60 protein-coding genes, 1 tRNA gene, 1 riboswitch and 1 other annotated feature (2 of these 63 only partly in view) are annotated in these 57,671 nt (G+C 38.8%); of the genes, 9 read left to right on the top strand and 52 right to left on the bottom strand.

What is annotated here, in order from left to right; genetic code table 11:
• A protein-coding gene (gene eno, locus ACXYSN_RS02050; RefSeq protein ID WP_006151137.1) for a surface-displayed alpha-enolase crosses the window boundary here: on the bottom strand, positions 1 to 803 show its 5' portion. The gene continues 502 nt to the left of window position 1, outside the view; the window shows 803 of its 1,305 coding nt (coding positions 1–803); the start codon lies at positions 801 to 803; its stop codon lies beyond the left edge, outside the window.
• A 163-nt stretch (positions 804 to 966) separates the two neighbouring features.
• On the opposite strand from eno, the gene ACXYSN_RS02045 reads away from it, so the two are divergent.
• On the top strand, positions 967 to 1,413 hold the full coding sequence (locus ACXYSN_RS02045; RefSeq protein ID WP_458635982.1) for a DUF1694 domain-containing protein: 447 nt from the start codon (positions 967 to 969) through the stop codon (positions 1,411 to 1,413).
• On the opposite strand, the gene ACXYSN_RS02040 is transcribed toward ACXYSN_RS02045, so the two are convergent.
• The 21 genes from ACXYSN_RS02040 to gyrA form a co-directional block, all read right to left on the bottom strand.
• Positions 1,410 to 2,525, bottom strand: coding sequence for a glycerate kinase (locus ACXYSN_RS02040; RefSeq protein ID WP_458635981.1), 1,116 nt, complete (start codon positions 2,523 to 2,525; stop codon positions 1,410 to 1,412). The two genes, ACXYSN_RS02045 and ACXYSN_RS02040, sit on opposite strands and share 4 nt — an antisense overlap.
• An 18-nt stretch (positions 2,526 to 2,543) precedes the next feature.
• Entirely contained in the window at positions 2,544 to 3,185 is a 642-nt protein-coding gene (gene serB, locus ACXYSN_RS02035) for a phosphoserine phosphatase SerB (protein ID WP_458635980.1), read from the bottom strand.
• Positions 3,186 to 3,247: 62 nt separating this feature from the next.
• Positions 3,248 to 4,681 (bottom strand): glycogen synthase GlgA, encoded by a 1,434-nt coding sequence (gene glgA / locus ACXYSN_RS02030; RefSeq protein ID WP_458635979.1) that lies wholly within the window; start codon positions 4,679 to 4,681, stop codon positions 3,248 to 3,250.
• Positions 4,678 to 5,817 carry a glucose-1-phosphate adenylyltransferase subunit GlgD gene (gene glgD, locus ACXYSN_RS02025; RefSeq protein WP_004253504.1) on the bottom strand — a complete coding sequence of 380 codons (1,140 nt, stop codon included), beginning with the start codon at positions 5,815 to 5,817 and terminating at the stop codon, positions 4,678 to 4,680. The genes glgA and glgD overlap by 4 nt, the downstream gene beginning before the upstream one ends.
• On the bottom strand, positions 5,807 to 6,949 hold the full coding sequence (locus ACXYSN_RS02020) for a glucose-1-phosphate adenylyltransferase (protein WP_414268152.1): 1,143 nt from the start codon (positions 6,947 to 6,949) through the stop codon (positions 5,807 to 5,809). The genes glgD and ACXYSN_RS02020 overlap by 11 nt, the downstream gene beginning before the upstream one ends.
• Positions 6,939 to 8,867, bottom strand: coding sequence for a 1,4-alpha-glucan branching protein GlgB (glgB, locus tag ACXYSN_RS02015; RefSeq protein ID WP_458635978.1), 1,929 nt, complete (start codon positions 8,865 to 8,867; stop codon positions 6,939 to 6,941). The genes ACXYSN_RS02020 and glgB overlap by 11 nt, the downstream gene beginning before the upstream one ends.
• Positions 8,868 to 9,277: 410 nt before the next feature.
• Complete coding sequence (gene pulA / locus ACXYSN_RS02010; RefSeq protein WP_458635977.1) at positions 9,278 to 11,560, bottom strand: type I pullulanase; 2,283 nt, start codon at positions 11,558 to 11,560, stop codon at positions 9,278 to 9,280.
• 121 nt (positions 11,561 to 11,681) lie between these two features.
• A complete protein-coding gene (gene ligA, locus ACXYSN_RS02005) occupies positions 11,682 to 13,640 on the bottom strand; it encodes an NAD-dependent DNA ligase LigA (protein WP_458635976.1) in 1,959 nt (652 codons plus the stop codon).
• A 93-nt stretch (positions 13,641 to 13,733) separates the two neighbouring features.
• The gene (locus tag ACXYSN_RS02000) at positions 13,734 to 14,993 is read right to left on the bottom strand and encodes a nucleobase:cation symporter-2 family protein (RefSeq protein ID WP_000813113.1); all 1,260 of its coding nucleotides are present in this window, start codon (positions 14,991 to 14,993) and stop codon (positions 13,734 to 13,736) included.
• The gene (locus ACXYSN_RS01995; protein WP_458635975.1) at positions 14,993 to 15,574 is read right to left on the bottom strand and encodes a xanthine phosphoribosyltransferase; all 582 of its coding nucleotides are present in this window, start codon (positions 15,572 to 15,574) and stop codon (positions 14,993 to 14,995) included. The genes ACXYSN_RS02000 and ACXYSN_RS01995 overlap by 1 nt, the downstream gene beginning before the upstream one ends.
• 76 nt (positions 15,575 to 15,650) lie before the next feature.
• Positions 15,651 to 15,747: riboswitch (purine riboswitch) on the bottom strand.
• The gene (gene guaC, locus ACXYSN_RS01990; RefSeq protein WP_458635974.1) at positions 15,741 to 16,724 is read right to left on the bottom strand and encodes a GMP reductase; all 984 of its coding nucleotides are present in this window, start codon (positions 16,722 to 16,724) and stop codon (positions 15,741 to 15,743) included. Its footprint overlaps the riboswitch before it by 7 nt.
• A 161-nt stretch (positions 16,725 to 16,885) precedes the next feature.
• Positions 16,886 to 17,158 (bottom strand): DUF1294 domain-containing protein, encoded by a 273-nt coding sequence (locus ACXYSN_RS01985; protein ID WP_441348183.1) that lies wholly within the window; start codon positions 17,156 to 17,158, stop codon positions 16,886 to 16,888.
• 33 nt (positions 17,159 to 17,191) lie between these two features.
• Complete coding sequence (locus ACXYSN_RS01980) at positions 17,192 to 17,851, bottom strand: MmcQ/YjbR family DNA-binding protein (RefSeq protein WP_458635973.1); 660 nt, start codon at positions 17,849 to 17,851, stop codon at positions 17,192 to 17,194.
• Positions 17,852 to 17,894: 43 nt separating this feature from the next.
• On the bottom strand, positions 17,895 to 18,527 hold the full coding sequence (locus ACXYSN_RS01975; RefSeq protein ID WP_458635972.1) for a copper homeostasis protein CutC: 633 nt from the start codon (positions 18,525 to 18,527) through the stop codon (positions 17,895 to 17,897).
• Between the two features lie 93 nt (positions 18,528 to 18,620).
• Positions 18,621 to 18,980 (bottom strand): YbaN family protein, encoded by a 360-nt coding sequence (locus ACXYSN_RS01970; RefSeq protein ID WP_441348180.1) that lies wholly within the window; start codon positions 18,978 to 18,980, stop codon positions 18,621 to 18,623.
• A 109-nt stretch (positions 18,981 to 19,089) separates the two neighbouring features.
• Positions 19,090 to 21,177, bottom strand: a complete 2,088-nt coding sequence (topA, locus tag ACXYSN_RS01965; RefSeq protein ID WP_458635971.1) for a type I DNA topoisomerase — start codon at positions 21,175 to 21,177, stop codon at positions 19,090 to 19,092.
• Positions 21,178 to 21,296: 119 nt separating this feature from the next.
• Entirely contained in the window at positions 21,297 to 22,154 is an 858-nt protein-coding gene (gene dprA / locus ACXYSN_RS01960; RefSeq protein ID WP_458636406.1) for a DNA-processing protein DprA, read from the bottom strand.
• Between the two features lie 106 nt (positions 22,155 to 22,260).
• A complete protein-coding gene (dapA, locus tag ACXYSN_RS01955) occupies positions 22,261 to 23,196 on the bottom strand; it encodes a 4-hydroxy-tetrahydrodipicolinate synthase (protein WP_458635970.1) in 936 nt (311 codons plus the stop codon).
• A 51-nt stretch (positions 23,197 to 23,247) separates the two neighbouring features.
• Complete coding sequence (locus tag ACXYSN_RS01950) at positions 23,248 to 24,324, bottom strand: aspartate-semialdehyde dehydrogenase (protein ID WP_458635969.1); 1,077 nt, start codon at positions 24,322 to 24,324, stop codon at positions 23,248 to 23,250.
• A 286-nt stretch (positions 24,325 to 24,610) separates the two neighbouring features.
• Entirely contained in the window at positions 24,611 to 25,360 is a 750-nt protein-coding gene (locus tag ACXYSN_RS01945) for a class A sortase (RefSeq protein WP_458635968.1), read from the bottom strand.
• Complete coding sequence (gene gyrA, locus ACXYSN_RS01940; protein ID WP_458636405.1) at positions 25,360 to 27,828, bottom strand: DNA gyrase subunit A; 2,469 nt, start codon at positions 27,826 to 27,828, stop codon at positions 25,360 to 25,362. Before gyrA ends, ACXYSN_RS01945 begins: the two co-directional genes overlap by 1 nt.
• A 204-nt stretch (positions 27,829 to 28,032) precedes the next feature.
• Between gyrA and ACXYSN_RS01935 the strand changes: the two genes are divergently transcribed.
• Entirely contained in the window at positions 28,033 to 29,019 is a 987-nt protein-coding gene (locus ACXYSN_RS01935; protein ID WP_458635967.1) for an L-lactate dehydrogenase, read from the top strand.
• 59 nt (positions 29,020 to 29,078) lie between these two features.
• Here the strand turns inward: ACXYSN_RS01935 and sdbB are convergent, their stop codons facing one another.
• From sdbB to ACXYSN_RS01885, 10 genes are all read right to left on the bottom strand, one after another.
• Positions 29,079 to 29,642 (bottom strand): thiol-disulfide oxidoreductase-associated lipoprotein SdbB, encoded by a 564-nt coding sequence (sdbB, locus tag ACXYSN_RS01930; RefSeq protein WP_458635966.1) that lies wholly within the window; start codon positions 29,640 to 29,642, stop codon positions 29,079 to 29,081.
• Positions 29,643 to 29,654: 12 nt separating this feature from the next.
• Positions 29,655 to 30,362: a thiol-disulfide oxidoreductase-associated membrane protein CcdA2 gene (gene ccdA2, locus ACXYSN_RS01925; protein ID WP_303942653.1), complete on the bottom strand. Its 708-nt coding sequence runs from the start codon at positions 30,360 to 30,362 to the stop codon at positions 29,655 to 29,657.
• A gap of 127 nt (positions 30,363 to 30,489) precedes the next feature.
• Positions 30,490 to 31,350 carry a methionyl aminopeptidase gene (locus ACXYSN_RS01920; RefSeq protein WP_458635965.1) on the bottom strand — a complete coding sequence of 287 codons (861 nt, stop codon included), beginning with the start codon at positions 31,348 to 31,350 and terminating at the stop codon, positions 30,490 to 30,492.
• A 15-nt stretch (positions 31,351 to 31,365) separates the two neighbouring features.
• Positions 31,366 to 32,643, bottom strand: coding sequence for a CBS-HotDog domain-containing transcription factor SpxR (gene spxR, locus ACXYSN_RS01915; RefSeq protein ID WP_458635964.1), 1,278 nt, complete (start codon positions 32,641 to 32,643; stop codon positions 31,366 to 31,368).
• A complete protein-coding gene (locus ACXYSN_RS01910) occupies positions 32,636 to 33,187 on the bottom strand; it encodes a GNAT family N-acetyltransferase (RefSeq protein WP_458635963.1) in 552 nt (183 codons plus the stop codon). The genes spxR and ACXYSN_RS01910 overlap by 8 nt, the downstream gene beginning before the upstream one ends.
• Positions 33,188 to 33,203: 16 nt before the next feature.
• The gene (locus tag ACXYSN_RS01905) at positions 33,204 to 34,463 is read right to left on the bottom strand and encodes a UDP-N-acetylglucosamine 1-carboxyvinyltransferase (RefSeq protein ID WP_458635962.1); all 1,260 of its coding nucleotides are present in this window, start codon (positions 34,461 to 34,463) and stop codon (positions 33,204 to 33,206) included.
• A 276-nt stretch (positions 34,464 to 34,739) separates the two neighbouring features.
• Positions 34,740 to 35,033, bottom strand: a complete 294-nt coding sequence (gene rpmA, locus ACXYSN_RS01900) for a 50S ribosomal protein L27 (RefSeq protein WP_458635961.1) — start codon at positions 35,031 to 35,033, stop codon at positions 34,740 to 34,742.
• A 16-nt stretch (positions 35,034 to 35,049) separates the two neighbouring features.
• Positions 35,050 to 35,394, bottom strand: a complete 345-nt coding sequence (locus ACXYSN_RS01895) for a ribosomal-processing cysteine protease Prp (protein ID WP_458635960.1) — start codon at positions 35,392 to 35,394, stop codon at positions 35,050 to 35,052.
• A 15-nt stretch (positions 35,395 to 35,409) separates the two neighbouring features.
• A complete protein-coding gene (gene rplU, locus ACXYSN_RS01890; RefSeq protein ID WP_000109141.1) occupies positions 35,410 to 35,724 on the bottom strand; it encodes a 50S ribosomal protein L21 in 315 nt (104 codons plus the stop codon).
• Positions 35,725 to 35,758: 34 nt separating this feature from the next.
• Positions 35,759 to 35,845 (bottom strand) — a sequence feature (ribosomal protein L21 leader region).
• A 54-nt stretch (positions 35,846 to 35,899) separates the two neighbouring features.
• A complete protein-coding gene (locus ACXYSN_RS01885) occupies positions 35,900 to 36,595 on the bottom strand; it encodes a YoaK family protein (protein WP_414253730.1) in 696 nt (231 codons plus the stop codon).
• A gap of 147 nt (positions 36,596 to 36,742) precedes the next feature.
• On the opposite strand from ACXYSN_RS01885, the gene ACXYSN_RS01880 reads away from it, so the two are divergent.
• A complete protein-coding gene (locus ACXYSN_RS01880; protein ID WP_458635959.1) occupies positions 36,743 to 37,720 on the top strand; it encodes a Gfo/Idh/MocA family protein in 978 nt (325 codons plus the stop codon).
• Positions 37,717 to 38,799, top strand: a complete 1,083-nt coding sequence (locus tag ACXYSN_RS01875; RefSeq protein WP_458635958.1) for a DEAD/DEAH box helicase — start codon at positions 37,717 to 37,719, stop codon at positions 38,797 to 38,799. Before ACXYSN_RS01880 ends, ACXYSN_RS01875 begins: the two co-directional genes overlap by 4 nt.
• A 297-nt stretch (positions 38,800 to 39,096) precedes the next feature.
• Here the strand turns inward: ACXYSN_RS01875 and ACXYSN_RS01870 are convergent, their stop codons facing one another.
• On the bottom strand, positions 39,097 to 39,474 hold the full coding sequence (locus tag ACXYSN_RS01870) for a YwiB family protein (RefSeq protein WP_458635957.1): 378 nt from the start codon (positions 39,472 to 39,474) through the stop codon (positions 39,097 to 39,099).
• Between the two features lie 72 nt (positions 39,475 to 39,546).
• On the opposite strand from ACXYSN_RS01870, the gene ACXYSN_RS01865 reads away from it, so the two are divergent.
• Positions 39,547 to 40,851, top strand: coding sequence for an HD domain-containing protein (locus ACXYSN_RS01865; protein WP_458635956.1), 1,305 nt, complete (start codon positions 39,547 to 39,549; stop codon positions 40,849 to 40,851).
• Positions 40,852 to 40,863: 12 nt separating this feature from the next.
• Positions 40,864 to 41,670, top strand: coding sequence for a sugar-phosphatase (gene yidA, locus ACXYSN_RS01860; RefSeq protein ID WP_458635955.1), 807 nt, complete (start codon positions 40,864 to 40,866; stop codon positions 41,668 to 41,670).
• 75 nt (positions 41,671 to 41,745) lie between these two features.
• Here yidA and ACXYSN_RS01855 read toward each other — a convergent pair whose 3' ends face one another.
• From ACXYSN_RS01855 to ACXYSN_RS01820, 8 genes are all read right to left on the bottom strand, one after another.
• Complete coding sequence (locus ACXYSN_RS01855; protein ID WP_458635954.1) at positions 41,746 to 42,072, bottom strand: 50S ribosomal protein L7/L12; 327 nt, start codon at positions 42,070 to 42,072, stop codon at positions 41,746 to 41,748.
• Between the two features lie 101 nt (positions 42,073 to 42,173).
• Positions 42,174 to 43,046, bottom strand: coding sequence for a hypothetical protein (locus ACXYSN_RS01850; protein WP_458635953.1), 873 nt, complete (start codon positions 43,044 to 43,046; stop codon positions 42,174 to 42,176).
• 114 nt (positions 43,047 to 43,160) lie between these two features.
• Positions 43,161 to 43,232, bottom strand: a tRNA-Arg gene (locus tag ACXYSN_RS01845).
• 44 nt (positions 43,233 to 43,276) lie between these two features.
• Positions 43,277 to 43,624 (bottom strand): 50S ribosomal protein L19, encoded by a 348-nt coding sequence (gene rplS / locus ACXYSN_RS01840; protein ID WP_001068669.1) that lies wholly within the window; start codon positions 43,622 to 43,624, stop codon positions 43,277 to 43,279.
• A 118-nt stretch (positions 43,625 to 43,742) separates the two neighbouring features.
• Positions 43,743 to 44,072 (bottom strand): fluoride efflux transporter CrcB, encoded by a 330-nt coding sequence (gene crcB, locus ACXYSN_RS01835; RefSeq protein WP_225750239.1) that lies wholly within the window; start codon positions 44,070 to 44,072, stop codon positions 43,743 to 43,745.
• Positions 44,066 to 44,440, bottom strand: coding sequence for a fluoride efflux transporter CrcB (crcB, locus tag ACXYSN_RS01830; protein ID WP_458635952.1), 375 nt, complete (start codon positions 44,438 to 44,440; stop codon positions 44,066 to 44,068). The genes crcB (ACXYSN_RS01835) and crcB (ACXYSN_RS01830) overlap by 7 nt, the downstream gene beginning before the upstream one ends.
• Positions 44,437 to 44,703 carry a chorismate mutase gene (locus ACXYSN_RS01825; RefSeq protein ID WP_006149688.1) on the bottom strand — a complete coding sequence of 89 codons (267 nt, stop codon included), beginning with the start codon at positions 44,701 to 44,703 and terminating at the stop codon, positions 44,437 to 44,439. Before ACXYSN_RS01825 ends, crcB (ACXYSN_RS01830) begins: the two co-directional genes overlap by 4 nt.
• A gap of 115 nt (positions 44,704 to 44,818) precedes the next feature.
• Positions 44,819 to 45,262, bottom strand: coding sequence for a flavodoxin (locus ACXYSN_RS01820; protein WP_016465724.1), 444 nt, complete (start codon positions 45,260 to 45,262; stop codon positions 44,819 to 44,821).
• Between the two features lie 103 nt (positions 45,263 to 45,365).
• On the opposite strand from ACXYSN_RS01820, the gene ACXYSN_RS01815 reads away from it, so the two are divergent.
• Both ACXYSN_RS01815 and ACXYSN_RS01810 read left to right on the top strand, forming a co-directional pair.
• The gene (locus tag ACXYSN_RS01815; protein WP_458635951.1) at positions 45,366 to 46,304 is read left to right on the top strand and encodes a DHH family phosphoesterase; all 939 of its coding nucleotides are present in this window, start codon (positions 45,366 to 45,368) and stop codon (positions 46,302 to 46,304) included.
• Positions 46,305 to 46,397: 93 nt separating this feature from the next.
• Positions 46,398 to 46,640, top strand: coding sequence for a type B 50S ribosomal protein L31 (locus ACXYSN_RS01810; protein ID WP_004253349.1), 243 nt, complete (start codon positions 46,398 to 46,400; stop codon positions 46,638 to 46,640).
• A gap of 198 nt (positions 46,641 to 46,838) precedes the next feature.
• Here ACXYSN_RS01810 and ACXYSN_RS01805 read toward each other — a convergent pair whose 3' ends face one another.
• From ACXYSN_RS01805 to ACXYSN_RS01790, 4 genes are all read right to left on the bottom strand, one after another.
• Complete coding sequence (locus ACXYSN_RS01805) at positions 46,839 to 47,114, bottom strand: HU family DNA-binding protein (RefSeq protein WP_004253345.1); 276 nt, start codon at positions 47,112 to 47,114, stop codon at positions 46,839 to 46,841.
• 107 nt (positions 47,115 to 47,221) lie between these two features.
• Positions 47,222 to 48,058 (bottom strand): DegV family protein, encoded by an 837-nt coding sequence (locus tag ACXYSN_RS01800; RefSeq protein ID WP_441348113.1) that lies wholly within the window; start codon positions 48,056 to 48,058, stop codon positions 47,222 to 47,224.
• Positions 48,059 to 48,234: 176 nt separating this feature from the next.
• On the bottom strand, positions 48,235 to 49,467 hold the full coding sequence (locus ACXYSN_RS01795) for a tetratricopeptide repeat protein (RefSeq protein ID WP_458635950.1): 1,233 nt from the start codon (positions 49,465 to 49,467) through the stop codon (positions 48,235 to 48,237).
• A complete protein-coding gene (locus ACXYSN_RS01790; RefSeq protein WP_458635949.1) occupies positions 49,457 to 50,620 on the bottom strand; it encodes an AI-2E family transporter in 1,164 nt (387 codons plus the stop codon). The genes ACXYSN_RS01795 and ACXYSN_RS01790 overlap by 11 nt, the downstream gene beginning before the upstream one ends.
• 190 nt (positions 50,621 to 50,810) lie before the next feature.
• On the opposite strand from ACXYSN_RS01790, the gene ACXYSN_RS01785 reads away from it, so the two are divergent.
• A complete protein-coding gene (locus ACXYSN_RS01785) occupies positions 50,811 to 51,824 on the top strand; it encodes a lactonase family protein (RefSeq protein WP_458635948.1) in 1,014 nt (337 codons plus the stop codon).
• 43 nt (positions 51,825 to 51,867) lie between these two features.
• Here ACXYSN_RS01785 and ACXYSN_RS01780 read toward each other — a convergent pair whose 3' ends face one another.
• The 7 genes from ACXYSN_RS01780 to atpB form a co-directional block, all read right to left on the bottom strand.
• Entirely contained in the window at positions 51,868 to 52,287 is a 420-nt protein-coding gene (locus ACXYSN_RS01780) for a F0F1 ATP synthase subunit epsilon (protein WP_373074600.1), read from the bottom strand.
• Between the two features lie 10 nt (positions 52,288 to 52,297).
• Positions 52,298 to 53,704, bottom strand: coding sequence for a F0F1 ATP synthase subunit beta (gene atpD, locus ACXYSN_RS01775; RefSeq protein ID WP_458635947.1), 1,407 nt, complete (start codon positions 53,702 to 53,704; stop codon positions 52,298 to 52,300).
• Between the two features lie 80 nt (positions 53,705 to 53,784).
• Positions 53,785 to 54,663, bottom strand: a complete 879-nt coding sequence (locus ACXYSN_RS01770; protein ID WP_004253324.1) for a F0F1 ATP synthase subunit gamma — start codon at positions 54,661 to 54,663, stop codon at positions 53,785 to 53,787.
• Between the two features lie 15 nt (positions 54,664 to 54,678).
• Positions 54,679 to 56,184: a F0F1 ATP synthase subunit alpha gene (atpA, locus tag ACXYSN_RS01765; RefSeq protein ID WP_458635946.1), complete on the bottom strand. Its 1,506-nt coding sequence runs from the start codon at positions 56,182 to 56,184 to the stop codon at positions 54,679 to 54,681.
• 14 nt (positions 56,185 to 56,198) lie between these two features.
• Complete coding sequence (locus tag ACXYSN_RS01760) at positions 56,199 to 56,735, bottom strand: F0F1 ATP synthase subunit delta (RefSeq protein ID WP_458635945.1); 537 nt, start codon at positions 56,733 to 56,735, stop codon at positions 56,199 to 56,201.
• Positions 56,735 to 57,229, bottom strand: coding sequence for a F0F1 ATP synthase subunit B (atpF, locus tag ACXYSN_RS01755; protein ID WP_214261795.1), 495 nt, complete (start codon positions 57,227 to 57,229; stop codon positions 56,735 to 56,737). The genes ACXYSN_RS01760 and atpF overlap by 1 nt, the downstream gene beginning before the upstream one ends.
• Before the next feature lie 18 nt (positions 57,230 to 57,247).
• Positions 57,248 to 57,671, bottom strand: the 3' portion of a protein-coding gene (gene atpB / locus ACXYSN_RS01750; RefSeq protein WP_178894902.1) for a F0F1 ATP synthase subunit A. Its footprint extends 293 nt past the window's final position; the window shows 424 of its 717 coding nt (coding positions 294–717); the start codon falls outside the window, past its right edge; the stop codon is at positions 57,248 to 57,250.

Here is a 57,671-nt window from a genome sequence, read left to right as displayed (position 1 = left end):
ACAGCAGCTCCTTCACCTTCGAATTTAGTGTAGTCGTATACTTGGCGTTCTTTATCGTAGAATTCTGATGAAGCACAGTCAAATCCGATAAATACGTCTTTACCTGGAACATAACCAGCAGCTTCGATAGCAGCAAGGATAGTTTCAACACCATCTTCAGTTCCTTCGAAACGAGGAGCGAATCCACCTTCGTCACCTACAGCTGTTTCAAGACCACGAGATTTAAGGATTTTCTTAAGAGCGTGGAAGATTTCAGCACCCCAGCGAAGAGCTTCTTTGAATGTAGGTGCACCAGCAGGTACGATCATGAATTCTTGGAAAGCGATTGGAGCATCTGAGTGAGAACCACCGTTGATGATGTTCATCATTGGAGTTGGAAGAACTTTAGTGTTGAATCCACCAAGGTAGCTGTAAAGTGGGATTTCAAGGTAGTCAGCAGCAGCACGAGCTACAGCGATAGACACACCAAGGATTGCGTTAGCACCCAATTTACCTTTGTTAGGAGTACCGTCAAGTGCGATCATAGCACGGTCGATAGCTTGTTGGTCACGTACATCGTAGCCGATAATTGCTTCTGCGATGATGTTGTTTACGTTGTCAACAGCTTTTTGTGTACCAAGACCACCGTAACGAGATTTGTCACCGTCGCGAAGTTCAACTGCTTCGTGTTCACCAGTAGAAGCTCCTGATGGAACCATACCACGTCCGAAAGCACCTGATTCAGTATAAACTTCTACTTCAAGTGTTGGGTTACCGCGTGAGTCTAGGACTTCGCGAGCGTAAACATCAGTAATAATTGACATTTTTTACTCTCCTTTGAGTTAAATTATTTTACACCTCTATGATACATCAAAAAGATACCTTTTTCAAGAAAAAACGTTATCTTTGTGCAAATTTTCCTTAAGTCGAAAAAGTAATCGCTTTCTTTTTTCTTTTATCTTGAGACTTTTGTGATATACTATATTTATGACTGATGTATCTAAACAAATCCTAGAAAAGGCCAATGGTGGTCTTAAACTAAATCCTGATGAACAAAGACGTTTTCTCGGAACATTTGAAGAACGTGTCCTTGGCTATGCAGACCTTGAAACTGCTGATGATGATAAATTTCAAAAAGGATTTTTAACAATTTTAGAAACCTTTAAAAAAGAAACTGAACCTCTATTTGTCAAAATTTCTCCTCAGGTTGAATTTGACAAACAAGTCTTTTATCTAAAACAAGCCAAAGAAGCTGAATGTCAAGCAACCATCGTTTCCGAAGACCACAACTCTTCTCCTTTTGGTCTCATTATCCATAGCGATGCTCCAGCTCAAACAAGTGAAAAAGACCTCAGAAAGGCCTTCTCAGACTTGTGGCAGGAAAAAGAGATGAAAAAAACTACGACTTCTCTCTGGAAAAAATGGTTTGGTTAACTCTGTTTCAATGATAAGATTTGACCGATATTTGCTGCAGTATTTTCTAAATAAGTTGCTGCATTTTTTAAACTATCTTCTAATGGTTCACTTTTTTCTAGAATAGAAAATGCAGCGACGATATTCTCAAATGGCAGGGGAGGTAAATCTTCTGCCAAACTACCACAAATTGCAATGACCGGAACACCCTTGGGTGTTCTTTTTGCTACACCGATTGGCGCCTTACCTGCCAAACTTTGAGTATCCAACCTACCTTCACCAACGATAACGAGATCCACATCTACAACCTGTTCATCAAATTTTACTAAATCTAAACAAGTTTGGATACCAGATACAATCCCTGCTCCAGCAAAGGCACACAAACCAGCTGCAATCCCACCACCAGCTCCAGCACCCTCTAATTTTAATATTTCAGGTGCGACTTTACCATAAAAGTTTTTAATTAAAGTATCAACTTCTTGGAATTTAGCAGGGTTTAATCCTTTTTGTTTTCCGAATGTATAGGTGGCGCCATGAGGTCCACATAGGGGATTGGTTACATCCGCTAAAATTTTGATATGGATATCATCAGGAATGAGACTAACACGACTATCCAAAATCTCATTGATTTCAAACAAGGATTGGCCACGAGCTTTAAGCTCAATTCCGTGTTCATCATAAAACTGATAGCCAAGACCTAAAGCAATACCAATACCCCCATCGTTACTAGCTGTTCCACCGACACCGATGTAGATATCTTTTATACCTTGCTCTATTAAATGTAGAATCAGCTGTCCAATTCCCTTTGTTTGAATCTCTAGTGGATTTCGTTTTTCATAAGGTATCTTAGCAAGACCTACCAAATCAGCAACTTCAAATAGAGCTAGTTGACCTTTTTGAAAATAGGGCATTTGAACCTCATCACCAAAAGGTCCTGTTATCTGACTTGTATGTTCTTCAAGACCTAAAGAATTTTTTATAGCAGCAACGGTTCCTTCTCCTCCATCGCCTACAGGCAAAAGTACACATTCTGAATCAGGCAGAGCTTTTTTAAAGCCCCGTTTTATAGCTTCAGCCACTTGGTTAGCAGGGAGACTCTCCTTAAAAGAGTCAGGTGCAATAATAATTTTCATCTTGATTTCTCTTTCTACCTAAAGGTATCCTATCTTATCTAACACCTTCATCATATCTCTATCATCTACCTGAAGATTTATTTCTTTTTTCACAATATCCTTAGCACAAAAAGCTATTCCAATCCCAGCTCTTTTAAGCATTTTTAGGTCATTAGCCCCATCCCCAATAGCAATTGTTCTCTCGATTGGCACCTCTAATTGATCTGCCCATCTTACTAGAGTTTCTTCTTTGACTTCTCTAGTGATCACTGGCCCAAAAAGATTTCCAGTTAAGTTCCCAACTTTGATTTCTAGTTGATTAGCAGCAAATAATGAAAGTCCTAAATCCTTTGCTAATCTTTCAACAATTGTAGTAAATCCACCTGAAACCAAACCAACTTCAATCTGACTTTCTTTGAGAGTTTTAATAAACTGCACAGCATTTTTACTAAGGTGAAGTTCATGATAAATCTTATCAAAGGCATCTATAGAAAGTCCTTTTAAGAGGGAGACACGTTTTTTCAGACTCGATTCAAAGTCTAATTCCCCTCTCATCGCTTGAGCAGTTATCAGAGCTACTTCCTTATCACAATCTGCCTCTTTCCCCAATAAATCAATGACTTCTTCTTCTATCAGTGTCCCATCAACATCAAGGACGCAGAGACCTCTAGCTTTATTCATCTATCTTCCTTACTTTCATTATCTCAAAAAATCGTATGAAAACTTCATACGATTTTAACTATTTAGTTTGCTAAACTGTGATACAAATCAAGGTAAGACTGACAAGCTGTATCCCAAGAGAAGTCACATTCCATAGCTTGAACTTGAAGATTTTTCCAAACATCTGGATGATTATAGTAAACATCCAAGGCAGTTTGTAGAGCCCAGTTAAGCCAATATGGAGTCAAGTTATCAAAACTAAATCCTGTACCTGTTCCTTCAATTGGGTTGAACGGTTGAACAGTATCTCTCAAGCCCCCTACTTCGTTAACAAGAGGTAAAGTACCATAACGCATAGCCATCATTTGAGATAGTCCACATGGTTCAAAGCGACTTGGCATAAGGAAAATATCACTTGCTGCATAAATCTCTTGTGCGAGTTTCACATCAAAAGTAATATTAGCAGATAGTTTGTCTGGGAATACTTGACCAAACCATGAGAAAGCTTCTTCGAAACCAGGGTCACCTGTACCCAATAGAACGATTTGAACATCTTCTTGAAGCATGCGATGCAGACCTTCAACAACGACATCAAAACCTTTCTGTCTTGTCAAACGTGACACTATACCAATCATTGGAACATCAGGTCTTACCGGAAGACCAAGCTTCTCTTGCAATTTAGCTTTGTTCTGAGCTTTTCCTGACAGATCAGATTTGTTAAAATGGTAATCCAATAAAGGATCCGTCTCTGGATTGTAAAGATCAGTATCTATCCCGTTTACGATACCAGAAAGCTTACCAGATTCCATACGGAGTATCTGATCCAAACCACAACCGAATTCAGTAGTCATAATCTCATGAGCATAGCTTGGTGATACAGTTGAAACACGATCGGCATAAAGAATACCAGCCTTCATCCAGTTAAGGCAATCATTCCAACGAACAGTACCATCCGCATAGCGCTCAAAACCAACTCTAAATAAGTCCCAAAGCATACCCTCAGAGAACTGACCTTGGAATTCCAAGTTATGGATGGTTAAGATGGTTTTAATATTCTGGTAAGCTTGAATCCATCTGTATTTTTCCTTCAACAAGAAAGGAATCATTGCTGTATGGTAATCATGGGCATGGAGAACGTCAGGGATGAATCCAATACGCTCCATAGCTTCTAGGGCTGCAAGTTGGAAGAAGGCAAAGCGCTCACCATCATCGAAATCACCGTAAACGTGACCACGGAAGAAATAATATTGATTGTCAATAAAGTAGAAAGTAACACCGTTTAAAACTGTTTTCTTAATTCCACAAAATTGTCTGCGCCAACCAACATACACTTCAAATTGAAGAACATCTTCAATCTGGTCACCAAACTTAGCTTCTACCATGTCATAGTAGGGTAAGATAACAGCAACTTCTTGTCCTGCTTTTACTAATGATTTTGGAAGAGCGCCGATAACGTCTCCCAAGCCACCTGTTTTTGAAAAGGGCGCACCTTCGGCTGCTACAAATAAAATTTTCATGAAAGAATGTCCTCTGTTACTTTTTCACCTTTTTTGATGACAACAGGATTTTCTGCTGTACCACGAATAACAACTCCATCAGCTACTTCAGCACCCTTATCAATAATTGCATACTCAACTTGAGCACCTTCACCAATGACAACACGAGGGAAAACAATAGATTCTTTAACTAAGCTATCTTTATGAATTTGAACATTACGCGAAACAACTGAACGAACAACCTTACCTTCGACAATACTACCAGAAGCAAACTGCGAAGTATTTACTTCACAACCAGGTGCATAATAAGTTGGTTCTTCGTTTTTCACCTTTGTGTGAATCTTTTGATTTGGAGAGAATAAAGAGTAGAATTTATGCAGATCAAGCATATCAATATTGGCTTGGTAGTATGTTTCTACAGAATGAATATTAGCTAAGTAACCAGTATACTCATATGCAAAAGCACCTGATTCCGCTGCTAAGTCACGTAGAACATAACGTAGTTTTTCTGGGTGTTCTTTCTGAGCTTCTTCTTCCAGACGTTCAATCAACCATTGAGTATCTACAACAAAGATATCCGTTGACATATTGTAGTATTCTTGTTCAGCCTTTTTATCGAAGAGTTTGTGAGAGAGCACGTGGTCAGTTTCATCAATATCTAGGATAGCATTTACTTCTGAAATATCCTTTTTAGGTAGTTTCTTATAAACAACCGTAATAGGAGATTTTGTAGTATTATGCAAATGGAAAACCTGAGTAAGATCAATATTTACCAAAACGTCACAGTTCAAGGAAACTGTTTGGTTAGATCCAGAACGTTTTAAATAAGTCAAGAGTTGTTGATAATACTCTTTACCAACAGTACTACTTTCCACACGAGTATTGTAGATTCCAAGATAGTAGTGGCTAAGAAGGGTATTCAAGCCCCATTCACGTCCTGAACGAATGTGGTCAAATACAGAGCTGATGTTATCTTGTTGGAAGATTCCAAAGACACTTCGAACACCAGCATTTGCTAAACTTGAAAGTGGGAAGTCAATCAAACGATACTTTCCTCCAAATGGCAAACTTGCCACTGGACGGTTACTTGTTAAGGTTGACATATCATGGAAACCAACGGTATTTCCTAAAATCGCTGAATATTTATCAATCTTCATCTGTTGCTACCCCCACTACTTCGTTATATCCGACTACTTGTACTTCTTCTGTACCATCAATTTCAACACCATCGGCAATAATTGCACCTTCACCGATGATTGCACGTGTAATTTTAGCACCTCTACCGATAACTGCTCCACTCATGATGACAGAATCAACCACTTCTGCTCCCTTACGAACTTGAGCAGCTGTAGAAAGAATGGAATGTTTTACAGTACCATTCACGTAACATCCATCTACTACTAGAGAGTCTTCTACTTGAGCAAATTCTCCAAGGAAGTTTGGTGGAGCGATAAGGTTACGAGAATAAATTTTCCATTGACGATTTCGGCTATCTAGAGCATTTTCTGGAGAGATGTATTCCATATTTGCTTCCCAGAGTGACTCGATAGTACCAACGTCCTTCCAGTATCCATTAAATTCATAAGCATAGACACTTTCACCTGTCTCAAGATAATTTGGAATAACATTCTTTCCAAAATCAGACATATCTAGGTTAGCCTTTTCAGCAGCAACTAGCATGTTACGAAGTCGTTTCCAGTCAAAGATATAAATCCCCATTGATGCCTTGGTTGATTTTGGTTGGGCAGGTTTTTCTTCGAATTCAACAATGCGATTATTAGCATCTGTATTCATGATACCAAAACGGCTAGCTTCTTTTAGTGGTACATCCAAGACAGCTACTGTCAAGCTGGCATTGTTATCCTTGTGTGATTGGAGCATATCATCATAGTCCATCTTGTAGATATGGTCTCCTGAAAGAATCAAAACATACTCAGGATTAATGCTATCGATATAGTCAATATTTTGGTAAATCGCATGACTTGTACCTTCAAACCAACGATTTCCTTCACTTGCAGAGTAAGGTTGAAGGATTGAAACACCAGAATCAATGACATCTAGACCCCAACTAGAACCATTTCCAATGTGATTGTTGAGAGCAAGAGGTTGATACTGTGTGATAACCCCAACATTGTGGATACCAGAATTGGCACAGTTAGAAAGAGCAAAATCAATGATACGATAGCGCCCACCAAATTGCACAGCAGGTTTTGCAATACTTTGAGTGAGTTTACCGAGACGAGTTCCTTGTCCTCCGGCAAGGATTAAAGCTAGCATTTCATTCTTCATGTTCTACTCCTTTTTCAGATTGATTTGATTCTTTTTTAGCAGGTTTCAAGCGACGTTTGATTTTCCAGATACTTGCCCCCATAGCTGGCAAAGTAAAGGTCAAAGTTTGCTCATAATCCTTCCATAATCCTTCTTGAGTTTGAACAGTTTGATTGTGTTCTTTCCAAACACCACCCCATTGTTCTAACTCTGTATTCCAAATTTCTTCGTAGACACCTGCAACTGGCAGTCCAATTGTAAAATCAGGACGTTCGACTGGTGCCATGTTGAAGACACAGACTAGCATCTCGCCTTTTTTACCCTTACGAATAAAGGATAGAACACTTTGATCTCTATTATCAGCATCGATGATTTCAATTCCATCATAACTTGTATCAATTTCCCAAAGACAACGATGGTCTTTATAAAGTTGATTCAGTTGAGATGTGAAGTATTTCATCTTAGCATTCATTGGATCTTCAAGGTTTGACCACTCTAATTGCTCTTCTGATTTCCACTCTAAGAATTGACCAAATTCACTACCCATAAAGAGTAATTTTTTCCCAGGGTGACAAATTTGATAAGTATAAAGATTTCTCAGGCCTGCAAATTGATTATAACGGTCGCCCCACATCTTATGCATCATACTCTTCTTACCATGAACAACCTCATCATGTGAGAATGGTAGAAGATAATTTTCATTAAAGACATACATAAAACTGAAGGTTACAAGGTTAAAATCATACTTGCGGTAAATTGGATCTTCTTCGTAGAAACGGAGAATGTCATTCATCCAGCCCATGTTCCACTTGTAGTCAAATCCAAGACCACCGATCTCTTTCGGACCTGTTATTTTAGTTGCCGAAGAGCTTTCTTCTGCAATCATCATGACATCAGGGTGAGCTAGCTTAATAACAGTATTTAAACGCTGAAGGAAATAGTAACCTTCATAGTTGAGATTGCCACCATCTTTATTTGGTGTCCAAGGTGCATTATCATAATCAAGATAAAGGATGTTACTTACAGCATCTACACGGATACCATCTAAATGATAAAAATCAATCCAGAACTTAATGCTAGAAATCAAGAAGGATTGCACTTCGTTTTTCCCTAAGTCGAAGTTTAATGCTCCCCAACCATAGTTATGAGCTTTGTTATGGTCTTGATATTCAAAAGTTGGTGTTCCGTCATAATAAGCTAGAGCATCATCATTGATTGTAAAGTGACCAGGAACCCAGTCCACAATAACTCCGATATTGTTTAAATGACACTCTTCAACAAAGTCTTGAAACTCTTCTGGTCTTCCGTAAGAATGTTCTAAACCAAAATACCCCATCAGTTGATAGCCCCAGCTCAAACCAAGCGGATGCGCCATCAAAGGCATAAACTCAATATGAGTGTAGTTCATCTCAACTAAGTAAGGAATCAACTCTTCTTTTAATTGAGCAAAACTGTATGGAGTTCCGTCTGGATTTCTCTTCCAAGAGCCAGCATGAGCCTCATAGATATTAACTGGTCTTTCAAAAAATCCCAAACGTTTTCTACGAGCTAACCAAAGTCCATCCTTCCATTTCTTTTCTGGGATTTCTGTTAAAACAGCCCCTGTTCCTGGACGTGCTTCATACCGAACAGCTAAAGGATCAATCTTCATAAGCTGATGACCGTTAGCCCGTGTGATATGATATTTATAAATCTGACCCTCTTGGGCTAAAGTTGTAAAAACTTCCCAAACTCCAGATTCATTTCGAACCATAGGGATTTGATTTTCAACCCAATTCGTGAAATCACCAACTAGATGAACAGCCTGCGCATTCGGAGCCCAAACTCGGAATGTGTAACCCCATTCCCCGTCTTTCTCCTCACGATGTGCGCCCAAATAGTGCTGAAGATGGAAATTTTCGCCAGTTGTAAAAGTTCTTAAAGCTTCTAATGTATCCATAAATCCCCCTTTATATTGTAAGCGTTTTCTATATTTCTATTATACTATCTTTTAAGAAAACTTTCAACCAATTTCCGAATTATCATAAATATTTTTTAGAAAATCTTCAAGTAATTATCTTGATATTTCTTATATTTTCAGTATTTATTGATATTCTACCTTGATATCAGTTTTTGTAGCATTAAATCACTTACATTATTTTTTTCAATCCTAATTTTGCAAAACAGATACTTAAAAAACTTAACGTTATTTTCATGAATCAAACTTTTTGTTCGGATAAAGTATCTTAAGTACAATTTTATCAAATTATCTGAAATTTTCAACTATTTTTAGGAATATTCCCATATTTTTTATTAGGATGAATTTTTTAAAAATAAAAAACCCAAGATCAAATCTTGAGTTTCATTTGTTTAGTCTAGAACATTCATAACTGCCACACTAACATTGTCAATTGTATTTTCATTTTTTGAACGGCTGTTAGTGATTCGCATTTCAAGGTTACCCGCATTTTCATAATACTGTGATTCTCCTTTAGCATTGAAGACCACTAAGAAATGCTCGTCATCACCTTGAACTTCGTACACAATCCAGCCACTGTCTTCAATCGCTGTATGAACAAAGACGTGACGATAAACTTCATCGTATGTAGGATATGAAAAAGCACTGCTCTTTGTTTTGAGTTCAATAATCTGACGGATAAATTCAATACTATCCTGACGCTCATTGATTAAGTCCCAATTTACTTGGTTTACAGCATCTGGTGCATTATAACTATTCATAGCGCGTTCGCGATCATCATGAGTCAGCTCACCATTTTCGCCTGTAGCTACTAGTTTTGTACGACCGAACTCTTGACCAAGTTCCATAAAAGAGATCCCTTGCATAAGTAGGTTCATTGCAGTTGCTGTTTCTACTTTTTTCATGATACTTGTTTGGTCTTCTGTTGGATGAAGAGTCGCTAGCAAATCATGCAAGTTATAATTATCATGGGCTTCTACGTAGTTGACAACCTGATTAGGACTGAGATAAGAACCTAGTTCATGACTACCAAGGATTGCTTTTGCAACAATTGGTTCAGTAGGAGCTCCACTAACAAAACCAGACTTGATTTCTCCATAGACTTCGCCACCTTTTACAGCATCACGTTCGTCATCATTGAAGAATCCGATATTTGGCAACTGATAAGCATTATCTTTTTTTGCCTTATCATATGGTGCAAGACCTGTTCCCATATCCCAACCTTCTCCATAAAGGATTATTTTAGGATCGACTTCATCCATTGCCCAACGAATCATCTGCATGGTTTTAACATCATGGATTCCCATCAAGTCAAAGCGGAAACCATCGATATTAAACTCATTTACCCAATAGAGAAGCGAATCAATCATGTACTTACGGAACATTTCGTGCTCACTCGCAGTCTCGTTTCCTACACCTGTACCATTTTGATAGCTTCCATCTCTATTCATTCGGTAATAATAATCCGGTACTGTTGTTTGGAATGGAGCATCAACAGTTGAAAAAGTATGGTTGTAAACAACGTCCATAATGACACCAATTCCAGCATCATGATAGGCTTGAATCATCGTTTTCAAATCTCGGATAACTTGACCTGGATCGTTTGGATTCGTAGACAGGCTGGTTTCTGGTGCATTGTAGTTTTGTGGATCGTAACCCCAGTTGTAAGTGACATTACCATCTGCATCATACTCTTTGTGACGATCTGCAATTGGTTGCAGTTGAACATAGTTAACACCTAGTTCCTTGATGTAGTCAAATACAGTAGACTGGCCATATTGATTGACTGTACCCGTTTGAGCAGCCCCTAGGAAGGTCCCTCTTAACTCTGGAGAAACACCTGAAGTTTCAGACTTGGTCAAATCACGTACATGCATTTCATAAATGACAGCTTGGCAAGGATTCTCTAAACGCCATGTCGCTTCCGTTCCATTCTTAACTTCAAACCCGTCAACTTGGCGTTCTTCTTCAGAAAGGATTGCTGAACGTTTGCCATCTGGACTTGTTGCAGTCGTATATGGATCTCGGGTTACTGATTGATGATGTGGAAATTCTATCTGGTATTGATAAGCTCGTCCTGCAAGACTTTCTGGAACCGTCAAACTCCATACACCAATAGTATTGTCCTTGTGGCTATAAGAATAACTGTTGCCACGATACATTTCATAAATCTTAAGGATAGGCGCATCATTACTTGCAGATTCATACACTATAACTTGTACAGTGGTTGCTGTTGGGGACCATAGTTTAAAGCTGGTTTCTTTTTCGGAAACCTGACACCCTAATTCTCCTTGGTAACCCCAGTGATGGTCAAAACTAGCACTGTTAATCGCTTTATCAAAAGCAAATGGATTTTGATCTTTATAGTGTGGACTTGCAATAGCTGGATTTTCAGAATAATACACAGTTTCGTCCCTATCTAAAATCCAAACCTCTGTTAAGAGTGGATAATGATTGAATCGGATAGGATATTCTTTGATGACTCCATTTTTTTCAACTGTAAACACCATTTGTTCAAGAGGTGTTTCACTTGGTTGAGTAAATGAAATTTTTTCTCCAAAGTATTCTTCCTCTTTGATAAACTCTACTGAATCTAGAGGAATCTTATTGAAACTGCAATCCTTATAAGATTCATCTTTCCGATGATAATGAATAAGTACAGGATAATGATACATGTTTTTTCCTAATTTCTAATTGTAAAATTTATATAGTAGCATTTCTTGATTAAAATAATTGGATAGAAGCAAGAAATGATAGATGTGTATTCTAGACTGTGTATTCTAGACTGTGTATTCCTTATAAATTTTCAAGCCAAGCTTCGTCCCGAATCTCAATTCCCAAGTCCTGTGCTTTCTGGAGTTTGCTACCTGCATCTGCCCCTGCTACCACAAGATCGGTCTTTTTCGATACGCTGCCAGTTACCTTGGCTCCTAAACTTTCTAGTTTATTTTTAGCTTCTGAACGATTTAAACGCTCTAGCTTTCCTGTCAGTACAACAGTCAGACCAGATAAGGCTGCATCTGCCGCAACGACCTGTCCTTTGTAATCTAGATTAACATCTAATTCTTTTAATTCTCTTAAAAGTATTTTAGCACCCTCAGTCTCAAAATAGGATTGAAGACTTTGAGCAATAACATTTCCCAGACTTTCGATGCTGGCTACTTCTTCAGGATTTGCTTGAGCAAGTGATTCGATCGAATGGAAATGTTGTAAGAGTAGTTGACTTGCCTTGCTACCAACATGACGAATCCCTAAACCAAATAAGAGTTTTTCAGCAGAGTTTTCCTTAGATGCTTGAATAGCTTGATAGAGTTTTTGGGCAGATTTTTCCTTAATGCCTTCTAGCAAGAGGAAATCTTCCACAGTCAAACGATAAATATCTGCTACATCCTTGACCAATTGTGCATCAAAAAGTTTTTCGACGATAGATGTCCCAAGGCCAGAAATATTCATGGCATCACGCGATGCGAAGTGCGTCAAGCCTTCCTTGATTTGAGCAGGGCATCTCGGATTGATACAACGAAGGGCAACCTCATCTTCAAAATGCAAAAGCTTACTATCACAACTTGGACAGTTTGTTGGAATATCGAGTTTTTCTTCAGACACACGCTTAGATTCAACGACACGTAAAACAGCTGGAATGATATCCCCTGCCTTATAGACAATGACTGTGTCATTCTTACGGATATCCTTTTCAGCAATATAGTCAACATTATGAAGAGTTGCACGACTCACAGTAGTACCTGCCAGTTGCACTGGGCTAAGATTAGCAGTCGGAGTTACGACTCCTGTTCGTCCAACTGTCCAGTCAACAGAAAGAAGCTTTGCTTCTTTTTCTTCTGCCGGAAACTTATAAGCCACTGCCCACTTGGGTGCTTTGACTGTAAAACCTAGTTGCTCCTGACCGGCTAAGTCATTAACCTTAATCACAACTCCATCGATATCATAAGGTAACTGGTCTCTTTCTTGACCAACTTCCTGGATAAAATCCCATACTTCATCCATACTGTGAGCCAATAAACGTCTCGGATTGACAACAAAGCCCAATTGTTCCAAATGTTCCAACACCTTCTCTTGACTATCTCGTGTTGAAGGACTTGCTTCTTGATAAAGGAAGGTTGCAAGATTACGTTTGGCTACTACTGCTGTATCTAATTGGCGAAGTGTTCCTGCAGCAGCATTTCGTGGATTGGCGAATTCAGGCTCGCCGTTTTCTTGACGCGATTGATTAACCTGATCAAATGATGCCCTCGGCATATAGCATTCACCACGAACAGTTATATCTAATTTTTCTGGTAAAGTTAAAGGAATGTCTTTCACTCGTTTAAGATTTTCAGTGATATTTTCACCAATAGAGCCATCACCTCGAGTTGCTCCAGCAACAAAAAGTCCTTGCTCATAAGTCAAGGAAATCGATAGTCCATCAATCTTCAACTCACAAATATAAGTGACATCCTCCAATTCTTTACGAACACGCGCATCAAAGGCATCTAATTCTTCACGTGAAAAAGCATCCTGCAAACTATAGAGAGGATACTGATGACTGTATTTTTCAAATCCATCAAGAATCTTTCCACCTACACGATGTGTCGGACTTTCTGGCAAGACTTGATCCGGATGAGCTTTTTCTAACTCTACCAATTCATGATAAAGACGGTCATACTCACTATCAGATACAGATGGATTATCACTTGTATAATACTCTGTCGCATAGCGATTGAGCAACTCAACGAGCTCTTTCATTCTTTCATTCATAAAACCATTTTACCATAAAAAGGGCCATAGAAACAATACTCAAGCTCTAAAAAAGAAAATGAGAAGGGCTTTTCTATCCCTTCTCACTAATTTTTATTTTTTACGGTTCAAAATAGCGTTCAAGATAATAGCTACTGTACTTGCAATAACGATACCATTTGAGAAGAACATTTGTAATTCAGTTGGTAAAGTATTGAAGAGGTTGCTTCCGTTTAATCCCACCCCTGCAGAGATAGAAACCGCTGCAATGAGGAAGTTGTGTTCATTGTGCTCAAAGTCTACACGAGCCAAGATTTGCATCCCTTGGAGCGAAACAAAACCAAACATGACGAGCATAGCTCCACCAAGTACAGGGCTTGGAATAATCTGTGCTAAGGCACCAAACTTAGGCAAGAGACCAAGTAAGATAAGGAATCCTGCTGCGTAGTAGATTGGTAAACGTGTACGAATACCTGAAAGTTTCACCAAACCTACGTTTTGTGAAAATCCTGTATAAGGGAAGGTATTGAAAAGTCCACCAAGTAAGACAGCGAGACCTTCAGCACGATAACCATTACGAAGACGAGTGCTATCAATTGGATCTTTAGTAATATCAGAAAGAGCAAGATATACACCTGTTGATTCTACCATTGATACAGTTGCGATGATACACATCATGACAATAGATGAAATCTCAAATTGTGGAGCACCGAAGTAGAATGGAGTTGGGATATGAACAAGTGGAGCTTCTGCTACTGGAGAAAAATCAACCAAACCCATAGTCGCTGCAATAATCGTACCGGCAATCAAACCAATCAAAATCGAAATAGATTTGATAAATCCTTTTGTAAAAATATTAACCAAAAGAATAATGAGAACTGTAATCATTGCCAAAGCTAAACTTTGACCAGTTGGTTTTTCTACGTTATTTCCCATATTTCCAATAGCAACTGGAATCAAGGTCAATCCGATAGTTGTGATAACAGAACCAGTTACGATAGCAGGGAACAGATTGGCAACCTTAGAAAAGATACCTGAAATCAGGATGACATAAATCCCTGAAGCAATCAAGGCTCCAAACATAGCACCACTACCATGACTCTGACCAATCATGATAAGAGGAGCAACAGACTGGAAGGCTACACCAAGAACGATTGGCAATCCAACACCGAAGTGTTTATTGAGTTGCAATTGTAAGAGAGTTGCAACCCCACACATAAAGATATCTGTTGAGATAAGGTAGGTCAACTGTTGAGCTGAATACCCCAAAGCACTTGCAATCATGATTGGTACTAGGATTGAACCTGAATACATGGCTAGCAAGTGTTGCAAACCAAGAACGGCTGCCTGTGAGTGTTTTTCCTGTTGTTTCATTAGATGTCTGCCTCCTTGAAGATAACTTTTCCATTTTCAAAACGCTCTAAACGCGCTAGTGATACTACTTGATGACCTGATTTTTCTAACAGTTGACGGCCATCTTGGAAGGATTTTTCAATCACAATTCCGACGGCCTCAACTGTAGCACCAGCTTGCTCGATAATCTGAATCAGCCCTTTAGCTGCTTGGCCATTTGCCAAGAAATCATCGATAATCAATACTTTATCTTGAGGAGATAAGAACTTCCCTGCAATGGATACGGTACTAGTTACTTGTTTAGTGAAAGAAAATACTTCTGCAGTTAAAATTCCTTCATTCATGGTAATATTTTTTGCCTTTTTAGCAAAAATCATGGGTACATCTAACTGTTCTGCCACATATAAGGCTGGAGCAATCCCAGATGCTTCAATGGTTACAACTTTTGTAATGCCAGCATTTTTAAAATGCTCTGCAAAAGTACGACCAATCTCACGCATCAAAGAATAATCAACTTGGTGGGTCAAGAAGGAATCCACCTTAAGAATATTCTCACCTAGAATATTCCCATCTTTTAAAATACGTTCCTCTAGTAATTTCACATTAACCTCCGAAATAAAAAGGGACTTACAACGTAAGTCCCTTGGAAAGATTGAAACAGATAACCCTGCTTCTTATATCTCTCTTCGACTTACTCATTGTTAGGTATTTACGGTACCTTGTAGAAACGCCACGCCAATTCGTGGCATAAATAAGTAATGATAATTTTTAGTGAGCATCTCCATTCCAGATAGAGTTCTTCACAATCACATAATCCACATGTCTAAGATCAGCTACTTTACGACCTCCAGCATAAGAAATCGAACTTTGCAAATCTTGTTCCATCTCTGTTAAGGTATCCTGTAAATGTCCTTTGGCAGGAAGAAGAATTTTTTTTCCTTCGACATTCTTATAGGCACCTTTTTGATATTCTGAAGCTGAACCATAGTATTCTTTGAATTGTTTACCATCGACTTCAACTGTTTTACCAGGGCTTTCAATATGGCCTGCAAATAGTGAGCCAATCATAACCATACTTGCACCAAAGCGGATTGACTTGGCAATATCTCCGTGTGTACGGATACCACCATCGGCAATAATCGGTTTACGGGCAGCTTTAGCACACCAGCGAAGAGCTGCTAACTGCCAACCACCAGTACCAAAACCAGTTTTGACCTTAGTAATACATACCTTACCTGGACCGATTCCTACCTTAGTAGCATCTGCACCAGCATTTTCAAGTTCACGAACGGCTTCTGGAGTACCAACGTTACCAGCGATGACAAAGGTATCTGGCAATTCTTTCTTGATGTGCTGAATCATTGAAATCACACTGTCTGCATGTCCATGAGCGATATCAATAGTGATGTACTCTGGAGCATCATCCTTTAATTGACTAACAAAATCATACTCGTAATCTTTAACACCAACAGAGATAGAAGCAATCAAGCCCTTATCATGCATGCGTTTCACAAAAGGGATGCGTCCAGCTTCATCGAAGCGATGCATGATATAGAAATAACCACCTTTTGCAAGTTGTTCAGCAACATCTTCATCTAGGATAGTTTGCATATTTGAAGGAACAACTGGTAATTTAAAGGTGTGCTTCCCAAGTGTCACTTGTGTATCGGCTTCAGCTCGGCTTTTAAGGACACACTTGTTAGGAATTAGCTGAATATCTTCATAGTCAAAGATCGGAAATTCGTTTAACATATTTCTCTCATTTCTAGTTTTGGATCCCCTATTGTTAGGAATATCCTTGTCTTTTCCAGACAATCACTCTGAATAGTTTACAATATATTCATATTTTTGTCAATAATTATGTATTTTAATAGATAATATTCGGTTTTAGTTGGTTGATATCTGCTTTTTTACTATTTGAAAAGGAAATACATCAGCAATACTGTTGCTGCCATCCCCAAAATCCATACCGTATTAAAATACCATTTTCGAGTTTTATGATGGAAAATGAGTCCTCCAAACCAGGCTCCAAAGCCACCAAATATAAAAGCTCCTAAAAGTAAATACTTCTCTGGAATCCTCCAATGGCCGCGTTTGGACTTATATTTATCAATTCCATATAGAATAAAGATAAAAAAATTCCATAGCAAGAGTAGAATGCTAGCAACTTGTTTTAAATCAATCATCTACGTATAAGTCTCCTTGTCAGTTGTTTTATCCTATTTCTTTTTTCTGGTCAAGTCCCAACTTCTTTCAAATAGTTCAAGAACCTGTTCATCCGATAAAGTATCATCAAGTGGCAGACTTATCCAATAGCGTTTATTCATATGAAAGGCAGGGTAAATGCCTTTTTGTAGTAATAAGTCAGCTACTTGGTCATGCTTAAGATTAACGACTTCTACTTGCCCTCCCTGTGCCTTATCTAGTTTCTCCCAGGAAATCTTCATTAGAACCGCATACCACTTCTGATTATCTTCATGACGTAAAACTGCCGTATCAGGCGATTTCTCCCATAAGTATTCTAATTGATTTTCATACTTTGCTTGGACTAGAGTCATGATTCTCTTTGTCTGCGAGCAGAGAAATTCCTGCACTTCAAAACAGGACTTTCGGATATCATAAAGAACTTCTAAACAAGTCTCTCGAACACTTCCGACAAAAGTACCTCTCAAACTTTCCATGTGAACTTGAGGATATAGATCACCAGTTTCTTGGTCAAAAACTTGAAAAGATAAGTCTCCGTCCACAACTATAACTCTCATGAGAAAGTCTCCGTGTAAAATGGTCGAGCTAAAGGTCCATACACCTTTATTTTCTAAAAATCCATACTCTTTGGCCTTTTTACTATTAAACTGATAGGCTTTAAAAATTTCAAACATAAGTGAAAACTGCTACCAAAAGCTAGCAGTTCCTTTCTATTTTTTAAAAGACAACCTTGGTTCCATGTAATTGTGTCACACCTAGTTGATCGATAAAGGTTTGACGGTTGTCCATGTCAATCCCTCCACCCGGTAGGATTTCAATTTTACCTGCAGCATGTTCGAGAATTCTACGATAGTGCTCAAAACGTTTCTCGAGTGAATCACCAGATACACCAGCACGAGTCAGGATGCGTGTCACTCCAGCTTGACTAAGCCAATCAATAGCTTCCAACTGATCTTCATCGCTTAATTCATCAAAAGCCATATGGAAAACAATTTCCATGCCTTTAGAGGCAGCAATCAATTTTTCAAGGTTGAATTTATCCAGCTTCTTATCCGCTGTCAATGCACCAAAGACAACCCCTTGACTACCTGCCTGAGCAGTTACACGAATGTCCTCAAGCATAATGGCAATTTCTAGGTCATTGTAAACAAAATCACCACCTCGTGGACGAATCATAGTCATGATAGTCGTATCGTAGTCAGATGCCAGTTCTACAGCTGCCTTAGTTACTCCATAACTCGGTGTCGTTCCACCAACAGCAAGATTGTCACAGAGCTCAATACGGCGAGCTCCTGCCTGCATAGCTTTTTCAAGCAAGGTTACATTTTCAGCACAAAATTCGTATATCATTTGATACTCCTTGATGATTCGTTTGATATTATTATATCATATTGTTTTAAGTAACCCCTACTTTTTATCAAGGAAAAACGCTACTTATTAAAGCTATTCCTTATCTGGAATCACCTTAAAGAGATAATAGGTTATAAATATTGTTAAACAACCTAAAGCAATTTTTACGGGTAAAAGCGGAGCGAAATAAATGGAGATTCCCATCAAGATATAGATCGAAACAATAATCTTCTTCTTGCGTTCACGTGCGATAGACTTTGTTTCTCTAAAATCAGCCACATATGTTTGATAAAGTTTGGTATGATAGAGCCAATCTTCAAAACGCTTAGAAGATTTAGAAAAACAGGCAATTGATAATAAGAGGAAGGGAGTTGTTGGTAATAGCGGTAAGACTACACCAACGATAGCCAAAGATAATGAAATAAAGCCAATACTGAGATAAATGATACGCATTTCTACTCCTAGTTAAGAATAATCTTCTTCTAGTTTCGCACAAAAAGATGAAATCTGTCAAGTTTAAATTAGAAAAAGGGCTGAAGTAGGTACTTCAGCCCTCTCACTATTATTTAATCTTTTCTTCTTCGTAGTCACCATTGCTACATACAATTTGTTTGCCACCACCACGGATTTTCTTCTCCATGAGGAAGTGGCCACACTTAGGACAATCACGTCCAACCGGTTTATCCCAAGAAGTAAAGTCACATTCTGGATAACGATTGCATCCATAGAAAATGCGATTACGCTTAGTTTTGCGTTCGATAATTTGCCCTTGATGGCATTTTGGACAGGTAACACCTACTTCTTTAACAATGGCCTGTGTATGTCGACAATCTGGGAAATTACTACATGCGTAAAACTTACCGAAGCGCCCAATCTTAATCACCATCGGACTACCACAGACTTCACAGTCAAATCCAGCTGGTTCATCCTTGATTTGAATTTTTTCCATCTCTTCTTCAGCTTTTGCAACCTCTTTAGAGAATGGTTTATAAAACTCATCGATGACTCTTTGCCACTCTTCTTTTCCGACTTCGACATCATCTAGCTTGCCTTCCATTTCAGCAGTAAATTTCACATTAACAATGTCAGGGAAGTATTCGACAATCAGCTTGTTAACGACTTGTCCTAAATCAGTCGGTTCAAAGCGTTTAGATGCGAGTCTTACATAGTAACGTTTTTGAATTGTTTCAATGGTTGGAGCATAGGTAGATGGGCGACCAACTCCGTTTTCTTCCAAAGTTTTAATCAATGTTGCTTCTGAATATCGTGCAGGAGGTTGTGTGAAATGTTGTTCAGGTTTGCTATTGACCTGTTTGACCACATCTCCTACTTTCATATCTGGAAGCATCTTATTCTTATCAGAATCGTTGTAAATGGCCAAATAACCATCAAACTTAACTTGACTACCATTAGCAGCGAATTGAACCCCATTTTGCGAAAGCTTAACAGCCATGGTATCAAAGATAGCACCAGTCATCTGACTCGCCACAAAGCGGTTCCAGATGAGGGTATAAAGTTTAAGCTGGTCTTTATCCAAATACTTAGCAATTTTTTCAGGTGTATTGAAAACACTTGAAGGACGGATAGCTTCGTGGGCATCCTGAGCACCAGAAGCATTTTTTACCCGACTACCATGCTTAGAATAGTTACTACCAAAACGTTCATTGATGTAGCTTGCTGCTTCATTCTGGGCAACCGGACTGATACGAGTAGAATCCGTACGCATATAGGTGATCAAACCTTGGACACCTGTACCAATATTGATTCCTTCATAGAGTTGCTGAGCAACCATCATAGTCTTACGAGTACGGAAGTTGATCTTATTAGCAGCATCCATCTGCATAGAAGACGTTGTATATGGAAGAGGAGCATTGCGTTTTCTTTCCTTTTTATCTACTTGATCAACTGTAAAATCCTTGCTGTTCAAATGAGATAAAACTTTTTTGACTTCATCATTGGTAGTCAACTTCATCTTCTTGCCATTCATTCCATAAAAAGAAGCTTGGAATTGCTTGGTACCTTTTTTAAAGACACCATCAATCGTCCAATATTCTTCTGGTTGGAAGGCATTGATTTCATCTTCGCGATCAATGATTAGCTTTAAAGCGACAGACTGCACACGTCCTGCCGATAAACCTTTTTTAACTTTTTTCCACAAGATTGGAGAAATTGAATACCCTACTAAACGGTCCAAAACACGACGGGCTTGTTGGGCATCGACCAAATCCATATTGATTTTACGAGGTTCTTTAAAGGCATTTTTCACTGCATCTTTGGTAATCTCGTTGAAAACAACACGGTTGGTATCATTCTCGTCAAGATTTAAAATATGCGCTAAATGCCAAGAAATAGCTTCTCCTTCACGGTCCGGGTCACTTGCAAGAAAGACTTTATCGGCTTTCTTAGCTTCTTTTTTCAAGTCATTGATGAGAGGACCTTTCCCACGAATATTGATGTATTGAGGTTCGTAATTATTTTCCACATCGACTGACATACTGGATTTTTTCAAATCACGAATATGACCAACACTAGCTAAAACCTTATAATTTCTACCCAGATATTTTTCAATCGTTTTAGCCTTTGCAGGCGACTCCACGATTACTAGATTTTTTTTAACTGTTGATTTTTTCTTCTTTGTTGCCGTAGCCACAGTATCACACCTTTTCAAAGTAATTAAACTTTATAAAGTGTAAACCATTTTTAAAAACCTGTCAAGACTTAACACCCATACAATAGAAGAAAAGTTTGCTAAATGAAATGATTCTATGTCTAAAACTCAAACTCAGCGAGAATATCCTGCCCACATGTTGCTAGTTTTGCTCCTTCTTGGATCAAATGATGACAGCCGTCTGAGCGTCCATCTAAAATGGAACCTGGAATCGCAAAGACATCTCTACCTTCCTCCATAGAACGCTCACAAGTGATTAAGCTACCAGATCTCATTTTAGCTTCTGCAACGATAACTCCTCGACACAATCCTGCAATAATGCGATTTCTTGCTGGAAAATGAAATTTCAAGGGTTCTTCCCCTGGTCCGTACTCACTTAGTATTAAATGATTGTCCCCAATATATTCTTGAAGACGTTTATTTGAACGAGGATAATAGACATCCAATCCTGTCCCTATTACCGCAATTGTTCTGCCACCAGTTTGAAGAATTGACATATGGGCTGCTGTGTCGATTCCTCTAGCAAGACCGCTCACCACAACTAATTCATTTTCCAGTTCTTCGATGACTTTTCGAACCGACTTGGTTCCGGTTTGACTACAAGAGCGACTACCTACAACTGCTATCTTTGGTAATTTTAAGAGATTTAAGTCTCCTTTGTAGAAAAGTAAGACTGGTGCATCATAAATTTCACTGAGTGCAATTGGATAAACATCATCCAGAATCGAAAACGATGGGAACTTTGCAAAATCTTTTTGTAGACGTTCCAAACTTTCAAGGTTCAATTTATGATACCGTTCCATAAAGATTACTGGATTGCGACACTCTGAGGCTTCTGCTATAGTCTCTAAACTCAATTCCTGATCATAAATTTCTCCATATTGAAGAACTTTCAGAACCTGCTGATTACTTAAACCTGCTTGCTTTAACTTATAAATCTCGAAATTATCAATCTTAATTTTCATGATCGACTCCTTTTTCTCTCTCTATTTATCTATTCGTAGAAAAAGAAAAAAACTCCCAACAATTTTACTTGTTAGGAAGTTTCTATTTATCTTTGTTATGTTAGTAATCAGGTCGAAGAACTCCAGTGACAGTCGCTTTAGTTGCTTCGTAGTCTCCGTCAATAACAACCTTGATAATGCGTTTAGCATCTTCTTCAGGCGCAGGAACCAATGGGAGGCGAGTTGGACCAGCTTCAAACCCCATATAGTTGAGTACTGCCTTGACAGGCGCAGGACTTGGATAAGAGAAAAGAGCATTGACTTTAGGAATAAATTTACGTTGAATCGCTGCTGCCTTCTTCATATCACTCTCTTCAATCGCAGTGAACATTTCATGCATTTCATCACCATTCGTATGAGAAGCAACAGAAATTACACCGTCAGCACCAAGATTCATAGCATGGAAAGCATCCCCATCTTCACCAGTGTATACCAAAAAGTCTACAGGCTTATGCTCAATCAAGTAGGCCATATTGGCAAGACTAGTACATTCTTTGACACCGATAATATTTGGATGGTCAGCCAAACGAAGTAAAGTATCTGGAGTCATTTCGACAACTACACGACCTGGGATGTTATAGATAATAATTGGCAAATCTGATGCGTCTGCAATGGCTTTAAAGTGTTGGTACATACCTTCTTGAGATGGTTTATTGTAGTAAGGTACAATCGCTAGACCGGCTGCAAAACCACCAAACTCCGCTACTTCTTTAACGAACTCGATCGAGTCGCGAGTATCGTTAGTACCAACACCCGCAATTAAAGGAACACGGCCGTTAACAACCTTTTGTACAGCCGCGAACAACTGCAACTCTTCATCGTGGGTTAGGGTTGGACTCTCAGCAGTCGTACCTGCTAAGAGAATTCCATCTGTATGATGTGCCAATAAGTGTTCAATTAAATTTGGAATCGCATCGAAATTAATAGAGCCATCTTCATGAAAAGGAGTAATAAAAGCTGTAATAATTTTACAATCTTTTAAATCTTGATAAGACATACAATAATTCCTCTCTATTTTAAAGAAGGAGTTCAAACGAACTCCAACATGTTATTTCAATTCAAATTTTAATTCAGCTGTTGGGCGAACCAAACCACGTTCGTGAAGTGTTTCTGCGATTTGGACTGAATTCCAAGCTGCACCTTTAAGGAGGTTATCAGAAACTACCCACATATGGATTCCTTTTTCTGCATCCAGGTCTTTGCGGATACGTCCAACGAAGGTATCACGTGAACCTACCGCATTAACCGCTTGAGGATAGATTTGGTGAGCAACATCGTCTTCAAGGACGGCACCTGGGAATTCTGCAATAGCAGCTTTCACTTCTTCGATTGGTGCTACTTCTTTTGTTTCAATGTAGACTGACTCTGAGTGAGCTGACAAGACTGGAATCCGCACACAAGTTGCTGAAACAGCAATGCTATCGTCTTCCATAATTTTCTTAGTCTCGTTTGTCATCTTCATTTCTTCGTATGTGTAGTCATTATCTGTGAAGACATCAATTTGCGGAAGAGCGTTGAAGGCGATTGGATAGTGTTTCTTATCTCCACCTGAAGGTAAGATTTCTGCTTTAACATCACGTGGGTTAACTCCATCATTTAAGACTTCACGAAGCTCACGTTGGGTTTCAAGAATAGCTCCCATACCAGCACCTGAAACTGCTTGATAAGTTGATACAATGATACGGTCTAAACCCCATTTTTGACGAACAGGCTCAAGAGCAACCATCATTTGAATTGTTGAACAGTTTGGACAAGAGATAATTCCGTTGTGAGCATCAAGGGCATGGGCATTCACTTCAGGAACGACCAATGGTACATCTGGATTTTGACGGAAATAAGAAGTGTTATCTACGACGACTGCGCCTGCCTTAACAGCATAAGGTGCGTATTTTGCAGAAGTTGATCCACCAGCTGAGAAGAGAGCAATATCAACCCCTTCAAAAGCGTCTTCTGTTGTTTCTTCTATGGTCACATCTTGACCTTTGAATTGCAAGACCATTCCTGCAGAACGTGCAGACGCAAGGTAACGAATCTTATCGATAGGAAGAGTTGATTCTTCCAACATTTTGATCATTTGAGCACCAACGGCACCTGTAGCGCCGACAACAGCAACTGTGTATCCCATAACAAACCTCTTTCGGAATTTTCTAAAAATTTCTATAATAGAAACATTATACTACTTTTTGGAGGAATTGAAAAGTCTTTACCCTATCTATTTTCTGAAATTGACAAGAAAAGGCGGTGGGACAGAAATCGATAGACAAAGTCTCGATTTCGTAGTCCCAGCCCCGCGAGGATGATTAGGAGCTTTTTGGAGTCTAAAAGACGAACAAAAAGTTCAATCAGCTACCGCGTCAAAGTTTGATTGCTAATAAAAATGAGGTCGGGCTCTTTTGTCCCAACCTCTTCTACTATTCATAAAATTGTTTATATGGTTTATTAAAAGCATCTAAAATATTTGATGGAGTATCTGAATAAGATTTTGTCTCAGTCCAATTTCCTTTAACAATAATTCTTTCAGCCGCATTAGCATCTTCACAGGTCACTAGGGTGATTTCATTAATCCCCTCACGATCCTCAATTAAATCTACTCGGTCAGGAGTAACAATTTTAACTTCATCTATCTCATACGTATAGACTTTTTCTTTATCTGTTAGATAAATTTTCATCCCTTTCTCAGCTCGAGCTAGAGGTGAAAATAACTTCTTGTCTGCATTATTACCAGTAAATATACGATGACTAGCTAGAGAATAGTTTCCTTCTCCCATTACTTGATTAGCTTTCATTGTACCAGCACCATAAAAAAGGTTGACGTTATCGAGTCCCTTAAATATTGGTAGATTCATTTCAAGTTCTGGAATAGCAATTCCTCCAATAACCGGGAGTTGCTGAGAATTCCATTGAGCTGAAAGCACTGCCTCTGATGAAAGTGCTTTGACAGAGTTAAAGTCAAAATTTCCTTCTGTTTCTTGATTCTTCTCAATATTTTCCTTCGTTACTTGACTAACCTGATACTTATTAGTATTTAAAATCATAAAAATATCACGTATCTTCGAATTAAAAATCAAGGCTAGAGACAAAAGGATTAGAAAGCCAGCCAAAATATTAATCAGCAAATTCTTACGCTTATTCTTTTTACTTTTTCTTCTTTTTCGAGACATTATTCTTCACTTTCTGTTTCGTTTTCTGCCTCAACTTCTTCCTTCTCTGCTGCTGCAACTGTTGTAAAGGTTACAATCTTAGCATTTTCATCCAGACGCATTACTTTTACTCCCATTGTAGAGCGTCCAGTTTGTGAAATATTGGCAACATTTGTTCGAATCATAACACCAGTGTCTGTGATGACCATCAAGTCTTCGTCACCTTTTACTGTGAGTAGACCGGCAAGTTGACCGTTTTTATCAGTAATATTAGCGGTTTTCATACCTTTACCAGCACGACCTTTAGTTGGATATTCAGTAGCAACTGTACGCTTACCGTATCCTTTTTCAGTAATGATAAGGACTTCATCTTGGTCAGTAATCACTCTCGCTCCAACCACAGCATCCCCTTCACGAAGGTTAACCCCTTTAACACCTGTGGCGCTACGGCTCATGCTACGAACCGAAGACTGATTGAAACGAACAGCATAACCTAATTTGGTTCCGATGATGATATCGGTATCTTTTTCAGTTAGTAAGACATTAATCAATTCGTCCTCATCTTTCAAATTCAAGGCTTTGAGACCATTTTGACGAATATTTGCGAATTCTTTTACGCTCGTTCTCTTAACGATACCTGCACGTGTTGTAAAGAAGAGGTAAGCATCATCACTACGTTCTGATTCTACGTTGATGATGGTTTGGATACTTTCACCCTCATCTAGTTTCAAAAGGTTAACAACAGGTAAACCTTTGGCTGTACGTCCATACTCAGGGATTTCATATCCCTTAAGTCGATAGACACGTCCTTTATTTGTAAAGAAGAGTAAGTGATCATGAGTACTTGTGGAAACTAACTCACGAACAAAATCATCATCCTTAACACCAGTACCTTGAATACCTCGTCCACCACGTTTTTGAGCAGTGAACTCATCTTGGTCCAAACGTTTAATATACCCTTTGTTTGATAGAGTGATGAGAACATCAGACTCTTCAATCAAATCTTCATCTTCAAGTGTCAAGACTTCACCGACCATCAACTCCGTACGACGTTTATCTCCAAACTTGCGTTTGACTTCATCCAATTCTTCTTTGATGATCTGAGCAACACGTTCTGGCTTAGCAAGAATATCTGCCAAATCAGCAATCAAGGCAATCAATTCGTCATACTCTGACTGAATCTTATCACGTTCTAAACCTGTCAGACGACGGAGGCGCATGTCAAGGATAGCTTGACTTTGACGCTCAGAAAGCTTAAACTTGCTCATCAACTCTGCTTGAGCTTCTTCATCGGTTTCACTAGCGCGGATGATACGAATAACTTCATCAATATGATCTAGAGCAATCAGCAAACCTTCCAAGATATGTGCACGTGCTTCGGCTTTCTCTTTATCAAATTGAGTACGACGAGTCACCACTTCTTTTTGGTGCTCAATATAGGCATCTAAGATTTGACGAAGAGAGAGAATCTTTGGAACACCATTTTGGATAGCCAACATATTAAAACCAAAGCTAGTTTGCATCTGAGTCATCTTGAACAAGTTGTTCAAAATGACATTGGCTGACGCATCACGCTTCACTTCAATGATGAAACGTACACCTTCTCGGTTTGACTCATCACGTACAGCTGTAATTCCTTCAATACGTTTTTCTTGAACTAAACGTACAATGTGTTCATGCACTTTAGTCTTGTTAACCATATATGGAAATTCTGTAACAACGATCCGTTCGCGACCTGTTTTCGTTTCTTCGATTTCTGTACGAGAACGAAGAACAATAGAACCTTTCCCTGTTTCATATGCCTTATGAATACCTGATTTCCCCATAACAAGGGCACCAGTTGGGAAGTCTGGACCAGGAAGAACTTCCATCAATTCTTTGGTTGTGACTTCTGGATTATCCATCACCAACTTAACAGCATCGATGGTTTCACCCAAGTTATGTGGCGGAATATTGGTCGCCATACCAACGGCAATACCTGTGGCACCATTAACCAAAAGATTTGGAAAACGAGCTGGTAAAACAACAGGTTCTCGTTCATTGGCATCGTAGTTATCAACGAAATCAACTGTATTTTTATTGATATCGCGAAGCATTTCAAGGGCGATCTTACTCATACGTGCTTCGGTATAACGCTGAGCGGCAGCACCGTCACCGTCCATGGAACCAAAGTTACCATGCCCATCTACAAGCATATAACGGTAGCTCCACCATTGAGCCATACGAACCATGGCTTCGTAGATAGATGAGTCACCGTGTGGATGGTATTTACCCATGACATCCCCTGTAATACGGGCAGATTTCTTATGGGGTTTGTCAGGTGTCACACCCAATTCGTTCATACCGTATAGAATACGACGATGAACAGGTTTCAACCCATCACGAACATCAGGAAGAGCACGCGATACGATTACACTCATGGCGTAGTCGATAAAGCTAGTCTTCATCTCCTTTGTCAGATTGACATTCACTAGATTTTTATCTTGCATTAAAAAATGCCTCATTTCACTATTAGTAACTAGATATATTATACCATAGTTTGGACTATTTTACAGTCTAACAACACTAACAACACGTGTAAAACGTTTACATATTTATCCCGAAGGTATATCCGTGACAAAACTTAGCAAAAGTGATAGAATGAAATCAAACAGGGTATTACCCTTAAAAAAACAAAGGAGATGTTTAGACTAATGACAGCAACTAAACAACACAAAAAAGTTATCCTCGTTGGTGACGGTGCCGTAGGTTCATCTTACGCTTTCGCTCTTGTTAACCAAGGAATTGCCCAAGAACTTGGTATCATTGAAATTCCTCAATTGTTTGAAAAAGCAGTTGGTGATGCAGAAGACCTTAGCCACGCGCTTGCTTTTACTTCACCTAAGAAAATCTACGCAGCTAAGTATGAAGACTGTGCAGACGCTGACCTTGTAGTTATCACTGCTGGTGCTCCACAAAAACCAGGTGAAACTCGTCTTGACCTTGTTGGTAAAAACCTTGCTATCAACAAATCAATCGTTGAACAAGTTGTTGCATCTGGTTTCGACGGTATCTTCCTTGTCGCAGCTAACCCAGTTGACGTTTTGACTTACTCAACTTGGAAATTCTCAGGCTTCCCTAAAGAACGTGTTATTGGTTCAGGTACTTCACTTGACTCAGCTCGTTTCCGTCAAGCTCTTGCTGAAAAAATCGGTGTTGATGCACGTTCAGTTCACGCTTACATCATGGGTGAACACGGTGACTCTGAGTTTGCCGTTTGGTCACACGCTAACGTTGCCGGTGTAAAATTGGAACAATGGTTGCAAGCTAACCGTCACTTGGATGAAGCTGACCTTGTAGAACTCTTCATCTCAGTTCGTGATGCTGCTTACTCAATCATCAACAAAAAAGGTGCAACATACTACGGTATCGCGGTAGCTCTTGCTCGTATCACAAAAGCTATTCTGGATGATGAAAATTCTGTTCTTCCACTTTCAGTATTCCAAGAAGGTCAATACGGTGTTGAAAACGTCTTTATCGGTCAACCAGCTATCGTTGGTGCTCACGGTATCGTTCGTCCAGTGAACATCCCATTGAACGATGCTGAACTTCAAAAAATGCAAGCATCTGCTCGTGAATTACAAGAAATTATCGATGAAGCATGGAAAAATCCAGAATTCCAAGCTGCTTCTAAAAACTAATTATATTAAAGTTAAAAAAGAAATGTCTAGACAAAATTGTCTAGACATTTTTTATAACTCTAATTCATTTGAGCAAAAGCTGCTTCAGCATCTGCGTTACTAATTGCCCCTAATTGAATCTTAGCAATTTTACCCTGTGAATCAATTAAATACTCTGTAGGGATACTACGAATTTGATAGGCTTGAAAAACAGATCCTTTTGTATCATATAAAACGGGAATGTCTTTATAGCCTTGGTCCTCAAACCACTTTGGAAATTGATCTACAGTTTTTTCACCTTGAAGGCCTGGTGCAATAACAGATAATATTTCGAAATCACGATCTTCTTTTGCAGCAAGCTCCATCAATTCTGGCATACTCTTCTTGCATGGTCCGCACCAAGATGCCCAAAATTTAAGATAAACTTTTTTACCTTTAAAATCAGATAATTTCACTTCTTTTCCATCCATCGATTGAAGGGTGAAATCTGGCGCTTCGACTCCTACAGCAACTTGTTTTACAGTTGCTTGCTGCTGTGTTTGAGTCGTTTGAGTTTCTTGACTTGATTTTTTTTCTTCTTTGCCACAAGCAATCAAAAGAAAGATAGATAAGAAACTAAGTCCAAAATAGATAATTTTTTTCATAGATAACTCCTTTTATCCTAATATTCCAGATAAGATATTTAATTGTCCCAACATTAATAAAATTCCCATAAGGATAATCAGTAAACCACCAATTCTCTTCAATAAGAGGAGGTGAGATTTGATTTTACTAAAATAGGGCATAATAAGACCTGATGCTAAGGCCAATACTAAAAATGGAAGCGCCATTCCGAGAGTATAGATAAGGGTTAATAAAGCCCCCTGAAGAGCTCCATTTCCTCCCGAGGCAGCCAGTGCTAAAACAGAACTTAAAACTGGACCAATACATGGAGTCCAACCAAAGCTAAAGCTGATACCAAGTAAAAAGGCCGACAGATATTTACTAGACTGTTTTTGATTAAATGTTACTGTTTTTTGGAACTCTAATTTACGTAGATGAAGGATTTCCATCTGATGCAACCCCAATATGATAATAATGACTCCCATGACATAACGGAACCAATCAGCATAGAGTAAGTTACCTAGAAATCCTGCTCCAAACCCTAGAATAAAGAAAATCAAAGAGATACCTGCAATAAAACAGAGTGTCCGAATTAATCCTGACCAGGCAACCTCTTTACCTAAAAAACGAAATGTCTTTGACTCCTCTTGATCATCTAATAGAACACCTGCATATACTGGTAGCAGGGGAAAGATACAAGGAGAAAAGAATGATAAAACCCCAGCTAAAAATACAGAGATAAAAAATAAAATACTTTCCAATTAAGAACCTACTTTCATTTAGTTATATTTTATTTTACTATAAAAGAAAACGTTTGTAAGATATCTGCTACGTAAATTTATTTTCAACTTGAAAGAATCAAAAAAGGAGCTCAGCTCCCTTTTTTTATTAGTATGTTCCTTCTTCACCTTGACTTGTCAAGATAACAGGTCCATCCTTTGTAATAACAAACTGATGCTCATACTGACATGATAAACCACCGTCGATCGTTTTGTGTGCCCATCCTGTTTTCATATCAGTATCGATTTCCCAATCACCTGTATTAATCATCGGCTCGATTGTCAATACCATACCTTCACGTAGGCGGAGACCACGGCCTGCGATACCATAGTTAGGAACCATTGGTTCTTCATGCATGGTTGGGCCAACACCGTGTCCTACAAGATCGCGAACAACTCCATAGCCACGACTTTCAGCATATTCCTGAATGGCAGCTCCAATATCACCGATTCGGTTTCCTACAACAGCTTTTTCAATACCGATGTACATAGCTTCTTTGGTCACGTCCATTAAGTTTTTAACTTCTTCTGACGGTTTGCCAACAGCGTATGCCCAACAAGAATCGGCTAATCCACCCGTAAAGTTTTGTGTATAATTCTTAACTTCTTTCACTTTATTAAAGTTTAATTTAGAAACATCAAGGTCTGATTTAGCAATCGGTCCTCCAAGAACCATATCAACCTTGAGCAAATCACCTTCTTTTAAAATATAGTGGCGAGGAAAAGCATGAGCTACTTCGTCATTGAGTGAGCAGCATGTTGCATAAGGATAATCCATAATTGCCCCATCAACACCAATTTGTAAAGGAAGGAAATTTTCTTCTTTACAACGACGGCGCACATATTCTTCTACTTCCCACATGTCTACACCTGGTTTGATGATGTCACGCAAACCAATGTGAATACTTGCAAGAAAATCGCCAGCCTTATCCATTGCTTCAATTTCTCTAGCTGATTTTAATGTAATCATGTTCTCTCCTAAATTCTAATTAATTTTTACAGTTACATTTGCTTTTGATACGATTTGATGATTGAGATAAATATCATAATCAATGATAGCAGAGCGTCTCGTATGGTGAATAATTCTAGCTTGAATACGTAGAACATCATCAATCTGGACAGCCTGTAAGAAATAAATCAACATCTGTTCAATGATAAGATTTCGACCACTATTAACGACCAAATCCTGAGTCATATGGGTCAATATTTCTGAAAGAACTCCATTTGCAAGGACACCATTCTTTTCAAGCATAAAGGGTTCAACTGTAATGACAACTTCATCATGATGATAAGATAATTTCTGGCCAATCTGCTCTGAAAATGTTGGTAGAGCCGATACCTGAGAGCGACTCATTTTTTCCATGACATCGCGTCTAGTAATGACACCTAGCAAAGTTTGATTGCTACGAACAACGGGTACCATTTCAAAGTCTTCAGCAATCATTCTCTGGCTAACGTTAGCAACATTCGTTGCTAAACCTGTCATGTAGACTGTTCTTGTCATGACCTTATCAATGGTCGTTCCAGGAGATTTATCTCCAGCATCACGCATGGTAACTACCCCAACGACAACCTGGTGTTGATTGATGACAGGGAAACGACTGGTCCTATTCTTTCGAACCAAATCTAGATAATCTTTGACAGTATCCGTTTCTTGTAGAAATCCATATTCATGACTAGTACGATAAATCTTTTCAACTGTTAAAATATCAGTTTTGATTTGAACATTTGACAAAGCACGGTTAATCATCGTCGCAATTGTAAATGTATCATGCTTGCTTCGTAATACTGGGATATTCTTTTTATCAGCTGCGTTCAAAACATCTTTATGAACTTCAAATCCACCTGTGACCAAGACAGCATTTTCGTTTTCTAGTGCCAACAACTGGATGCGTGTTCGGTCACCGACAATGACTAGCCCACCATCATGAAGGTAAGAAAGGATATTCTTCTCAGTCATCGCTCCGATGGAAAATTTACTAAATTCTCTGTCCAAACCAGCTTGACCAGCTAAAACTTCTGAACCAGTGACTTCTGCAATTTCCGCGAAAGTGAGTTTCTCAATGGCAACTTTTTTTGATTTGACACGAATAGTCCCACTCCGAGGCCGTGTTTCTACTAAACCTCTATTTTCAGCCTCTTTGATAGCACGATAAGCCGTACCATCACTAACTCCCAAACGATTGGATATACTTCGAACACTAACCCGTTTTCCAACTGGTAATTCTTCCAAGTAGGCTAATATTTCTTGGTGTTTACTCATTTAGTTCCCCTTTTGTATAGCGAAATTCTAGATAATCTCGCATCTTACGAGTATAGCGATCGCTACCTTTGAAACGTCGAGACAGAACAAAGCCCGATTTCTGTGCTACTTTTTGACTAGCAGCATTTTCTAAATGTGTTACAATCGTTAGTTGCTTTAATCCAAATTCGTTCATGGATAAATCCCGCAATTTGCTAACAGCTTCAGTCATATATCCCTGAGACCAAAAATCTTTCCTCAAAAAATAGCCAATTTCTGCTTCTTTCCTAATTTCGTCCAGTTTTTCGAACTTAATTGCTCCAATCATTTTTTCTGTTTTTTTATCACAAATGGCCCAAATACCCAAAGGTGATTTCATAAAGTAGTTAGCAAGCGCATATTGACTTTCTTCAATACTAGCTTGCGTAGGAAAAATAAATTGAAGATTTTCAGGGTTTGATGCCAACTCATGAAAGTCATCAACATCTGTAAAAAAGAATGGACGGAAATACAAACGTTCCGTCTCATAAAAAGAAAACATTGCTAATTTTGTCCAGATATTCATTCTTATCCTCAAATTGCTAATCTTCAATCAGCTCAATATCTGCTCCAAGCTTACGTAATTTCTCAATGATATTTGAGTATCCTCGCAAAATAAACTCAACACTTGTAATCTCTGTTCTACCTTCAGCCATTAGACCAGCAATAACCAAAGCTGCACCTGCACGCAAGTCTGTAGCTCTTACACTTGCACCATGTAAAGGATTCCCACCTTTATAGATAATGTGATCATTAGTAGTTGAAATATCAGCGTTCATTTTTGCTAATTCAAAGACATGGTTAACGCGTTTTTCATATATGGTATCAATCAGTGTCCCACGTCCTTCTGCTTTTAATAGCAAAGGTGTAATTGGCTGTTGGAGGTCCGTTGCAAATCCAGGATATGGTGCTGTCTTGATATTAACAGCCTTAAGATTTGTTTGCTCTTCGACGAAGATACTGTCTTCTGAAACAGTCATATGAACACCCATTTCTTCAAGTTTAGCAATAAAGGCTTCTAAATGCTCATAGAGTACATTATTGATGCGAATTCCTTGACCAACTGCAGCAGCCATTGAGATATAAGTACCAGCTTCAATACGGTCTGGAATAACTTGATGTCGTGTGCCGTGAAGGGATTCAACACCATCAATAATAATCATATCCGTACCAGCACCACGAATATGACCTCCCATATTATTTAACAAAGTAGCTACATCAATAATTTCAGGCTCCCTAGCAGCATTTTCAATAACTGTACGTCCTTGAGCTTTTACTGCTGCAAGCATTGTATTAATCGTTGCTCCAACACTTACAGTATCCATATAAATACTAGCCCCCTGTAACTTTGAACCATTAGTTGAGAGATTCATATTATCTCCCTCGTACGTTGTCTTTGCTCCCATAGCTTCAAAGGCTTTTAAGTGCAAATCAATCGGACGAGGTCCCAAATCACATCCACCAGGTAAACCAACTGTTGCTTCACCGAAACGTCCAAGAAGGCTGCCATAGAAATAATAAGATGCACGAAGACTGTTGATTTTCCCGTATGGCATTGGTTTGTTTTGAACACCACGGGGGTCAATCTCTAAGACGTCATCATAACGCTTAACACTAGCGCCCATAATTTCCATGATATCAACCAAACTAGCGACATCAGAGATATCTGGAACACAGTCCAAAATTACAACATCATCTGACAAAATAATAGCAGGAATCAGGGCTACTACACTATTTTTTGCACCGCTAATGGTAATCTCACCCTTTAATGGACGCCCACCGTTAATGACAATTTTTTTCATTAGTTACTATATACTCTTTCACTATTTATTCATAAGGTCTCACCCTATATTATACCATATTTCTTTCTTATTATCTATCAATATAAATTAAATATATTGCTAACCTCTCAAGTAATTTCTACTAGTTTTAGGTTAAATTTTATCAGTTCGTCTATCACTGCTTTTTATTTATAAAAAAAGCTTCCCGAATATCTCGGAAAGCCTTATTTAATGCTACTTTCAGCATCCTCGCCTTTTTATTTCAAGGCTCAGGATAAAAAGGTTCACTGGACCTTTTTATTTTGCGATTGGGTAAACAGAAACTTGTTTTTTATCGCGACCTTTACGTTCAAAGCGTACTAAGCCTTCAACTTTAGCGAACAAAGTATCGTCTCCACCACGACCAACGTTAACACCTGGATAGATGTGTGTACCACGTTGACGGTAAAGGATTGATCCACCAGTTACAGTTTGTCCGTCAGCTGCTTTAGCTCCAAGACGTTTAGCTTGTGAATCGCGTCCGTTTGATGTAGAACCTCCACCTTTTTTGTGGGCGAAAAGTTGCAAGTTGCTAAGAGTCATTTTTAACATAATGTTTTCCTCCGTGTTAGTTTTCTGTGATAACTCTGGTTTGGACGAACTCAGAAGAGTTCTCCGATAAGTTTGCCATACCTAAGAAAAATGATTCGAAGAATAACTGCGTCATTTCTCTCTGGTGTGAAGGAAGATCAGTTGGAATTTCAACCATCAGATAACCACCTTCTTCTTCGTTTAATTCTAAGATTGGTTCATAGCCTGCAAATTTCTCAATGGAATTGATAAAGTTAATGGCAAGCGTAGAAACCGATGCACACACGACATCTAGGCCGTATTCGCCACTCTCGGCGTGTCCAGTAATCTCCGCACTCCTCAGCTCGCCATCTTCGGCTCTCTCAAAGACTGCTTGTATCATGTGTTCTCCTTAAAATTAAGCGTTGATTGCGTTGATGACAACTTTAGTATATGGTTGACGGTGACCTTGTTTACGGTGGCTACCTTTTTTAGGTTTGTACTTGTAAGTAACAACCTTCTTTTGTTTTCCTTGTTTTTCAACAGTTCCAACTACAGTAGCTCCAGCAACAAGTGGAGTTCCGACAACAGTGTTTTCACCACCAACAAGAACAACTTCGTTAAAAGTAACTTCTTGACCAGCTTCAACGTTCAATTTTTCAACGTAAACTGCTTGACCAACTTCAACTTTAACTTGTTTTCCGCCAGTTTTGATAATTGCGTATGTGCTCATTATGCACCTCCTATGATTTTTTGGGTTTCCCCGAATTTTTGTGAAGACTCGCCTAGCATCGTGGGACGAACCACTTAAGCTCAAGGGATGAGCGACGATGATCGAGCGGTTGCACAGGCATGTGCATAGTCAACTCTACAAGTATAGCATAATTCTAAATTTTTGACAAGTATTTTCACTCGAAATTCCGTGTTTTAGTAGACTTTTTTCGCCAAGCAGATAAAGCTATACGTAGATAAAAAATACTCATCATGATAGGGACACCTAAAATCGTTTTTTCGTTGAAAACGATGGTTAAGTAAGCTGAAAATACTACTCCTAGAATGAAACTAATAAGTAAGCTCACAAAAATCAATCCCTCCATTAGAAACGCTGTATGCTTGGTTCGGACATATTCACCAAACGCTAACATAGTACGTTTGATGTTTCCCGTCATAAAGGCATTGTTATAGGCAATACCTGAAACCTCACCAAAAGCTGTTGTAACGAGACCCATACAAAAAGCCAGAGGAGGAACAATAAAAATGTTATCAACACTCAATGGAATAAAACCGATGATCACTGATAAAATAGCTAATGGAACAAGTGATAGAATTGGTTTTTTAACAATACGAAGTTTTTCCTTGTAAATCGTCAGCATAAAAACGCCTAACATGAAGGATAAAAGTGTCAGTATCTTTAGTTCAGCATCAGCTAGATTTCTCTGAACGATTCCGACTGATAAAAAGATCAAATTCCCTGTTTGCCCAGCGACCAAGGTATTCCCTCTTACAATAAAGGTATAGGCTTCTACATAACCTGCACAAAAAGTCAAAAAAAGCGCCAATCTTTTTGAATGACGAGAAATTTTTCTCATTGGTAATAATCTCATACTAAACTCCTAAATATACTGTTACTATTATACCATTTTTTCTAGAAATTTCGAAGGTTCAAAGCAAAAGAATTCTCTCAACTTAGCGAGTTGACTCTTTCTATGATATAATGAAATCAATTATTACTGACAGAAAAAGGAGTTTCCATGCTAAAACTAGGTATAATCGGAACTGGCGCAATCAGCCATCATTTTATCGATGCAGCCCATACTAGTGGAGAATACCAACTAGTTGCAGTCTATTCAAGAAAAATTGAAACTGCAGAAAAGTTTGCTTCTCACTATCAAGATGTAACATTATTTGACCAGTTAGAAGATTTTTTCAAACACCCTTTTGATGTCGTCTATATTGCTAGTCCAAATTCCCTACACTTTAGTCAGGCTAAAATTGCCTTAGTTGCTGGAAAACATGTCATCCTTGAAAAACCAGCTGTGACTCAGCCAAAAGAATGGCAGGAATTAATTGAAGTTGCTACAGAAAATCAACGATTTATCTTTGAAGCGGCACGTAACTACCACGAAGAGGCTTTCGCTACAATTAAAGACTTTCTTGCTGACAAACATGTTTTAGGAGCAGACTTTAACTACGCTAAATATTCATCTAAGATGCCTAAACTCCTTGCTGGCAATACTCCTAACGTTTTCTCAGACCGTTTTGCTGGCGGAGCTCTCATGGATTTAGGAATTTACCCACTCTATGCTGCTATTCGCTTATTTGGGAAGCCAACTCGTGCAACCTATCAAGCTCAACAACTAGACAACAGTATTGATTTAAACGGAGACGGTATCCTCTCCTATCCTGACTATCAAGTTCATATCAAAGCAGGAAAGAATATCACTTCTAATCTTCCTTGCGAGATTTATACGACTGACGGCACCTTGACGCTCAATACAATCGAGCATATCCAATCATCTGTTTTTATAGACCATCAAGGAAATGAACTCCAACTTCCTATCCAGCAGGCACCTCACACTATGACAGAGGAAGTCGCTGCTTTTGCACATATGATTAACCAACCAGACCAGACTCTCTACCAGCAATGGCTTACCGATGCAACAGATGTTCATCAAGTGCTTTATACCATGCGACAAGATGCTGGCATTAGATTTGAGGCAGAAAAATGAAAACGAAACTACCAAACGAATGGCAAAAATTGATTGACCAACTAGGTTTCCAAGAATTCACTCCCATTCAAGAACAACTGTTTAATCCTATTTTAGAAGGAGAATCACTCCTTGGAGTCAGTCCAACCGGAACGGGAAAAACCTTAGCTTACCTACTCCCGAGTCTTTTAAAACTCCAAAAGAAAAAAGCGCAGCAACTATTGATTTTAGCTCCTAACACTGAACTGGCTGGCCAAATTTTTGATGTCACTAAAACTTGGGGCGAAGCTATCGGCTTGACTGCTCAGCTATTCCTTTCAGGTTCAAGCCAGAAACGTCAGATTGAACGTCTGAAAAAGGGACCAGAAATCTTGATTGGAACTCCTGGTCGAATCTTTGAACTCATCAAATTGAAAAAAATCAAGATGATGAATGTAGAGACTATTATTCTTGATGAATTTGACCAGTTGCTAGACGATTCTCAGATCCATTTTGTCGAAAAGATTACCCACTACGCTCCTCGTGACCACCAACTCATCTATATGAGTGCGACTACAAAGTTTGACCAAGATAAGATTGCAGCTAACACGCGCACCATTGACCTCTCTGATCAAAAGTTGGACAACATCCAACACTTTTACATGCAAGTAGACCAACGTCACCGAGTAGATATGCTTCGGAAACTAGCACATGTCGATGACTTCCGTGGACTCGTCTTCTTTAACAGTTTGTCAGACCTTGGAAGCGCTGAGGAAAAATTGCAGTATCGTGATATTTTAGCTGTTTCGCTTGCGAGCGATGTCAACGTTAAATTTAGAAAAGTTATTCTAGAAAAATTCAAAGATAATCAACTGACACTACTTCTTGCCACAGACCTTCTCGCTCGTGGTATCGACATTGACAGCCTGGAATGCGTGATTAACTTTGACGTCCCTAGAGACAAGGAAACTTACACTCACCGTGCGGGTCGGACAGGACGTATGGGGAAAGAGGGCTACGTCATCACACTTGTAACCCATCCAGAAGACCTCAAAAAGCTGAAGAAATTTGCAAGTGTACGGGAGATCGTCCTAAAAAATCAAGAACTCTATATCAAATAAGGTTGGCTTTCGCCAACCTTATTTATGATAAATCTTTTTGACTTTTCTTATGTGATAGCGGACGGTAGCGATTTTCTTCGAAATTCCATACCTAAACTTTGAGCCTAATGTCTCAAAGTTTCCGAACGCCTTAATAACTTTTCTGGCGTTTTTATCACTGCGAAAAGTCTGTGAAATTACTCGCTTCGCTCACTAAATATAAGAGTGATTTCCATAATAATTTCAAGACAAAGCCTATAGAATAAAAAAAGGAGATTTCTAAATATTATTTAAGGTTGGCTTTCGCCAACCTTATTCTTATCCCCAAGTAATTTCTAATCGGTAGTTGGCAAAAGCAACTCCTTCTTTGTTTTGCAATTGATAGGCTAGTTCAATCTTCTCTTCACCAACTTCATAGTGGCTAGTTTGAATGATAAACTCCTGCATACCCATAGGTGTTGGAATATAGGCTAAACTGTCAGAATCCTTCAGAAAACGCATGATGGTCTTGGGATTTGAGAAACGTGACATGACCAGTTCCTCCCCATTAAATTTCAAAACTACTTTTTCTTGGTCTTCATTGTAAAAAAGTAGATAGGAAAAATCGCCCTTTTCCCGTAACTCAACATCATAAAGTTGGTCGATTACTTCCAATTGTTCATCGAACTTTATGGTATTTCTCATTCTAATCTTCACAAGAGTTCCTCTTTCTTCTCACTTATCCCTACTATTTTACCAAAAAGGCAAGGAATTTGCTATAATGGTCTTATGAATGAAAAAGTATTTCGTGACCCAGTTCACAACTATATCCACGTTAATAATCAAGTCATTTATGACCTGATCAATACCAAAGAATTTCAGCGGCTCCGTCGCATCAAACAGCTTGGGACATCTAGCTATACTTTCCACGGTGGAGAGCATAGTCGTTTTTCTCACTGTTTGGGTGTCTACGAAATTGCCCGTCAAATCACTGAGATTTTTGAGGAGAAATATCCTGAGGAATGGGATTCTAACGAGTCACTACTAACCATGACTGCTGCTCTTCTACATGATCTCGGACACGGTGCCTACTCTCATACTTTTGAAAATCTCTTTGACACCGACCATGAGGCAATTACCCAGGAAATTATCCAAAGCCCTGATACAGAGATTCATCAGGTTCTTTTGCAGGTAGCACCGGACTTTCCAAAAAAAGTAGCCAGCGTTATCGATCACACTTATCCAAACAAACAAGTGGTTCAGCTCATTTCGAGTCAGATTGATGCAGACCGTATGGACTATCTCCTACGCGACTCCTACTTCACCGGTGCTTTTTATGGCCAGTTTGATCTGACACGTATTCTTCGTGTCATTCGGCCTGTTGAAAATGGCATTGCCTTTCAGCGTAATGGGATGCATGCCATCGAGGACTATGTACTCAGTCGTTACCAGATGTATATGCAGGTTTATTTCCACCCAGCAACACGCGCCATGGAAGTCCTTCTGCAAAATCTTTTGAAACGGGCCAAGGAACTCTATCCTGAAAATAAGGACTTCTTTGCCCTTACATCCCCACATCTACTACCATTTTTTGAGAAGAAGGTAACCTTATCTGACTATCTTGCACTTGACGACGGGGTAATGAATACCTATTTCCAACTCTGGATGACTAGTACAGACAAGATTCTAGCCGATCTTTCCCAACGTTTTATCAATCGGAAGGTTTTTAAATCTATTACCTTTTCTCAGGAAGACCAGAATCAGCTTGAAATCATGCGGAATTTCGTAGAAGAAATTGGTTTTGACCCCAACTACTACACAGCTATTCATAAGAATTTTGACCTTCCTTACGATATTTATCGACCAGAGTCTGAAAATCCAAGAACTCAAATCGAGATTGTCCAAAAGAATGGCGAGCTGGCAGAACTTTCTAGCCTATCTCCTATCGTTCAATCTCTTGCAGGAAGCCGTCATGGTGACAACCGTTTCTACTTCCCTAAAGAAATGCTTAAGCAAAATAGTATTTTTACAAATATCATTCAAGAATTTTCACATTTGATTGAGAATGATCATTTTACTCCAGATAAGAAATAGCAGAGGAAATTTATGAGTATAAAACTAATCGCCGTCGATATTGATGGTACCCTGGTTAATAGCAAAAAAGAAATTACTCCAGAAGTTTTTGCAGCTATCCAAGATGCCAAAGCGGCTGGAGTCAAGGTTGTCATTGCAACAGGACGCCCCATTGCTGGAGTTGCCAAACTCCTTGATGAATTGCAGTTGAGAGATGAAGAGGACTATGTTGTGACCTTCAACGGTGCCCTTGTCCAAGAAACCGCTAATGGTCATGAGATTATCAGCGAATCCTTGACTTACGAGGACTATCTGGATATGGAATTTCTCAGTCGTAAACTAGGCGTTCACATGCATGCCATTACCAAGGATGGTATCTATACAGCCAATCGCAATATCGGTAAATATACCGTACATGAATCTACCCTTGTCAGCATGCCAATCTTCTATCGTACACCTGAAGAAATGGCTAATAAGGAAATCGTCAAGTGTATGTTTATCGATGAACCAGAAATTCTAGATGTCGCGATTGAAAAGATTCCCGCAGAATTTTATGAACGCTACTCTATTAATAAATCAGCTCCATTCTACCTCGAACTTCTCAAAAAAGAAGTAGATAAAGGCTCAGCTATTATTCATCTGGCTGAAAAACTCGGATTAACAAATGATGAGACTATGGCTATCGGAGATGAAGAAAATGACCGTGCCATGCTCGAAGTCGTTGGAAATCCAGTTGTTATGGAAAATGGAAATCCAGAACTCAAAAAAATCGCCAAATACATCACTAAATCAAATGATGAATCAGGCGTTGCCCATGCTATCCGTACTTGGGTCTTGTAAATTTATTAGAATATAAAAAAGCACCTCAGAAGTTAGAGATAAAAAACTAACTCCTGGGGTGTTTTAAATTATGGATTACTCTTCATCATCAAACATAAGTGCGTCTAATTCTTCTCTTTCAGTCGCAATCTCTTCATAGGTGGTAATAATATTATTTAATATTTTTAAGGTGATAACACCAGTCGAATCTTTCATAGTAACAATGGTTCCAATGCCACTCAAGTCATGAATAAGGACCCTTATTTTTTTTAATTCGTCCAAATCTAGAATATCCACTTCCATAACTGTATCATGATTTTTTATTCTCGATTGGATTAGAGAAAGAGGCAAGGATGAATAATTTCTTAACAACTTATAGGTCGCTGACTTATCCCCTATAGAATCAATATAAATGGCTAACATAGTCCTTATTCCTTTACTCACTCTTTATCAGTTTGTATGTTCTACCTTCAATCTCATATCATTGCTATAAGATTTTATAAACAGCATTAGCATAGTAACTCCTACTGTAAATCTTTGATAAATGCCACAACTTGATGATTCTCAATCTTCACATAATATCCACCGCTATTATTAACAAGTTTATCCCCTTCATATCTATCAATCTTTACAGCATAAAGACCGCTTGGAAGGGGTTGATTGTTAAAAAATTCTTTCATCTGCGATTCAAGGTCTTTAAGATAAGCATCATATAACTGATCCTTCTTGTCTTCTGGAGTGTAGTATCGAAATTGAAATTCTGGTATAAAAATATCTTTTTGGAAAAGGTATTGAGCATCCATGGGATACATCCCTTGTAATGCTTGTCCATTTCTTTGATTTTCCTCTAATATTTCATCATAAAGATACATGTTACCATTTTTACTGTTAAATTGAAAGCTGATCCCTTCATACTTTAAATCAGTCATTTTAGGGTCTGTTATTGAAGTCTCCAATGTTTTTAAAAATTCGCTGGTACCTGGACTAATCTCAATCCCTAGATAAGCTAATTCTGGAAAAGCTTGATAAATTTTTTTGTCTTGTTTATAATCTATTTCCGCATCAGTCTTTTTATACGTTTCTTTTTCCGAAGCGCGAGTATAGTATTCAAAACGAGAATTAGCCTGATAGGTTTTACCATCTATATTTTCACTGTAAGTACCATGGATTACAAATCCTCCTACACTTGTATAGTTTTTTTCATATTTTTCTAACTCAAATTGCCCTGTAAGACCGTAGTTGTCATAAGAACGATGTACAGCTTGTTCAAGTTCATTCCGACTTGCATGGGCAAATAGACCCCACATATCCATCATAGCAATAATAGGACTAAGTACTATGAACATTGCAAATAGTATAACTATGGATAAACAGCCGATTAATAAGCCTTTTTTCATCTCTTTCTCCTGAACATTCTATGTCCATTATAACACACCATAGATATCTTATGAGTGGTTCAAAATTTGATCAAAGAAAAAACACTGGCTATCCAGTGTTTTTATTTCTAGTTCTGCCCCCTGCAGGAATCGAACCTGCAACTACTCCTTAGGAGGGAGTTGTTATATCCATTGAACTAAGGGAGCTAGAGAAAAACCCTGCCGTATGAGCAGAGTTTTTTATCATCGAATTAACGACGGATTTCTTTGATACGAGCTGCCTTACCTTGAAGAGCACGCAAGTAGTACAATTTCGCACGACGTACTTTACCGTAACGAACAACTTCGATCTTTTCAACACGTGGAGTGTGGATTGGGAAGATACGTTCAACACCTACACCGTTAGAGATTTTACGAACTGTATAGTTTTCTGAGATGCCCGCACCTTTACGTGCAATAACAACACCTTCAAAAATCTGGATACGTTCACGGTTTCCTTCGACAACTTTCGCGTGTACACGAACAGTGTCACCAGGACGGAATGAAGGGATATCTGTACGAAGTTGACCTTCAGTCAAGCTTTGGATTAATGGATTCATTTTATTCTCCTATCTTTGTCAATCTTGAGGAAACTTCCTCAGCGGATAAACTGTATTTTTGTGCGTCCATTACACACAAGATACAGTTTACCAAATTTCCTAGAAAATGTAAAGAAATTTAAAGCAAAATTCCCAAAAAAATCGCCAAAAAACCAAGCAAGTAGGTTAATAATAAATAGCTATAAAATGCCTTCTTGTCATTGATCAGTCTTTGGAGTTCATCATTCAAAGTTGAGAAAGTAGTCAAACCACCACAAAAACCAGTTGCAAGAATAAGATAGACTTCTTTTGATTCCACATGATTATAAAATAATCCAATCAAAAAACAACCTAGAAGATTAGCTATGAGTGTTCCTAGTGGTAGCACTGAACCCTGATTATAACGTGAAAAGAAATAACGCACAAGAGCACCCAGTCCACAAGCAAGCGCTAGATAAAATACTACCATTTCTTCCTCCCTAGACAATAAGCAAATAGAAGCCCACCGCCGATGCTCAAAAGCAAATAGGTCACCAAACTAAGGTACCGCCCTGTGTCCAGCAATTTCACTGCATCTAATAGTAGACTAGAAAATGTCGTTAAGCCACCACAGAACCCTGTGCCAAGCGCTAAAATGACGCCTTTACTAGTTCCTATAGAGACCAGATAACCTTTTACAAGATAAACCAAGCAGAAAATCCCTAGATAATTGACAAGAAGCGTCCCCCAAGGGAAGTCTGGACTAGCTGGTAAGTATTTTGTAATCTGAAAACGAACTAGTCCTCCTAGCATACCAGCAAGAAAGATTCCTAATGGATAGAATTGTTCTTTTTTCATTTGATTGTTTTATCCTGATAATCACGCGAACGTTTGAGAATATCTGAAAAAGTCTCAACAATTGTTTCTTCGTATTTTTTATTGCTGACGCGATTTCTGACTTTTTCAAAGATAACTTCTTCTCTTTTGGTATCCAAGATTGGTTTTCCTGTAGACTTTTTATAAGCAACTACACCTTCAACTAGATGCATTCTTTCTTCTAAAAGTTGAACGATTTGGTCATCGATTTGGTCAATTTCTTGTCTTATAATATCTAAATCCATTGAGTCTCCTTCTTTATTAGAATCATTGTGTACAAAGCTACTAAATAGGCAAGTTATTCTCAGGCATACCTAACAAAAAACTGCACTGACATCTATCATCAGTGCAACTTCATACTTATCCCACTTTGGCAGCCAATTCTTCTGCAAATTGCTCCAAGCGTTCGATATCTTCATCTTCTGCTGAAAGGTCTACTTTAACGCACTCTGAACCTTTTTCAGCTCCTGTTGCTACAAATACACGATCAAAGTCATCAACAGCCTTACAGAATTCGTCATAGAAAGTATCGCCTGAACCAACTACACCATAGATTTTACCACTTAAGTTAAGATCTGCTAGGTCTTCGTAGAAGTCCATCATTTCGTCTGGTAATTCTCCATCACCATAAGTATAGGTTGCCACAATGGCGATATCTGCTTCTAAAAAGTCCGAAGCATCAACTGTTGTACACTCATCAACATCGACATCTAAACCACATTCTCTTAATTTATCTGCTACAATATCAGCGATTTCTTCAGTATTTCCGGTCATACTGGCAAATACAATTTTTGCTAATGCCATAAGGTCCTCCTCAATTTATCTTCCTCCATTATATCACAGATTTTTCATTTTAAAAATAAAAACTCTTGTGCTACAATGATATGAGAAAGAATTGAGGTTATTTATGGAAATTTGCCATCAAATTTTAGAACAAATTAAAAAATACGACACAATTATTATTCACCGTCACATGAGAGCAGATCCCGATGCTTTGGGAAGTCAAGTTGGTCTTAAAGAACTGCTCCAGTATAATTTTCCTGATAAAAAGATTAAAGTTGTTGGCTATGATTTGCCTACCCTAACTTGGTTAGCCAAAATGGATGAGGTAGATGATCAAGAATTTGAAGGAGCACTTGCTATTATTTGTGATACAGCCAATACTGCTCGAATCGATGATAAACGTTATCTTAATGCTGAGACAATTATCAAGATTGACCACCATCCAAACGATGAAGAATATGGAGATCTGGTTTGGGTAGATACGACTTCTAGTAGTGCCAGTGAGATGGTAGCTATCTTTGCAGAGGAAACCAACCTTAAATTCTCTGACAAGGCCGCTTACCTCTTGTCTGCTGGAATCATTGGTGATACTGGTCGCTTCCTCTATCCTTCAACTTCTGCTCGTACGCTTCGTATAGCGAGTCAACTGAGGGAGTATGATTTTGATTATGCTAAACTTACACGTCATATGGATACAATCAGCTATAAAATCGCCAGACTTCAAGGTTATATCTATGATCACTTAGAGGTTGATGAAAATGGAGCTGCTCGTGTCATTCTTACTCAAGAAATCTTGAAGAAATACGACGTTACTGATGCTGAAACAGCTGCTATCGTTGGGGCTCCAGGTCGTATCGATACTGTTAGCCTTTGGGGAATCTTTGTGGAACAAGCAGACGGTCACTATCGTGTACGTCTACGTAGTAAATTTGTCCCTATCAATGGTGTCGCAAAAGAACATGATGGCGGTGGGCACCCTCTTGCTAGCGGAGCAAATTCTTATAGTTTAGAAGAGAATGAGCTCATCTACCAAAAATTGAAAAACTTACTAAAAAATAGATAAAAAGTCTTGCCAAACTTCTGATAATCTGATAGACTAGTATAGTAACAATCTATGGCTCGCAAAGAGACCATGGCAGAAAGGAAATATTGCAAAATGAAAAAAGATATCCATCCAGAATATCGCCCAGTTGTCTTCATGGACACAACTACTGGTTACAAATTCCTTAGCGGTTCAACAAAACGCTCTAGCGAAACAGTTGAGTTCGAAGGCGAAACTTACCCATTGATCCGTGTGGAAATTTCATCAGACTCACACCCATTCTACACTGGACGTCAAAAGTTCACTCAAGCAGATGGACGCGTGGATCGTTTCAACAAAAAATACGGTCTCAAATAATCAACCGCATCACTTGCATAAGGTTGAACAAAAACAACTTCGAATCGAAGTTGTTTTTTTGTTGCTTTCATTAGAGTCATCGATGATGATTTCAAATGTAGTTCAACTAGAAATACTAGTTTATCTCCTCCTGCTACTTTCACTCGAAAATATGCAAAAAAACCTGTCAAGCAATATGACAGGTTTTTTATAGAATCATTATTTAACTGCTTCTTTAAGAGCTTTACCAGCTTTGAATGCTGGAACTTTAGAAGCTTTGATTTTGATTTCTTTACCAGTTTGTGGGTTGCGACCTTTACGAGCTGCACGTTTACGAACTTCAAAGTTACCAAAACCGATCAATTGAACTTTTTCACCAGCTGAAAGGAATTCAGTTACTGCTGCGAAAACAGCGTCAACTGCTGCTGCTGAATCTTTCTTAGTCAATTCTGTAGCTTCTGCTACTTTAGCGATCAAATCTTGTTTGTTTGCCATGTTAATGAATCCTCCAAAATTATTTCTAATTAACACTTATAATCATAACCTAAAATTCCTTTTAGGTCAAGTCAAAAACACCTTTTCTTTAATTTTTCTCAATTTTTTTAGGAATTATAATGAATTAAGATAGCCCAGGCGTTTTCTCCGGTATGAGTTTGGATAATAGAACCAGTTTCTAGGACTGAAATTGGCTTTTCAACGTATGGTTGAAGCACCGCTTTCATCTCATTTGCCCATTCGTTAGTACCAGCATATGAAATGCCAATCTCGGCAACTGAACGATGTGACAAAGTCTCTACTAGTTCATCCAACCATTTTTTAAAAGTTTTTGCACCACGTCCCTTCACAATAGGTTGAAGTTCGTTATTTTTCATTTGCATCACTACACGAATATTAAGTAGTGAGCTCAACAAACCTGTTACACGACCAATACGTCCACCTTTAACAAGGTTTTCTAAAGTAGAAACGCCGATATAAAGTTCTGTGTGATTTTTAACGTCTTCTACATGTGCTAAGATAGTTTCTAGGTCTTTACCTTCTTTAGCTAATCTAGCAGCTTCTACAACTTGAAACTTCAATGCTTGGTCTGTATAAGAGCTATCTAAAACAGTGACATCAGCCGATGAAAGGCTTGCTCCTTGGCGAGCTGCTTCTACCGTACCTGATAGAGCATGAGACATGTGAATAGCTAAGACCTGACTACCATCTTTGCCTAAGTCATCAAAAATTTCTGCAAAGAGCCCCACAGGTGGTTGACTAGTCTTAGGAAGATTTTTACTTGCTTGCATCAAACGAAGGAATTCACCTTCTTCAAGATCTGCATCTGAATAGAGGACACTATCAATCATTACAGATAAAGGAACAATCGTAATATCTAATTCTTTGACCACTTCTGGTTCAATGGTAACAGAAGAATCCGTTACAATTTTTACTTTTGTCATAATTCAAATCTTTCTATTTTCAAATTTTGTGATTATTCAATTTAACTATAACAATTATATCAAAAAAAAACTAAAAATTCATACTGTATCTATCTATTTTAGTGCGATTCTTGATTTATTTTTTTATGTGTATATAAAAAATAACTGCCTCCACAAAGGCAATTATTTTAATTATCTTAGATGAGGTGATTATACAATTCCTGCATCTGAATATCATCTGGAACTAGGTCAAGATAAGCCTGAATGTATTCTGTTGCTTCCTCTAACTTCCCTAGTTCTCTTAATAAATAAATATACTGTTCCAAGAACTCCGGGTTATCCTTCAATTCTGTAGCGAGTTCTTTATAAAGCTCGTAAGCTACGTCCAACTCCTCAGTTTCCTGGTAGCTACGGGCAATCATCCATTTTGTTAAGAGATTTTCAGGTTCATGCGCTTCTAAGGCTAAAATATCTTCATATCTCTCTTGTTCTTGGTAGATGGTCGCTAAGCGCAATAAAATCTCTTCTTGATCTTCAGCATTCTCTTGTGCTTGCAAAAGATAAGCTTCGGCTTGTTCTGGTTGATGCAATTCATAAGATAACTGAGAAGCAAGGAGCAATAAACGTGTTTCAAAAGGATTTTTTGCCAAACCCTGTTGAGCAATTTTAAGAGCTTCTTCCGTTTGATGTTCCTTATGGAGTGTCTGGCTATAACCATACTCATATCCTTCAAAATCTGGAGAAATCGTATCTAATTGTTTAAAGTATAAGGCTGCTTTTTGGTAGTCCTCTTGGTCAAAATAGAGACTTGCCAGTTCATAGGCTGTTTGATCGTCATATTCTAATTCCAAGGCTTTTTCAAGAAACTCAATAGCAGATTCAAATTTTCCAAGTCGTGCATATGCAAGGCCAATTCTCTGATAGGTTGAAATTCCAGTTTGATCATAGATAGCACGATTATCTAATTGAGCATAGCCTTTAATAGCCTCTAAATCGTTTCCTAGCTCGCTATCTAGTTCTGCTAGTCCAAATATCAAGAGTGGATCATCGGAGTAGTTACGAGCTTCTAAAAGCTTTTCACGCGCAACATCTGTTAATCCTTCCATCTGATATAAATCAGCCTTTAAGACAAGAGCTGATACATACCATTCGCTCTCTGGACCAATATTTTCTAGATAGTCAAAAGCTTCTTCAATCAGTCCATCTTCGCCAGCGATTGCAGCTAGATTGATGTAGACTTCTGGAAATTTCGGTGTTAATTTCTCATAAATTTGCCCTGCTTGCGGGTAGAAACCTATTCCTTCGAGATATGCAGCAAGTTCAAGAAGCACTTCATCCGAATCTTCTTCTAAGGCTTTTTGAAAGAAAGAATCTGCCCTTAATAAATCCTGCTGCTCTAAAGCTTCAAGCATTTGTTGACTATTGTTCACGATTAGTCTCCTCTACTGGTTCATAAAGTCCACTAATTTCTTTGTACCAATCAAAAATAGCTGAGATCACTACTTTTGCAGAAGCGTAGATTGGAATACCTAGCAATACACCCCAAATACCAAACATGGATCCTGAAGTTAACAGAACAAAAAGAATTGTGATTGGGTGAATATTAAGTTGGCTTCCTAAAATCAATGGTGATACAAAGCGTCCTTCAATGGTTTGCTCAACAATAAAGACAATAATAACTTTTAAGAGCATGACTGGACCTGCAATGAGCCCCAACACAAGGGCTGGGAGCATTGCAAGGAAGCTTCCAAGATAGGGCACAAGGTTCAATACACCTGCAGTAACACCTAGCGCTACTGCATAACGAAGGCCAATAATCTTGAAGAAGATAATAAACATGATAGCCACGATAACGGCTACGGTAATTTGACCCCGAACATAATTAGCAAGTTGTTGGTTCACATCTGATAGAACCTTACCTACTGGTTCTCTCAATTTATTTGGTAAAAATTGAGTAATATAGTCTCTTAGCCCTTTACCGTCTCTAAGGAGGTAAAAGAGCATAAATGGCATGATAATTAGAGCAACAATCACTTGAGAAGTTCCACTAATAATAGCACTCACCCAGTTAACAGCTTTGGAAGAGATATTACTTGCCCATGCAGTTGCCTGAGTTGAAAATTGCGCTAAAACCTGTTCCAGTTGAGGTCTAAAATCATCTGGCAAACGCTTGGTTACAAGATCATCAATCACTCTGTCAGCATCTTCTATATAACTTGGTACATTTTGTGCAAAAATAATCACCTGACGTTGAAGGTTTGGGATCGCAACCGCTAAACCGATAATTAAAAGAAAAGCGATTATCACAAAGATAATACTAATGGCTAAGACACGGTTTATCTTGTACTTCTCCATCAAATCTACCAGTGGATTCAATAGATAAAATAGTAGTCCTGATAAGATAACAGGCAACATAACTACAGATAAAAAGTCAATGACTGGTATAAATAAAAAGCTGATTTTACTGAGAATAAAAATATTCAGACCTAACAGTAAAGTCACCAAAAAGACCGTTACGGCCTTATTATCTAAAAACCATTTAAAAAACCAAGATAAGGTAAAGTGTTTCTCTTTTTGTTCCATGATATCTTCCTTTCCTATGTCCTAACATTATACCATTTTTTTAGGAAAAATAAGGTGTTTTTATGGTGTTTTCATCAAAGAGATATTTGTGATTTCCACTACCAGTAAAGTCGCCATTTCTACCTTAGAATTTTCATCTAGTGCCCCTTTTTATGTTATAATGGAAGTATATTTTTTTAGAGGTATGAATATGAAAGAAACAGTATATTTTGGAACTTATACTCGCCGTGTATCCCAAGGGATTTACAAAGCGGAATTCGATACCGAGACAGGTCAGCTAGCAAATTTAGAACTCTTTGCAGCAGAACCAAATCCAACTTATTTAGCATTTGATCAAGACCAACATTTATACGCTGTTGGAAGTCATGACGGCAAAGGTGGAGTTGCAGCATACAAAATTGATGGTAGCCTCCTTAATCATGTCGTTGAAGAAGGTGCTCCTCACTGCTATGTGGCTGTTGACGAGAAACGTTGCTTAGTATATGGTGCTAACTATCACAAGGGACAAGTTTTGGTCTATAAACGTAAAGAAGATGGTAGTCTAGAATTGGCTGATACAGTTCAACATAGCGGTCATGGTCCTCATGAAAATCAAGCTTCTCCACATGTACACTTTACAGATTTAACACCAGATCAGTATTTAGTCACTTGCGACCTAGGTACTGATGAAGTAACTACCTATGATGTCAATTCAGAAGGAAAGATAAGTCCATTAGCTACCTACAACTGTACTCCTGGTGCGGGTGCGCGTCACCTGGTTTTCCACCACCACTACAAGATTGCTTATCTTATCTGCGAACTGAACAGTACAATTGAAGTATTGATTTACGATGGAGTCGGAGCATTTGAAAAAATGCAGGTCATTTCAACCTTACCAGATGACTATAAAGGGTTTAACGGCACTGCTGCTATTCGTCTCTCTAAAGATGGCAAATACCTCTATGCTTCGAACCGCGGACATGATTCTATCGCAGTATATAGTATTTTAGCGGATGGAAGTTTAGAGTTATTAGAGATTGTTCCAACTCATGGACATAACCCACGTGATTTTGATTTGTCACCAGACCAAGAGTTCCTCATCGCAGTTCACCAAGATTCAGATAATGCAACTGTCTTTAAGCGTAATCCTAAAACTGGTCGACTTGCAGAACTCTCTAGTGAATTTCATGTTCCTGAAGCAGTCTGCATAAGTTTCACTAAATAAGGCATAATAAAAAATGAACTTGATTAAACAAGTTCATTTTTTATTATAATTTATTTCCGACATTGATACGGTTAATAGCACGTTGCAATGCAATTTTAGCACGACGCTCTTGGTCGATTAAGTGTTTGTCATGTGCTTCTTCGATTTCACGTTCTGCACGAAGTTTAGCACGTTCTGCACGACTAACATCAATATCGCGCGCACGTTCAGCTGAGTCAGCAATAATGGTAATCACATTATTAGCAATCTCAATAATTCCTCCGTTTACTGCAATCCAGTTCACATGAGTATCATCATCGATGCGTTTAACCTTTACTTCATCAACTGCTAGAACTGCAATCATATTTTCATGTCGTGGCAAGATCCCCATCTCACCATCCAGAGTTCGTACCGATACAAAGCTGGCATGGTGATCATAGACGAGGCCATCTGGTGTCACGATCTGGACAGTTAAATGTGCCATAGATCACCTCTTAAAATCCCATTTTTTCAGCCTTAGCAATAACATCTTCGATTGAACCTACTCCACGGAAGGCGTCTTCTGGTAGATGATCGTATTTTCCGTCAAGAATTTCCTTAAATCCACGAACTGTTTCTGCTACTGGAACATAAGAACCTGGTTGACCAGTAAATTGTTCCGCAACGTTGAAGTTTTGTGAAAGGAAGAACTGAATACGACGTGCACGAGCAACCAAAGTCTTTTCTTCGTCAGAAAGTTCGTCCATACCAAGGATAGCAATGATATCTTGCAATTCATGGTAACGTTGAAGGACACGTTTAACCTCAGCAGCAACTGCGTAGTGCTCTTCTCCAACGATTTCAGGTGCCAAGGCACGTGAACTTGAAGCAAGTGGGTCTACGGCAGGGTAGATACCCAACTGAACCAATTTACGTTCCAAGTTGGTAGTTGAATCCAAGTGAGCGAAGGCTGTTGCTGGCGCTGGGTCAGTATAGTCGTCCGCTGGCACGTAGATAGCCTGGATAGAGGTTACAGAACCTTTCTTAGTTGAAGTGATACGTTCTTGCAATTGACCCATTTCAGTTGCGAGTGTTGGCTGGTAACCAACGGCTGAAGGCATACGACCCAAAAGGGCAGATACTTCTGAACCAGCTTGTGTGAAACGGAAGATATTGTCAATGAAGAGAAGAACGTCTTGGCCTTCAACATCACGGAAGTATTCAGCGATTGTCAAACCAGTAAGAGCAACACGCATACGTGCTCCTGGTGGCTCATTCATCTGACCAAATACCATGGCTGTTTTTTCGATAACGCCTGATTCTTTCATTTCCCAGTATAGGTCGTTCCCTTCACGAGTACGTTCCCCAACACCAGTAAATACTGAGATACCACCGTGTTCTTGGGCAATATTGTGAATCAATTCTTGGATCAAGACAGTCTTACCAACTCCGGCACCACCGAAGAGTCCGACTTTACCACCTTTAAGATAAGGGGCAAGAAGGTCGATAACCTTAATCCCTGTTTCGAGGATTTCTGAAGAGGTAGACAACTCATCAAAAGTAGGTGCTTTTTTATGAATTGGCTGACGTTCTGCGTCTTCTCCAAAAGGAGCTTCCAAGTCAATGGTATCTCCCAAAACGTTGAAGACACGTCCTAGAGTTTCTTTCCCAACTGGTACTGAGATTGGACGACCTGTATCCAATACTTCCAAACCACGGGTCAAGCCATCAGTTGATTCCATAGCGATGGTACGAACCATACCATCTCCCAACTCTAAGGCTACTTCAAGGACGATTTTTGTTTTTCTTTCGTCATTTTTGTAGACGACAAGTGCATTATTAATCTCTGGTATTTCCTCACCTGCTGCAAACATGACGTCTACAACGGGACCGATAACCTGAGCAATTTTACCTGAACTCATCTACTTCTCCTATTCTGTATAAGATACTATCGGTTCCTAGAATGACTAGGTCCTAAGTTCATTTCTCTGAGCAAGATACTTTATTCCAAAGCACTAGCTCCTGCTACGATTTCTGTAATTTCTTGTGTAATCGCCGCCTGTCTGGCACGGTTATACTGAATTGTCAAATCATTAATCACTTTTTTAGCATTATCTGTCGCTGTCTGCATAGCTGTCATCCCAGCAGCATTTTCAGCTGTCTTGGCATCAATAATAGCACCGTAAATCATACTTTCTGCAAACTGTGGCAATAGCTGATCCAAGATTTCTTCACGACTTGTCTCAAGCTCAAAAGTCAAGCTGTAGTTATCATCTGCTTCATTTGGGTCCAAGTCGACAATTGGAAGCATCTGCTCAACACGCATTTGACTTGTCAGTGTATTCACGTGGTGGTTGTAGCAAACATAGAGCTCATCGAAAAGTTCATTTTGATACATTTCAATAGTTTTTGAAATAATCTTGCGAACTTCATCGAAGCTTGGTTGACTGGCTAGACCACGCAATTCATAAATTGGCTGAATACCACGAGCTTTAAAGAAGTCTGCTCCCATACCACCGATACAGATGACTTCAAAATCATCACCTGAAGGATGGTATTCTTGCTGCAGTTCCATGACAGCCTTCAAGATTGAAGAGTTATATCCTCCAACAAGACCACGGTCAGATGTAATGACGATATAGCCTGTTTTCTTTACCGGGCGGCTAATCAACATTGGATTTGTTGATCCGCCAGCACCATCTCCGTGAAGGATGTCTGTAAGGAGTTTACGAACTTTTTGAGCATAAATCTGGAAGTTGCGTGCAGCTTCTTCAGAACGACCTAACTTAGCTGCAGAAACCATCTGCATGGCGTTAGTAATTTGACTAGTATTTTTCGTTGAGGCGATTTTTGTTTTAATATCATTTAGAGATACTGCCATCTGACACCTCTATTCTTATTGGAAGCTGGATTGATTGAGAAACTCGGTAATCGCAGCATCCAAGACTGCTTCATCTGGCAAGTCTTTTATTTCACGAATAGTTTCCAAAATCTCAGGATGTTGGGCATCAAAGAAGGCATGAAACTCTTCCTCGAAACGGACAATATCATCTACTGATACAGTATCCAAGAATCCATGAGTCAAGGCATAAAGAATGGTTACTTGTTTCTCGACAGGTAGTGGTTTATGAACAGGTTGTTTCAATACTTCTACAGTACGACGACCACGGTTCAATTTAGCCTGTGTAGCTGCATCCAAGTCTGAACCAAATTTGGTGAAGGCTTCCAACTCTCGGTATGAAGCAAGGTCGATACGAAGAGTACCAGCAACCTTCTTCATAGCTTTAATCTGAGCTGAACCACCAACACGAGATACAGAAGAACCCGCATCAATAGCTGGACGAATACCCGCATTAAAGAGGCTATCACTTAGGAAGATTTGTCCATCCGTAATAGAGATTACGTTTGTCGCGATATAGGCTGAGATATCTCCTGCTTGGGTCTCGATAAATGGAAGAGCCGTGATAGATCCACCGCCAAGCTCATCTGAAACTTTAGCAGAACGCTCAAGTAGACGGCTGTGAAGGTAGAAGACATCCCCTGGGAAGGCTTCACGACCTGGTGGGCGACGAAGTAAGAGAGAAAGTTCACGATAAGCTACCGCTTGTTTAGATAAGTCATCATAAACGATCAACACATGTTTACCTTGGTACATGAACTCTTCTGCCATAGCAACCCCTGCATAAGGAGCAAGGAAGAGCAATGGTGAAGGTTGGGAAGCTGAGGCTGTCACAACGATTGTGTAATCCAAGGCACCGTACTGACGAAGTGTTTCTACTTGTGTACGAACTGTTGATTCTTTTTGACCAATCGCTACATAGATACAGATCATATCTTGACCTTTTTGGTTCAAGATAGCGTCAATAGCGATAGTTGTCTTCCCTGTTTGACGGTCACCGATAATCAACTCACGTTGACCACGACCGATTGGAACAAGGGCGTCAATAGCTTTCAAACCTGTTTGCAATGGTTCTGAGACAGACTTACGTTGCATAACACCAGGAGCTGGTGCTTCAACCGGACGAGTTTTATCAGTGTGGATTTCTCCAAGACCGTCAACTGGACGCCCGAGTGGATCCACAACACGACCAATGAGACTTTCACCTACTGGGACTTCCATGATTTTACCCGTACGACGAATTGTATCGCCTTCACGAATATCTGTAAAGTCCCCAAGGATGATAATACCGACATCTGTTGATTCCAAGTTTTGCGCCATACCATAAGAGCCATTTTCAAAAATCAACAGCTCACCGCTCATGGCGTTTTCGAGTCCATGTGCACGCGCAATCCCGTCACCGATATAGGTTACAACACCTGTTTCAGTCACATCAAAATTGGGTTTGAAATTTTCAATTTGTTGCTTAATTAAAGCGCTGATTTCTTGTGCGTTAATTGCCAAAAGAACACCACTTTCTATTTCAAATTTTCCTTAACAACTTTAAGTTGTTGTTTAATACTCACATCAATTGTCTTGTGATTGGCAAAAATAACAAAACCACCGATTAAACTATCGTCGATTTTTTCCTTAATACTGCGAACTTTTAAAGACATCTCCTTCTCGATTAGAGGAAGGAGGCGTTCTTTCTGTTCATCAGTCAAAGGATGTGCAGACAAAATAGTCACTTCAAAACGATTGGTTTCTTTTTCAAGACGATTCAAGCAATCTACAATCACATCATAAAAAAGATTGGATCGATGATTGTAAAGTAGAACCTCGATAAAGTTTTGCATTAAAGGTGACACAGAACCTTGGAAAAAACGAACTGTTTTTTCTTTATCCAACTCATCTACTTCCACTTGAGCTAAAAAAGTAGGTAAGCCAGTTTCTTCAGCAACTCGCTTGATTTGAGTCAAGTCTGAAAAAATAGAGTCTTCTTCTCCTTTTTCAATCACCAATTGGACAAAAGGCATGCTGTATTTTTCAATTACCTTTAAAGTCTTTTTGTCCATTAAGCTTCTCCTAGCTGATCGATATACTGATCAATGAGTTCTTTATGGGCCTGACTGTCAAGGTTTTTAGAGAGAATTTTCTCAGCTAGACTGATTGTTAAGTCAGCTACATCTCCCTTAACACTTTGTAAAGCTTCAGCTTTATTTTGAGCAATTTCTTGGTTGGCTTTTTCTTTTAAGCGCCCTGCTTCAAGTTTAGCTTCGGCTAAAATATCGGCTCTACTTTTCTCAGCAGTTCCCTTTGCATTCTCGATAATCGTTTTAGCTTCGGTACGGCTACCTGCTAACTCAGCTTCACGTTTGCTAGCTAGTTCCTCAGCCTTTTTACGGGCTTCCTCGGCACCATCAATATCTGAAGAAATCTTTTCAGCACGTTCATCTAAGATGCTGGAAATATTTCCCCAAGCATATTTCTTCACTAAAAAGATTAATAAAAGGAAGGAACCAGCGATAAGAATAAAGTCACCGATAATGGTACTAATAGTTAAATCCATCTTCTAATCCTCCTCTACTTACTCTTCCCCTTCATTTATTTTTTTACCAATGTACATTGATGACAACATGGTAAATACATAAGCTTGAATACATGAAATGAAAATTGAAAAGGCTGTCCATAACATGTTTGCGATAAAGGCAAAAGGATACCAATACAAAGCATTTTGTGACAAGGTCAATAGCAATCCAGCTAAGACCTCACCGGCAAAAATATTTCCGTAGATCCGAATCGCCAAGGAAGCAAAATTGGTGAACTCTTCTAAAATGTTCATCGGAGTCATAAAGCCAGGTGTAACAAATGCTCTCAAATATTCTTTAACGCCTCTACGACGAACTCCTTCTACATGGGCGATCAAAGTGATCAATAATGAGAGGGATAAATCGTATCCAAGGTTAGCTGTTGGGGAAGTCCACAAGTTATAACCGTTTGTTGTTTGTACT

It is taken from the genome of Streptococcus sp. V869 (assembly GCF_054353515.1).
The sequence above is the reverse complement of the archived record's forward strand: the minus strand, read 5'-3'. Positions and strand labels throughout refer to the sequence as shown.

Coding starts and splice junctions, on each gene's coding strand:
- rplS (WP_001068669.1), bottom strand. CDS start 43,624: ATGAATCCATTAATCCAAAGCTTGACTGAAGGTCAACTTCGTACAGAT.
- guaC (WP_458635974.1), bottom strand. CDS start 16,724: ATGTTAAACGAATTTCCGATCTTTGACTATGAAGATATTCAGCTAATT.
- ACXYSN_RS01985 (WP_441348183.1), bottom strand. CDS start 17,158: ATGATTGATTTAAAACAAGTTGCTAGCATTCTACTCTTGCTATGGAAT.
- ACXYSN_RS01810 (WP_004253349.1), top strand. CDS start 46,398: ATGAAAAAAGATATCCATCCAGAATATCGCCCAGTTGTCTTCATGGAC.
- ACXYSN_RS01935 (WP_458635967.1), top strand. CDS start 28,033: ATGACAGCAACTAAACAACACAAAAAAGTTATCCTCGTTGGTGACGGT.
- ACXYSN_RS01805 (WP_004253345.1), bottom strand. CDS start 47,114: ATGGCAAACAAACAAGATTTGATCGCTAAAGTAGCAGAAGCTACAGAA.
- ACXYSN_RS01920 (WP_458635965.1), bottom strand. CDS start 31,350: ATGATTACATTAAAATCAGCTAGAGAAATTGAAGCAATGGATAAGGCT.
- ACXYSN_RS01785 (WP_458635948.1), top strand. CDS start 50,811: ATGAAAGAAACAGTATATTTTGGAACTTATACTCGCCGTGTATCCCAA.
- spxR (WP_458635964.1), bottom strand. CDS start 32,643: ATGAGTAAACACCAAGAAATATTAGCCTACTTGGAAGAATTACCAGTT.
- ACXYSN_RS01945 (WP_458635968.1), bottom strand. CDS start 25,360: ATGTCTCGAAAAAGAAGAAAAAGTAAAAAGAATAAGCGTAAGAATTTG.
- ACXYSN_RS01855 (WP_458635954.1), bottom strand. CDS start 42,072: ATGTTAGCCATTTATATTGATTCTATAGGGGATAAGTCAGCGACCTAT.
- ACXYSN_RS01850 (WP_458635953.1), bottom strand. CDS start 43,046: ATGAAAAAAGGCTTATTAATCGGCTGTTTATCCATAGTTATACTATTT.
- dapA (WP_458635970.1), bottom strand. CDS start 23,196: ATGTCTTATCAAGATTTAAAAGATTGTAAAATTATTACAGCTTTTATT.
- ACXYSN_RS01950 (WP_458635969.1), bottom strand. CDS start 24,324: ATGGGATACACAGTTGCTGTTGTCGGCGCTACAGGTGCCGTTGGTGCT.
- ACXYSN_RS01825 (WP_006149688.1), bottom strand. CDS start 44,703: ATGGATTTAGATATTATAAGACAAGAAATTGACCAAATCGATGACCAA.
- ACXYSN_RS01790 (WP_458635949.1), bottom strand. CDS start 50,620: ATGGAACAAAAAGAGAAACACTTTACCTTATCTTGGTTTTTTAAATGG.
- ACXYSN_RS01905 (WP_458635962.1), bottom strand. CDS start 34,463: ATGAAAAAAATTGTCATTAACGGTGGGCGTCCATTAAAGGGTGAGATT.
- ACXYSN_RS01800 (WP_441348113.1), bottom strand. CDS start 48,058: ATGACAAAAGTAAAAATTGTAACGGATTCTTCTGTTACCATTGAACCA.
- gyrA (WP_458636405.1), bottom strand. CDS start 27,828: ATGCAAGATAAAAATCTAGTGAATGTCAATCTGACAAAGGAGATGAAG.
- ACXYSN_RS01815 (WP_458635951.1), top strand. CDS start 45,366: ATGGAAATTTGCCATCAAATTTTAGAACAAATTAAAAAATACGACACA.
- rplU (WP_000109141.1), bottom strand. CDS start 35,724: ATGAGCACATACGCAATTATCAAAACTGGCGGAAAACAAGTTAAAGTT.
- ligA (WP_458635976.1), bottom strand. CDS start 13,640: ATGAATGAAAGAATGAAAGAGCTCGTTGAGTTGCTCAATCGCTATGCG.
- ACXYSN_RS02000 (WP_000813113.1), bottom strand. CDS start 14,993: ATGAAACAACAGGAAAAACACTCACAGGCAGCCGTTCTTGGTTTGCAA.
- ACXYSN_RS01880 (WP_458635959.1), top strand. CDS start 36,743: ATGCTAAAACTAGGTATAATCGGAACTGGCGCAATCAGCCATCATTTT.
- sdbB (WP_458635966.1), bottom strand. CDS start 29,642: ATGAAAAAAATTATCTATTTTGGACTTAGTTTCTTATCTATCTTTCTT.
- crcB (WP_458635952.1), bottom strand. CDS start 44,440: ATGAAAAAAGAACAATTCTATCCATTAGGAATCTTTCTTGCTGGTATG.
- ACXYSN_RS01820 (WP_016465724.1), bottom strand. CDS start 45,262: ATGGCATTAGCAAAAATTGTATTTGCCAGTATGACCGGAAATACTGAA.
- ACXYSN_RS02045 (WP_458635982.1), top strand. CDS start 967: ATGACTGATGTATCTAAACAAATCCTAGAAAAGGCCAATGGTGGTCTT.
- glgA (WP_458635979.1), bottom strand. CDS start 4,681: ATGAAAATTTTATTTGTAGCAGCCGAAGGTGCGCCCTTTTCAAAAACA.
- ACXYSN_RS01910 (WP_458635963.1), bottom strand. CDS start 33,187: ATGAATATCTGGACAAAATTAGCAATGTTTTCTTTTTATGAGACGGAA.
- ACXYSN_RS01975 (WP_458635972.1), bottom strand. CDS start 18,527: ATGATATACGAATTTTGTGCTGAAAATGTAACCTTGCTTGAAAAAGCT.
- glgB (WP_458635978.1), bottom strand. CDS start 8,867: ATGGATACATTAGAAGCTTTAAGAACTTTTACAACTGGCGAAAATTTC.
- ACXYSN_RS01865 (WP_458635956.1), top strand. CDS start 39,547: ATGAATGAAAAAGTATTTCGTGACCCAGTTCACAACTATATCCACGTT.
- ACXYSN_RS01885 (WP_414253730.1), bottom strand. CDS start 36,595: ATGAGATTATTACCAATGAGAAAAATTTCTCGTCATTCAAAAAGATTG.
- atpF (WP_214261795.1), bottom strand. CDS start 57,229: ATGGATTTAACTATTAGTACCATTATCGGTGACTTTATTCTTATCGCT.
- ACXYSN_RS01970 (WP_441348180.1), bottom strand. CDS start 18,980: ATGCGTATCATTTATCTCAGTATTGGCTTTATTTCATTATCTTTGGCT.
- pulA (WP_458635977.1), bottom strand. CDS start 11,560: ATGTATCATTATCCTGTACTTATTCATTATCATCGGAAAGATGAATCT.
- ACXYSN_RS01875 (WP_458635958.1), top strand. CDS start 37,717: ATGAAAACGAAACTACCAAACGAATGGCAAAAATTGATTGACCAACTA.
- ACXYSN_RS01780 (WP_373074600.1), bottom strand. CDS start 52,287: ATGGCACATTTAACTGTCCAGATCGTGACACCAGATGGCCTCGTCTAT.
- glgD (WP_004253504.1), bottom strand. CDS start 5,817: ATGAAGATTGATAAATATTCAGCGATTTTAGGAAATACCGTTGGTTTC.
- ACXYSN_RS01895 (WP_458635960.1), bottom strand. CDS start 35,394: ATGATACAAGCAGTCTTTGAGAGAGCCGAAGATGGCGAGCTGAGGAGT.
- rpmA (WP_458635961.1), bottom strand. CDS start 35,033: ATGTTAAAAATGACTCTTAGCAACTTGCAACTTTTCGCCCACAAAAAA.
- ACXYSN_RS02040 (WP_458635981.1), bottom strand. CDS start 2,525: ATGAAAATTATTATTGCACCTGACTCTTTTAAGGAGAGTCTCCCTGCT.
- ACXYSN_RS01980 (WP_458635973.1), bottom strand. CDS start 17,851: ATGTTTGAAATTTTTAAAGCCTATCAGTTTAATAGTAAAAAGGCCAAA.
- serB (WP_458635980.1), bottom strand. CDS start 3,185: ATGAATAAAGCTAGAGGTCTCTGCGTCCTTGATGTTGATGGGACACTG.
- yidA (WP_458635955.1), top strand. CDS start 40,864: ATGAGTATAAAACTAATCGCCGTCGATATTGATGGTACCCTGGTTAAT.
- ACXYSN_RS02020 (WP_414268152.1), bottom strand. CDS start 6,949: ATGAAGAATGAAATGCTAGCTTTAATCCTTGCCGGAGGACAAGGAACT.
- atpD (WP_458635947.1), bottom strand. CDS start 53,704: ATGAGTTCAGGTAAAATTGCTCAGGTTATCGGTCCCGTTGTAGACGTC.
- ACXYSN_RS01770 (WP_004253324.1), bottom strand. CDS start 54,663: ATGGCAGTATCTCTAAATGATATTAAAACAAAAATCGCCTCAACGAAA.
- ACXYSN_RS01760 (WP_458635945.1), bottom strand. CDS start 56,735: ATGGACAAAAAGACTTTAAAGGTAATTGAAAAATACAGCATGCCTTTT.
- crcB (WP_225750239.1), bottom strand. CDS start 44,072: ATGGTAGTATTTTATCTAGCGCTTGCTTGTGGACTGGGTGCTCTTGTG.